At 59.3% G+C, this 53,671-nt stretch carries 61 protein-coding genes and 1 tRNA gene (2 of these 62 running past the window's edge); 31 read left to right on the top strand and 31 right to left on the bottom strand.

Annotation, left to right across the window (positions count from 1 at the left end; translation table 11 throughout):
• Window positions 1–2,170, bottom strand: the 5' portion of a protein-coding gene (locus tag ACN0X0_RS13065; protein ID WP_417279505.1) for a valine--tRNA ligase. Its footprint begins 968 nt before the window's first position; the window shows 2,170 of its 3,138 coding nt (coding positions 1–2,170); it begins with the start codon at window positions 2,168–2,170; its stop codon lies off the left edge, out of view.
• 189 nt (window positions 2,171–2,359) lie between these two features.
• Between ACN0X0_RS13065 and ACN0X0_RS13060 the strand changes: the two genes are divergently transcribed.
• Complete coding sequence (locus ACN0X0_RS13060) at window positions 2,360–3,511, top strand: serine hydrolase domain-containing protein (protein ID WP_417279504.1); 1,152 nt, start codon at window positions 2,360–2,362, stop codon at window positions 3,509–3,511.
• Between the two features lie 18 nt (window positions 3,512–3,529).
• On the opposite strand, the gene ACN0X0_RS13055 is transcribed toward ACN0X0_RS13060, so the two are convergent.
• On the bottom strand, window positions 3,530–3,961 hold the full coding sequence (locus ACN0X0_RS13055) for an Lrp/AsnC family transcriptional regulator (protein ID WP_226553006.1): 432 nt from the start codon (window positions 3,959–3,961) through the stop codon (window positions 3,530–3,532).
• A gap of 297 nt (window positions 3,962–4,258) precedes the next feature.
• Here ACN0X0_RS13055 and ACN0X0_RS13050 point away from each other — a divergent pair, with 297 nt between their 5' ends.
• Both ACN0X0_RS13050 and ACN0X0_RS13045 read left to right on the top strand, forming a co-directional pair.
• The gene (locus ACN0X0_RS13050) at window positions 4,259–5,401 is read left to right on the top strand and encodes a type III PLP-dependent enzyme (RefSeq protein WP_417279503.1); all 1,143 of its coding nucleotides are present in this window, start codon (window positions 4,259–4,261) and stop codon (window positions 5,399–5,401) included.
• A gap of 101 nt (window positions 5,402–5,502) precedes the next feature.
• A complete protein-coding gene (locus tag ACN0X0_RS13045; protein ID WP_417279502.1) occupies window positions 5,503–6,564 on the top strand; it encodes a DUF2235 domain-containing protein in 1,062 nt (353 codons plus the stop codon).
• Here ACN0X0_RS13045 and metF read toward each other — a convergent pair.
• Window positions 6,561–7,394, bottom strand: a complete 834-nt coding sequence (metF, locus tag ACN0X0_RS13040; protein ID WP_417279501.1) for a methylenetetrahydrofolate reductase [NAD(P)H] — start codon at window positions 7,392–7,394, stop codon at window positions 6,561–6,563. The two genes, ACN0X0_RS13045 and metF, sit on opposite strands and share 4 nt — an antisense overlap.
• A gap of 92 nt (window positions 7,395–7,486) precedes the next feature.
• Between metF and ACN0X0_RS13035 the strand changes: the two genes are divergently transcribed.
• Window positions 7,487–8,392, top strand: a complete 906-nt coding sequence (locus ACN0X0_RS13035; RefSeq protein WP_417279500.1) for a LysR family transcriptional regulator — start codon at window positions 7,487–7,489, stop codon at window positions 8,390–8,392.
• Here ACN0X0_RS13035 and ACN0X0_RS13030 read toward each other — a convergent pair whose 3' ends face one another.
• A complete protein-coding gene (locus ACN0X0_RS13030; protein ID WP_417262209.1) occupies window positions 8,393–8,746 on the bottom strand; it encodes a DUF1428 domain-containing protein in 354 nt (117 codons plus the stop codon).
• 226 nt (window positions 8,747–8,972) lie between these two features.
• Here ACN0X0_RS13030 and ACN0X0_RS13025 point away from each other — a divergent pair, with 226 nt between their 5' ends.
• Complete coding sequence (locus tag ACN0X0_RS13025) at window positions 8,973–9,761, top strand: inositol monophosphatase family protein (protein WP_417279499.1); 789 nt, start codon at window positions 8,973–8,975, stop codon at window positions 9,759–9,761.
• A 145-nt stretch (window positions 9,762–9,906) separates the two neighbouring features.
• Window positions 9,907–10,122 (top strand): hypothetical protein, encoded by a 216-nt coding sequence (locus tag ACN0X0_RS13020; RefSeq protein ID WP_417279498.1) that lies wholly within the window; start codon window positions 9,907–9,909, stop codon window positions 10,120–10,122.
• Window positions 10,123–10,191: 69 nt separating this feature from the next.
• Here ACN0X0_RS13020 and ACN0X0_RS13015 read toward each other — a convergent pair whose 3' ends face one another.
• Window positions 10,192–10,935 (bottom strand): rhomboid family intramembrane serine protease, encoded by a 744-nt coding sequence (locus ACN0X0_RS13015; RefSeq protein ID WP_417279497.1) that lies wholly within the window; start codon window positions 10,933–10,935, stop codon window positions 10,192–10,194.
• A 255-nt stretch (window positions 10,936–11,190) separates the two neighbouring features.
• On the opposite strand from ACN0X0_RS13015, the gene ACN0X0_RS13010 reads away from it, so the two are divergent.
• The 3 genes from ACN0X0_RS13010 (at window position 11,191) to ACN0X0_RS13000 (ending at window position 13,055) form a co-directional block, all read left to right on the top strand.
• Window positions 11,191–12,000 (top strand): glycosyl hydrolase, encoded by an 810-nt coding sequence (locus ACN0X0_RS13010; protein ID WP_417279496.1) that lies wholly within the window; start codon window positions 11,191–11,193, stop codon window positions 11,998–12,000.
• A gap of 109 nt (window positions 12,001–12,109) precedes the next feature.
• Window positions 12,110–12,197 (top strand) — tRNA-Leu (locus ACN0X0_RS13005).
• Window positions 12,198–12,230: 33 nt separating this feature from the next.
• On the top strand, window positions 12,231–13,055 hold the full coding sequence (locus ACN0X0_RS13000; protein WP_417279495.1) for a glycosyltransferase: 825 nt from the start codon (window positions 12,231–12,233) through the stop codon (window positions 13,053–13,055).
• Window positions 13,056–13,132: 77 nt separating this feature from the next.
• On the opposite strand, the gene metG is transcribed toward ACN0X0_RS13000, so the two are convergent.
• Complete coding sequence (gene metG / locus ACN0X0_RS12995) at window positions 13,133–14,851, bottom strand: methionine--tRNA ligase (RefSeq protein ID WP_417279494.1); 1,719 nt, start codon at window positions 14,849–14,851, stop codon at window positions 13,133–13,135.
• Between the two features lie 193 nt (window positions 14,852–15,044).
• Here metG and ACN0X0_RS12990 point away from each other — a divergent pair, with 193 nt between their 5' ends.
• From ACN0X0_RS12990 to ACN0X0_RS12975, 4 genes are all read left to right on the top strand, one after another.
• Window positions 15,045–16,088 carry an aldo/keto reductase gene (locus ACN0X0_RS12990; protein ID WP_417279493.1) on the top strand — a complete coding sequence of 348 codons (1,044 nt, stop codon included), beginning with the start codon at window positions 15,045–15,047 and terminating at the stop codon, window positions 16,086–16,088.
• A gap of 12 nt (window positions 16,089–16,100) precedes the next feature.
• Window positions 16,101–16,454: a hypothetical protein gene (locus ACN0X0_RS12985; RefSeq protein ID WP_417279492.1), complete on the top strand. Its 354-nt coding sequence runs from the start codon at window positions 16,101–16,103 to the stop codon at window positions 16,452–16,454.
• Window positions 16,442–16,942 (top strand): lipocalin family protein, encoded by a 501-nt coding sequence (locus ACN0X0_RS12980; RefSeq protein WP_417279491.1) that lies wholly within the window; start codon window positions 16,442–16,444, stop codon window positions 16,940–16,942. Before ACN0X0_RS12985 ends, ACN0X0_RS12980 begins: the two co-directional genes overlap by 13 nt.
• A 113-nt stretch (window positions 16,943–17,055) precedes the next feature.
• Entirely contained in the window at window positions 17,056–18,414 is a 1,359-nt protein-coding gene (locus ACN0X0_RS12975) for an MATE family efflux transporter (RefSeq protein WP_417262198.1), read from the top strand.
• 12 nt (window positions 18,415–18,426) lie between these two features.
• Here ACN0X0_RS12975 and ACN0X0_RS12970 read toward each other — a convergent pair whose 3' ends face one another.
• From ACN0X0_RS12970 to ACN0X0_RS12960, 3 genes are read right to left on the bottom strand one after another with little or no spacing between them, the layout of a single operon-like run.
• The gene (locus tag ACN0X0_RS12970) at window positions 18,427–18,831 is read right to left on the bottom strand and encodes a hypothetical protein (RefSeq protein WP_417279490.1); all 405 of its coding nucleotides are present in this window, start codon (window positions 18,829–18,831) and stop codon (window positions 18,427–18,429) included.
• Entirely contained in the window at window positions 18,828–19,202 is a 375-nt protein-coding gene (locus tag ACN0X0_RS12965; RefSeq protein WP_417279489.1) for a bleomycin resistance protein, read from the bottom strand. Before ACN0X0_RS12965 ends, ACN0X0_RS12970 begins: the two co-directional genes overlap by 4 nt.
• The gene (locus ACN0X0_RS12960) at window positions 19,199–20,401 is read right to left on the bottom strand and encodes a pyridoxal phosphate-dependent aminotransferase (RefSeq protein WP_417279488.1); all 1,203 of its coding nucleotides are present in this window, start codon (window positions 20,399–20,401) and stop codon (window positions 19,199–19,201) included. Before ACN0X0_RS12960 ends, ACN0X0_RS12965 begins: the two co-directional genes overlap by 4 nt.
• A 124-nt stretch (window positions 20,402–20,525) precedes the next feature.
• Between ACN0X0_RS12960 and ACN0X0_RS12955 the strand changes: the two genes are divergently transcribed.
• Window positions 20,526–20,804, top strand: coding sequence for a succinate dehydrogenase assembly factor 2 (locus ACN0X0_RS12955; RefSeq protein ID WP_417262194.1), 279 nt, complete (start codon window positions 20,526–20,528; stop codon window positions 20,802–20,804).
• 159 nt (window positions 20,805–20,963) lie between these two features.
• Window positions 20,964–21,461, top strand: a complete 498-nt coding sequence (locus ACN0X0_RS12950) for a MarR family winged helix-turn-helix transcriptional regulator (protein WP_226553026.1) — start codon at window positions 20,964–20,966, stop codon at window positions 21,459–21,461.
• An 81-nt stretch (window positions 21,462–21,542) separates the two neighbouring features.
• Here ACN0X0_RS12950 and ACN0X0_RS12945 read toward each other — a convergent pair whose 3' ends face one another.
• Window positions 21,543–21,965 (bottom strand): VOC family protein, encoded by a 423-nt coding sequence (locus ACN0X0_RS12945; RefSeq protein ID WP_417279487.1) that lies wholly within the window; start codon window positions 21,963–21,965, stop codon window positions 21,543–21,545.
• Window positions 21,966–22,105: 140 nt separating this feature from the next.
• Between ACN0X0_RS12945 and ACN0X0_RS12940 the strand changes: the two genes are divergently transcribed.
• The 4 genes from ACN0X0_RS12940 to ACN0X0_RS12925 all read left to right on the top strand — a co-directional run bounded on the left by ACN0X0_RS12940 (window position 22,106) and on the right by ACN0X0_RS12925 (window position 24,204).
• Window positions 22,106–22,900: a thymidylate synthase gene (locus tag ACN0X0_RS12940; protein WP_226553028.1), complete on the top strand. Its 795-nt coding sequence runs from the start codon at window positions 22,106–22,108 to the stop codon at window positions 22,898–22,900.
• A gap of 12 nt (window positions 22,901–22,912) precedes the next feature.
• Window positions 22,913–23,386: a dihydrofolate reductase gene (locus tag ACN0X0_RS12935; RefSeq protein ID WP_417279486.1), complete on the top strand. Its 474-nt coding sequence runs from the start codon at window positions 22,913–22,915 to the stop codon at window positions 23,384–23,386.
• 121 nt (window positions 23,387–23,507) lie between these two features.
• Window positions 23,508–23,813, top strand: coding sequence for a hypothetical protein (locus ACN0X0_RS12930; RefSeq protein WP_417279485.1), 306 nt, complete (start codon window positions 23,508–23,510; stop codon window positions 23,811–23,813).
• Window positions 23,814–23,877: 64 nt separating this feature from the next.
• Window positions 23,878–24,204, top strand: coding sequence for a hypothetical protein (locus ACN0X0_RS12925; RefSeq protein WP_417279484.1), 327 nt, complete (start codon window positions 23,878–23,880; stop codon window positions 24,202–24,204).
• 3 nt (window positions 24,205–24,207) lie between these two features.
• Here ACN0X0_RS12925 and ACN0X0_RS12920 read toward each other — a convergent pair whose 3' ends face one another.
• Window positions 24,208–24,846, bottom strand: coding sequence for a GDSL-type esterase/lipase family protein (locus ACN0X0_RS12920; protein ID WP_417279483.1), 639 nt, complete (start codon window positions 24,844–24,846; stop codon window positions 24,208–24,210).
• A 70-nt stretch (window positions 24,847–24,916) separates the two neighbouring features.
• Complete coding sequence (locus ACN0X0_RS12915; protein WP_167601962.1) at window positions 24,917–25,123, bottom strand: cold-shock protein; 207 nt, start codon at window positions 25,121–25,123, stop codon at window positions 24,917–24,919.
• Between the two features lie 235 nt (window positions 25,124–25,358).
• On the opposite strand from ACN0X0_RS12915, the gene ACN0X0_RS12910 reads away from it, so the two are divergent.
• Together ACN0X0_RS12910 and ACN0X0_RS12905 are read left to right on the top strand one after the other, a co-directional pair.
• Window positions 25,359–25,667, top strand: coding sequence for an arsenate reductase family protein (locus ACN0X0_RS12910; RefSeq protein WP_417279522.1), 309 nt, complete (start codon window positions 25,359–25,361; stop codon window positions 25,665–25,667).
• A gap of 50 nt (window positions 25,668–25,717) precedes the next feature.
• On the top strand, window positions 25,718–26,086 hold the full coding sequence (locus ACN0X0_RS12905) for a hypothetical protein (RefSeq protein WP_417279482.1): 369 nt from the start codon (window positions 25,718–25,720) through the stop codon (window positions 26,084–26,086).
• Here the strand turns inward: ACN0X0_RS12905 and ACN0X0_RS12900 are convergent.
• From ACN0X0_RS12900 to thrS, 5 genes are all read right to left on the bottom strand, one after another.
• Window positions 26,083–26,619, bottom strand: a complete 537-nt coding sequence (locus tag ACN0X0_RS12900; protein WP_417279481.1) for a DoxX family membrane protein — start codon at window positions 26,617–26,619, stop codon at window positions 26,083–26,085. The genes ACN0X0_RS12905 and ACN0X0_RS12900 overlap by 4 nt on opposite strands.
• Window positions 26,612–27,346: a putative DNA-binding domain-containing protein gene (locus ACN0X0_RS12895; RefSeq protein ID WP_417279480.1), complete on the bottom strand. Its 735-nt coding sequence runs from the start codon at window positions 27,344–27,346 to the stop codon at window positions 26,612–26,614. Before ACN0X0_RS12895 ends, ACN0X0_RS12900 begins: the two co-directional genes overlap by 8 nt.
• Window positions 27,343–28,215, bottom strand: a complete 873-nt coding sequence (locus ACN0X0_RS12890) for a DUF692 domain-containing protein (RefSeq protein WP_417279479.1) — start codon at window positions 28,213–28,215, stop codon at window positions 27,343–27,345. The genes ACN0X0_RS12895 and ACN0X0_RS12890 overlap by 4 nt, the downstream gene beginning before the upstream one ends.
• Before the next feature lie 69 nt (window positions 28,216–28,284).
• The gene (locus ACN0X0_RS12885; protein WP_417279478.1) at window positions 28,285–28,590 is read right to left on the bottom strand and encodes a DUF2282 domain-containing protein; all 306 of its coding nucleotides are present in this window, start codon (window positions 28,588–28,590) and stop codon (window positions 28,285–28,287) included.
• Between the two features lie 351 nt (window positions 28,591–28,941).
• Entirely contained in the window at window positions 28,942–30,888 is a 1,947-nt protein-coding gene (thrS, locus tag ACN0X0_RS12880) for a threonine--tRNA ligase (RefSeq protein WP_417279477.1), read from the bottom strand.
• 189 nt (window positions 30,889–31,077) lie between these two features.
• Here thrS and ACN0X0_RS12875 point away from each other — a divergent pair, with 189 nt between their 5' ends.
• From ACN0X0_RS12875 to ACN0X0_RS12865, 3 genes are all read left to right on the top strand, one after another.
• Window positions 31,078–31,749 (top strand): DNA-3-methyladenine glycosylase I, encoded by a 672-nt coding sequence (locus ACN0X0_RS12875; RefSeq protein WP_417279476.1) that lies wholly within the window; start codon window positions 31,078–31,080, stop codon window positions 31,747–31,749.
• Between the two features lie 86 nt (window positions 31,750–31,835).
• On the top strand, window positions 31,836–32,579 hold the full coding sequence (locus ACN0X0_RS12870) for an alpha/beta hydrolase (protein ID WP_417279475.1): 744 nt from the start codon (window positions 31,836–31,838) through the stop codon (window positions 32,577–32,579).
• A gap of 81 nt (window positions 32,580–32,660) precedes the next feature.
• A complete protein-coding gene (locus ACN0X0_RS12865) occupies window positions 32,661–33,374 on the top strand; it encodes an alpha/beta fold hydrolase (protein ID WP_417279474.1) in 714 nt (237 codons plus the stop codon).
• Window positions 33,375–33,428: 54 nt separating this feature from the next.
• Here the strand turns inward: ACN0X0_RS12865 and phaZ are convergent, their stop codons facing one another.
• Window positions 33,429–34,703 (bottom strand): polyhydroxyalkanoate depolymerase, encoded by a 1,275-nt coding sequence (phaZ, locus tag ACN0X0_RS12860; RefSeq protein WP_417279473.1) that lies wholly within the window; start codon window positions 34,701–34,703, stop codon window positions 33,429–33,431.
• A gap of 158 nt (window positions 34,704–34,861) precedes the next feature.
• Between phaZ and ACN0X0_RS12855 the strand changes: the two genes are divergently transcribed.
• The 4 genes from ACN0X0_RS12855 (at window position 34,862) to ACN0X0_RS12840 (ending at window position 39,163) form a co-directional block, all read left to right on the top strand.
• Window positions 34,862–36,667 (top strand): PHA/PHB synthase family protein, encoded by a 1,806-nt coding sequence (locus ACN0X0_RS12855; RefSeq protein WP_417279472.1) that lies wholly within the window; start codon window positions 34,862–34,864, stop codon window positions 36,665–36,667.
• 215 nt (window positions 36,668–36,882) lie between these two features.
• Window positions 36,883–37,326, top strand: coding sequence for a phasin family protein (locus ACN0X0_RS12850; RefSeq protein ID WP_321362695.1), 444 nt, complete (start codon window positions 36,883–36,885; stop codon window positions 37,324–37,326).
• Window positions 37,327–37,546: 220 nt separating this feature from the next.
• Window positions 37,547–38,107, top strand: a complete 561-nt coding sequence (gene phaR / locus ACN0X0_RS12845) for a polyhydroxyalkanoate synthesis repressor PhaR (protein ID WP_226553046.1) — start codon at window positions 37,547–37,549, stop codon at window positions 38,105–38,107.
• 111 nt (window positions 38,108–38,218) lie between these two features.
• Window positions 38,219–39,163 carry a LysR family transcriptional regulator gene (locus tag ACN0X0_RS12840; protein ID WP_417279471.1) on the top strand — a complete coding sequence of 315 codons (945 nt, stop codon included), beginning with the start codon at window positions 38,219–38,221 and terminating at the stop codon, window positions 39,161–39,163.
• Window positions 39,164–39,214: 51 nt separating this feature from the next.
• Here ACN0X0_RS12840 and ACN0X0_RS12835 read toward each other — a convergent pair whose 3' ends face one another.
• The 11 genes from ACN0X0_RS12835 to ACN0X0_RS12785 all read right to left on the bottom strand — a co-directional run bounded on the left by ACN0X0_RS12835 (window position 39,215) and on the right by ACN0X0_RS12785 (window position 49,763).
• On the bottom strand, window positions 39,215–40,417 hold the full coding sequence (locus ACN0X0_RS12835) for a DegT/DnrJ/EryC1/StrS family aminotransferase (protein ID WP_417279470.1): 1,203 nt from the start codon (window positions 40,415–40,417) through the stop codon (window positions 39,215–39,217).
• Window positions 40,418–40,591: 174 nt separating this feature from the next.
• Window positions 40,592–41,944: a glutamine synthetase family protein gene (locus tag ACN0X0_RS12830; RefSeq protein WP_417279469.1), complete on the bottom strand. Its 1,353-nt coding sequence runs from the start codon at window positions 41,942–41,944 to the stop codon at window positions 40,592–40,594.
• On the bottom strand, window positions 41,944–42,567 hold the full coding sequence (locus ACN0X0_RS12825; RefSeq protein ID WP_417279468.1) for a type 1 glutamine amidotransferase: 624 nt from the start codon (window positions 42,565–42,567) through the stop codon (window positions 41,944–41,946). The genes ACN0X0_RS12830 and ACN0X0_RS12825 overlap by 1 nt, the downstream gene beginning before the upstream one ends.
• Before the next feature lie 179 nt (window positions 42,568–42,746).
• A complete protein-coding gene (locus ACN0X0_RS12820; protein WP_417279467.1) occupies window positions 42,747–44,093 on the bottom strand; it encodes a glutamine synthetase family protein in 1,347 nt (448 codons plus the stop codon).
• A gap of 9 nt (window positions 44,094–44,102) precedes the next feature.
• Window positions 44,103–44,909 (bottom strand): ABC transporter permease, encoded by an 807-nt coding sequence (locus ACN0X0_RS12815; RefSeq protein WP_417262172.1) that lies wholly within the window; start codon window positions 44,907–44,909, stop codon window positions 44,103–44,105.
• A complete protein-coding gene (locus ACN0X0_RS12810) occupies window positions 44,906–45,796 on the bottom strand; it encodes an ABC transporter permease (RefSeq protein WP_417279521.1) in 891 nt (296 codons plus the stop codon). The genes ACN0X0_RS12815 and ACN0X0_RS12810 overlap by 4 nt, the downstream gene beginning before the upstream one ends.
• A 76-nt stretch (window positions 45,797–45,872) precedes the next feature.
• The gene (locus ACN0X0_RS12805; RefSeq protein WP_417262171.1) at window positions 45,873–46,592 is read right to left on the bottom strand and encodes a transporter substrate-binding domain-containing protein; all 720 of its coding nucleotides are present in this window, start codon (window positions 46,590–46,592) and stop codon (window positions 45,873–45,875) included.
• Window positions 46,593–46,621: 29 nt separating this feature from the next.
• Entirely contained in the window at window positions 46,622–47,413 is a 792-nt protein-coding gene (locus tag ACN0X0_RS12800) for an ABC transporter ATP-binding protein (RefSeq protein WP_417262170.1), read from the bottom strand.
• A gap of 211 nt (window positions 47,414–47,624) precedes the next feature.
• Window positions 47,625–48,065, bottom strand: a complete 441-nt coding sequence (locus ACN0X0_RS12795; RefSeq protein ID WP_417279466.1) for a TerB family tellurite resistance protein — start codon at window positions 48,063–48,065, stop codon at window positions 47,625–47,627.
• Between the two features lie 108 nt (window positions 48,066–48,173).
• Complete coding sequence (ppk2, locus tag ACN0X0_RS12790; RefSeq protein WP_417262168.1) at window positions 48,174–49,085, bottom strand: polyphosphate kinase 2; 912 nt, start codon at window positions 49,083–49,085, stop codon at window positions 48,174–48,176.
• An 84-nt stretch (window positions 49,086–49,169) separates the two neighbouring features.
• Complete coding sequence (locus ACN0X0_RS12785) at window positions 49,170–49,763, bottom strand: LysE family translocator (protein ID WP_417262167.1); 594 nt, start codon at window positions 49,761–49,763, stop codon at window positions 49,170–49,172.
• An 83-nt stretch (window positions 49,764–49,846) separates the two neighbouring features.
• Between ACN0X0_RS12785 and ACN0X0_RS12780 the strand changes: the two genes are divergently transcribed.
• From ACN0X0_RS12780 to ACN0X0_RS12770, 3 genes are all read left to right on the top strand, one after another.
• Window positions 49,847–50,290, top strand: a complete 444-nt coding sequence (locus ACN0X0_RS12780; protein ID WP_417279520.1) for an Lrp/AsnC family transcriptional regulator — start codon at window positions 49,847–49,849, stop codon at window positions 50,288–50,290.
• A 74-nt stretch (window positions 50,291–50,364) separates the two neighbouring features.
• Window positions 50,365–51,003 (top strand): FMN-binding negative transcriptional regulator, encoded by a 639-nt coding sequence (locus tag ACN0X0_RS12775; RefSeq protein WP_417279465.1) that lies wholly within the window; start codon window positions 50,365–50,367, stop codon window positions 51,001–51,003.
• Window positions 51,004–51,127: 124 nt separating this feature from the next.
• Window positions 51,128–51,361 carry a hypothetical protein gene (locus ACN0X0_RS12770; RefSeq protein WP_226553059.1) on the top strand — a complete coding sequence of 78 codons (234 nt, stop codon included), beginning with the start codon at window positions 51,128–51,130 and terminating at the stop codon, window positions 51,359–51,361.
• A 58-nt stretch (window positions 51,362–51,419) separates the two neighbouring features.
• Here the strand turns inward: ACN0X0_RS12770 and ACN0X0_RS12765 are convergent, their stop codons facing one another.
• Together ACN0X0_RS12765 and secG are read right to left on the bottom strand one after the other, a co-directional pair.
• On the bottom strand, window positions 51,420–53,063 hold the full coding sequence (locus ACN0X0_RS12765) for a CTP synthase (protein ID WP_417279464.1): 1,644 nt from the start codon (window positions 53,061–53,063) through the stop codon (window positions 51,420–51,422).
• A 250-nt stretch (window positions 53,064–53,313) separates the two neighbouring features.
• Window positions 53,314–53,671: the 3' portion of a preprotein translocase subunit SecG gene (gene secG, locus ACN0X0_RS12760; RefSeq protein WP_417279463.1), read on the bottom strand. Its footprint extends 5 nt past the window's final position; 358 of the gene's 363 nt are visible here — the last part of the coding sequence; its start codon lies off the right edge, out of view; its stop codon occupies window positions 53,314–53,316.

Below are 53,671 nucleotides of genomic sequence, written 5' to 3'. Positions count from 1 at the left end.
TGGAGGCCATGGAGGCATTGGTAAAGCGCAGCGCATCGGCGCCGTATTCGTCGATGATCTCCAGCGGGTCGATGACGTTGCCGGTGGTTTTCGACATCTTTTTGCCCTTCTCGTCGCGGACGAGCTGGTGCAGGTAGATGGTGTGGAACGGGATGTCGTCCACGACCGCCAGTTGCATCATCATCATCCGGGCGACCCAGAAGAACAGGATGTCAAAGCCCGTGACCAGCACATCGGTTGGGAAATATTTCGACGTGCTCTCATCCCAGTTGGGCCAGCCGAGCGTGCCGATCGGCCAGAGGCCCGAGGAGAACCAAGTGTCGAGAACGTCCGGGTCACGCCACACCGGGTAGACCAGTTTGGTCGGGTCTTGGGTGACGTTATATTGTGCGAGGCCCTCGGCGAAGGCTTCGATGCCTTCCTGACGATCTGCGACCTCGACGACGCGGCAATGGTTCAGCGGGGTCGGCAGGTCGGCCATATCGGCGAAGAATTTCGCATGCACGGCGTCTAAATCGGAGGCGCAGTGATGGACGGAACCGGCGTGCAACATGCCGCCCTGGGTCAGAAGGCGCATCAGTTCGACTTCGTCCAGAGCGCCATCGCCCTCGTCGTCTTTGAAGTTCGGAGCGGACAGATCGAGCCCGTACCAGACGGGGATTTGATGCCCCCACCAAAGCTGGCGCGAAATGCACCAAGGCTCGATGTTTTCAAGCCAGTGGTAATAAGTCTTCTCGCCCGATTCCGGCATGATCTTGGTCCGGCCGGAGCGCACGGCGTCCAGCGCGGGGCCGACAACTTTTTCGGCGTCCACATACCATTGGTCGGTCAGCATCGGCTCGATCACGACTTTGGAGCGGTCGCCAAAGGGCTGCATGATCGGTTTGTCTTCGACGTAGGGGACGGTCTCGGTCACCTCGGACTCATTGCCGTCCTCGTCTTTGACGGTCTTGGTCACCGTGGTCATCACGGCGAGGCCTTCACCGTTGATCTCGGACACAACGGCCTTGCGCGCCTCAAAACGGTCGAGCCCACGCAGGTGATCGGGGACAAGGTTGATCGTATCGACTTCGGCCTCGGTAAACGGTTTGCCCGCGAGGATTTCAGCGGCCAGAATGGCGCTGTCCTCATAGGACAACCCGTCGGCCCGCATCGCGCCTTTGGTGTCCATCAGGCGATACATCGGTAGGCCGCCACGTTTCGCAACCTGATAGTCGTTGAAATCATGCGCGCCGGTGATTTTCACCGCACCGGAGCCGAAGTTCATATCCGGGTATTCATCGGTGATGATCGGGATCAGGCGGCGATGCTCTTTCGGCCCGACCGGGATTTCACAGAGCTTGCCCACGATGGGCGCGTAACGCGCGTCATCCGGGTGCACCGCGACGGCACCATCGCCCAGCATGGTCTCGGGCCGGGTCGTGGCAATGGAGATGTAGTCGCGCTCTTCCGAGAACACGACGTTGCCGTCTTCATCTTTTTCGACATAGGTGTAGGTTTCGCCGCCCGCGAGCGGGTATTTGAAGTGCCACATATGGCCCGCGACTTCGATGTTCTCGACTTCGAGATCCGAGATCGCCGTTTCGAAATGCGGGTCCCAGTTCACAAGCCGTTTGCCGCGATAAATCAAACCCTTGTCGTACATATCGACAAAGACCTTGATCACCGCGTCATGGAAATTCGGGCTGTTTTCATGGCCGATGCGCGGATCACCCGGCGCGCCGGCCATGGTGAAGGCGTTGCGCGACCAGTCACAGGACGAGCCGAGGCGCTTGAGCTGGTTGATGATCGTGGCGCCATATTGACCTTTCCACTCCCAAACCTTCTCGATGAAGGCGTCGCGGCCCAGTTCGGCGCGCGACGGCTGGCCGGTTTTGGCTAGCTCTTTTTCGACCATCAACTGTGTCGCGATGCCCGCATGGTCCTGACCCGGCTGCCAGAGCGTGTCAAAGCCGCGCATCCGGTGCCAGCGCACCAAAATATCCTGAATGGTGTTGTTGAACGCGTGTCCGACATGCAAAGCGCCCGTCACATTGGGCGGCGGGATCATGATGGTAAAGGTCTCGTCGCGGCTCTTGTTGGCCCCGGCCTTGAAGGCGCCCGCCTTTTCCCATTCCGCATAGATGCGGGCTTCCGCCTCATGTGCGTCGAATGTCTTTTCCATAGCCATTTTATGTCTCGCTCAGTCGGATTTCGTTCGGTTCTTTTCGTCCCGGGGTGTTTAGCCTGTGCGCGGATGAAGGAAAAGGGCGAAAGACCGGAGGGGCGGCGGCGAGAAAGCGTCGCAGGCGGGCGAAATTTGACCTGATGTTAACGGCTGTCGTGCAAACAGCTCCTCGGAAGAAGAGAGGAGAGCCCCATGAGCGGGACGCCATCGCGTTTAGAGAGACTGGCCGACCGGATGAGCCGCAGTGCCTGGCACAATGGCGTGGCCTTGTCGCTTTATGATCGTGAAACCGGGCGGGAAACCCATGTCGGCGGCGGCGCGTTGGACAAGCGCACGCCCTATTTCGCGACGGGGGTGACCAAACTCTTTGTGACGGCGATCCTCTTGCAGCTCTGCGAAGAGGAGAAAATCGACCTCGATGCGCCTTTTCTGCGTTACATCGGGGATCGGACGCCGTTTCTGGATTTGCACGTGAAAGAGGGCGTGGATCGCACCGATCAGGTCACGATCAAGCATCTGATGTCGCACACCTCCGGATTTGGCGATCATTTTCTTCTGAAATATCAGGCGCGTGCGCTCAAGCATCAGGTCGCCGAAGGGGTCGATAGCTCCTGGGGTTTCGAGGATGTGTTGCTGCGCGCCCGCTCGCACGGCGCTGTTTTCGCACCTGGGGAAGGCACGCGGGCCAGCTACACCGACACGAATTTTCACATCCTCGGGCGTGTGATCGAAGAGATCGAGGGCATGAGCTTTGCCCGCGCCGTGCAAACCCGCATTGCGGACCGGCTCGGGCTTCGGGCGACCTATGTCTATTGCGATCCTTCCGATCATCGTCCCGTAGACCCGATGTCGCGAAGACGTGAAATCCATGTGCCGCGCAGCCTGGCGTCATTTCAGGCCGATGGCGGCATCGTGACGACCTCGCGCGAGTCTATGGTCTTCGCGCGTGGCTTTTTCGAGGGCTATCTTTTCGACAAACGGGTCTTGCCACGGCTTTATAGCTGGCGGCCCATCGTGTTTTCGGCGGAATATGGCGCGGGACTGATGCATATGCAGGTGCCCAGGTGGATGACCGTGCCCTATCGGCTCAGGTATTGTCTTTTGGACCTGTTCCGTGCGCCGCCGCGTCTGATCGGCCATATCGGACGAGGCTCTGTCTGTTTCTATGCGCCCGATGAGGGGGTCTATGTCGCGGGGACGGTCAATCAGCTCAACGATCCGGCGCGCGGGTTGGTGTTTGCCATGCGTGGGGTTGAAGAGGTGGCTGGGCGTATCCGTTCGCAACAGATGCGTGACGCGCGCTTGCATCCCATGCAAAACACGCCTGCCGCGCCGCGCCACTGATCGAGGTTCAAAGCGCGATCAAATGGAGCGGTCGAATTTCACCGAGAGATGGATGAGGCTTTCGATGTCCTGCACGCCGGTGATGCCGTTGATCTGATCGAGAGTCTGGTCGATCTCTTCTGTTGTCTCGCAGGAGATTTGCGCAATCAGATCGACGCGCCCGGTCGAGGTCGCGACCATCTCCACCTCCGGCAATGCCTTGAGTTTCGTCACCACCGAGGCCGAGGTGCGGGGTTCGACCTGAATGAGCACCGTGGCCTTGATCCGCCGTGCCAGCGCCACATCGCCAAGTTTGATCGTATAGCCCGCGATGATGCCGGTGGTCTCCAACCGTTCAAGTCGCGCCTGCACGGTCGAGCGCGCCACTTTGAACCGGCGCGCGAGTCGCGACACGGAGGTCGAGGAATCGGCGGCCAGTGCCATCAGAATCTTGTTGTCGAGATCGTCCAAAATCATCTCCCAAAGCGTACGAGGCGGGCCGGAAAGCCTGTCAAATCTGCACTATGTCAGTTTGACCGATATTTTCGTCAAAATGACCGGCATAATGCATGATTTTACCCTTTCGAACGGCAAAATCAACACGCATATAGCGATCATTGATTTACAGGATCAAAGGGCGGTCGAGACCCCCGGGAGAACCCGGACGACCTGCACCTGGCCTGGTTCGGATAACCGCGTAAGCGCAATCCCAACCGGACTATTCCCGGGCAAGATGTGGCTGCGCTCTGTTGGTAAAGGACGACACCAATGGGGCTCTCTAAAACCATCTGGGCAACGCCCAGCGAATTCCTGCGCACTCATGCTCCCGAGCATCCGGTGCTGTTCTTCTCTCCCTCGATCCTGCAAGCGACCGCGCGTCGTTTTCTGAAAGGATTTCCGGGGCTTGTGACCTATGCGGTCAAATCCAACCCGGATGAAGGTGTGCTCGCCAACCTCGTCGCCGCTGGTGTCAAAGGGTTCGACGTGGCCTCGCCCGTCGAGATGGACACCATTGCCCGCATCGCGCCCGGCGCGGCCATGCATTACAACAACCCGGTGCGGTCGCGCACCGAGATCCTGCACGCCGTCAAAATGGGCGTGAAATCCTACTCCGTGGACAGCCACTCCGAGCTGGTGAAACTCGGTGAATTGGTGCCCGCCGACGGTGTCGAGATTTCCGTGCGCTTCAAACTGCCGGTCGAGGGCGCAGCCTACAACTTTGGCGCCAAATTCGGGGCGACCGTTGATCTGGCCGCCGAGCTGCTGCTTCTTGCCTCGCAACTGGGCTTCACGCCGTCTTTGACCTTCCACCCGGGCACGCAGTGCACCGACCCGCACGCATGGGACAAATACATCCGCGCCGCCGCCGAGATCGCCCGCATGGCCGACGTCAAAATCGCGCGTTTGAACGTGGGCGGCGGCTTCCCGTCGCACCGCCTGAACGAAGTCGTGCCGCAGCTTGAGCCGACCTTTGACCTCATCGGTCGTGTGGCCGCTGAAGCCTTTGGCGACGACATGCCGGCGCTCGTTTGTGAGCCGGGCCGTGGGCTTGTGGCGGAGAGCTACTCCCTCGTGACCCGCGTCAAAGCGATCCGTGACGATGCGCATGTGTTCCTGAACGATGGCGTCTACGGTGGCCTGTCTGAACTGCACCTCGTCGGTGTGATCGACCGCATCGGCGTGTTCGGCCCGCAAGGTATCAAACGCGAGGGCGAGACCGTGAACCGGACTGTGTTTGGCCCGACCTGCGACAGCCTCGACAAACTGCCGTCCGAGCTGGCTTTCCCGGTGACGATGGAAGAGGAAGATCACGTGATCTTCTACGGCCTCGGCGCCTACTCCTTGGCGACCGCGACGAAGTTCAATGGCTTCGGTCAGATCACCGTGGAAACCGTGCACCGTCATTTGTGATCGGGCTTTTTTGAGATACGCCTGAGAGTCGTTCCTCATGCGAAACCCCTCCTCGAAAACCGGGGAGGGGATTTTTAGCGATTCTATGGTAACTCTCCGGAATGGAAGAGAGAAAAAGCCTCATCGGCCGTCTTGGCCCCCTGTTCAAATTCCGCAAACGCGTCCGCACTTCGGGTGGGCATCATTCGCGTGGGCCTTTGAGCCATGTGATCTTGATGGATGGCACCTTGTCCTCTCTGAAACCCGGTTTGGAAACCAACGCGGGGCTGGCCTATAAACTCTGTTCCGAAGAGGCGCAGGCGGCGAATATGCTGGTGCGCTATGAGGCGGGCATTCAGTGGGTCGATTGGCGCGACACGCGCGATGTGATCGAAGGCCGAGGAATCAATCAGCAAATCCGGCGCGTCTACGGCGCGCTCGCGTCACGCTACCGACCCGGCGACAAGATTTACCTCTTCGGCTATTCGCGCGGCGCCTATGCGGTGCGCTCGCTGTCGGGGTTCATCGACATGATCGGGCTGTTGCGCGCTGAAGAGGCGACCGAGCGCAACATCCGCGACGCCTACCGGCATTATCAAATGGCGCCCCACGCCCGCGCAGCGCAGGCGTTTAAAGAGACCCATTGCCACGACAAGGTCGAGATCGAATTCTTAGGCGTCTGGGACACGGTGGCGGCGCTGGGCCTGCATATGCCCTTGGTTTGGCGCTATTCTTCGGTGTTTCATGAGTTTCACAACCAAGAACCCGCGCGCTGCGTCAAAGCGGTCTATCACGCGCTGGCCTATCACGAGCGCCGCCGCGCTTATGCGCCAGTGCTGTTCGACAGCCCCGATGCTCCGCCTGTGTTCAATGGGCGCAAGCAGGTGCTACAACAAATGTGGTTCCCCGGCACCCATGGCGATGTCGGCGGGCAATTGTCGGGCTACAACCCGGAGCGGCGGCTTTCGAACGCTGCGCTGGTCTGGATGCTCGACAAGGCGGAGCAGGCGGGGCTGGAGCTGCCTCAGGGCTGGCGGATGCGTTATCTGGCGGACCCGCATGGGCCATCGATCGGTCTCAATCGCGGCTGGGGCAAGTTCTTTTGGCTGCGTGACAGGCGTGTGGTGGGGCAGGACCCATCAGAGATCCTGCACCCGGCTTTGAAGTCAGAGATCGCGCCTTAAATCACGCCCAGATTGGCGCAGACCGCCTTGGTCAGGGTCGGGCGGTTCAGCGTGTAGAAATGCAAATCCTCGATGCCTTCGGCCAACAACTTTTCGCAAAGCTTGGTGCAGAGATCGATGGACAGTTGGTGGTGGTCCGATGAGTGTTCAAAGGCCGCCTCATAGCTGATCGGGATCGGCGTGCCGCAGGAAGCGGCGAATCTCTGGATGCCTTTCCAGCCGGTGATCGGCAGGATGCCGGGGATCAATTGTCCGGTGATGCCCGCGCGATCACACCGGTCACGGAAGCGGAAAAAGTTTTCCGGCTCAAAGAAGAACTGCGTGATGGCGGAATCGGCACCCGCCTCGAATTTCTGTTTCAGCCAGGAGACATCCGCGTTCTCATCCGCGGCCTCGGGGTGCGGGTCCGGGTAGGCGCCAACGCGGATTTTGAAATCGCCGGTCTCTTTCAGGGCTGAGATCAGCTCGACAGAGTTGGAAAAGCCACCCTCGGCGGGGGTGAATTTGCCCGCGCCTTTCGGCGGATCGCCCCGCAGGGCGACGATTTCATTCACGCCGACCTCTTTGTAACTCTTTGCAATCGCAAGTGTTTCTTCCTTGGTGGCGTTCACGCAGGTCAGGTGGGCGGCGACGTTCCAGCCGTATTCCTTGTTGAGTAGCGAGACCGCATCATGGGTCAATTCCCGCGTGGTGCCGCCCGCGCCATAGGTCACGGAGACAAACGTAGGGTCCATGCCCTGAAACGCCTCGACGGTTTCGAACAGGCTGAAACAGGCCTGGATATTCTTCGGCGGGAAGAATTCGAAAGAGATATTGGGCGCTTTGGTCATAATCTTATCCTTGGTCTTTTGCCGTCTTGTGTCATGCCTCGCCATGTGAGACAAATTCATAATTCTCAAGAACAACATGAGCGTTACTCAAGATGCATCTCGAATTTCGCCACCTGCGGACGATCAAGGCCATCTATCAGGAGGGCGGCTTGGCGCGCGCGGCCGAGCGTTTGAACATCACGCAATCCGCGCTGAGCCACCAGGTCAAGGGGCTCGAAGATCAGGCTGGGGTGGAGTTGTTCGTGCGCCGCTCGAAACCGCTCAAGCTCTCGGCGGCGGGGATGCGGTTGTTGGCCTTGGCCGAGGATGTGCTGCCCAAGGTCGAAGCGCTCGAAGACGAGTTTCGCGGCATCGAGGCGGGCACCTTGGGACGGCTTCACATCGCGATGGAATGCCACGCCTGTTTCGACTGGCTCTTTCCGGTGCTGCATCAATTCCGCGAGGCCTGGCCTGAGGTGGACATTGACATCCGCCAACGCCTCGCTTTCGGCGCGCTTCCGGCGCTGGAGCGCGAAGAGGTGGATTTCGTCATCTCCTCAGACCCAGAGGAGATCAAGGGGATCACTTTTGTGCCGCTCTTCGACTATGCCCCGATGTGTGCGATGTCGTCGAAATCGCCACTGACGGAGAAGGCCTATGTCGAGGCGGAGGATTTTCGCGATCAGACGCTGATCACCTATCCGATGGACCGCACGCGGCTCGATGTGTTCAAGAATTTGCTGATCCCGGCGGGGGTTGAGCCGCAGCAACAGCGTAAGGTCGAGCTGACCGATGTCATCCTCATGCTGGTGGCGGCCGGTCGGGGCGTGGCGGTGCTGCCCGATTGGGTGATGCGCGACATTCGCAATATGCCGGATTACGCCGTGCGTCCGCTGACCGCGAAGGGCGTCAAGCGGACGATGTATGCGGCTGTGCGGGACACGGATTTAGAAAAACCCTATATGGTCCATGTGTTGCGCATCGCAAAGGCCGAGGCGATGAAACTCAGAGGCGCTTGATCACCGTTTCAGGAGCGTCTCGAAGGTGCCGAAAATCATGCGCTGGCCGTCAAAAGGCATGTCCGCCCCCATCTCGGCAAAGCGCGGATCGGTTTCCATCGCTTCCATACAGGCCATGGCTTTCTCCGCATCGGGCCATTCGATGAAGGACACGACCACGGTCTCATCGTCTTTCAGTTGAACCGCCATGGGCAGGGAGGTCACCTCGCCCGGCGGCACCATGCTGCCCCAGCCTTCGAACAATTGCAGCGCACCGTATTCCATGAAGAGCGGGGCCATGGTTTCGGCCACGGTTTTATACTGGTCGCGATGGGCCGTGGGCACGGGGATGACGGCGATTTGGAAATAGGACATGGTGAACCTCAGCCTGTGTACTCGTTATGATTTCCGTGCAACGGTACCACGGCTGTGCTGAAATTCGACCGTTTTCTGGCGTCTCGAATGGGATCGGCGGAAAATAGGGGCGTCGCAAAACCGCATCAGCACATTTCTTTGCCCGCAAACCCTTGGCAGACTGGGTTTGGCGGCGTATACGCCCGGTCTGAACATCTTACACATCTACGCCCCGGAGCCCGGACCCATGCAAGGCAGTGCCAATCTCAACGTCATGATCAAAGCTGCGCGCGCCGCAGGTCGTTCGCTGGTGAAAGACTTCCGCGAGGTCGAGAACCTTCAGGTGTCTTCGAAAGGCGCGGGCGATTTTGTGTCCAAGGCCGACATCCGCGCCGAAGAGATCATCCGCGACATGCTGATGGAGGCGCGCCCGAACTACGGTTGGACCGGCGAAGAGAGCAAATCCGTTGAGGGCAAAGACCCGACGCGCCGCTGGATCGTCGATCCGCTCGATGGCACGACGAACTTCCTGCACGGCCTGCCGCATTGGGCGGTGTCGATTGCTCTGGAGCATAAAGGCGAGATCGTCTCCGGTGTTGTCTTCGACCCGGCCAAGGGCGAGCTGTTCTGGGCGGAAAAAGGCAATGGCGCCTGGATGAACGATATGCGCATCCGCGTGTCCGGTCGCACGAAGATGATCGAGTCGATCTTTGCCACCGGCCTGCCGTTTGGCGGTCGTGCCGATCTGCCGGAAACGCTGCGCGATTTGGCGCGGCTTTTGCCCGCCACCGCCGGTGTGCGTCGTTGGGGCGCGGCCGCGCTCGATCTCGCCTATGTGGCAGCAGGGCGTTACGACGGGTTCTGGGAACGTCGCCTCAATGCTTGGGATATGGCCGCAGGTGTGCTTTTGGTGAAAGAGGCCGGCGGTTTCGTCGAGGCGCTTCACCCGGAGGACAATCCGGTCGACAGCGGCGAAGTGATCTGTGGCAACGAGGCGCTGTTCGAGCGTTTCGCAGCGGTGATCCGTTCCGCCTGAGACGCCTCTGGCGGACAGATATCACATGAGACGCGCCGCCTTCGGGCGGCGTTTTCTGTTCCTACCTTTTCATTTGCCGCATTTCGCTTCAGGTTCGGCACTTGTGGGGCGGATAGATGAACCTGGTATCGGAGGGATGAATGTGATGGACGCGATGAAAATCTCTTGGCGGAAATTTCGCAGCAATGACGACGGGGCTGTCACGGAGGATTGGGGCGTGCTCACCTCTGCCGCCGTGGGTCTTTGTGTCGCATTGGTCAATGTGGTCTGGGGCGGCGCCTATTCCATGACCACGAATATAAAGAATGACATCGAAAACATCGATGTTGAGAAATACATCAGCGGTATGGATGGCGGCTGATCTTTCGGCAGCCTCTTCAACCGAAATGCCCGGCGCGTAAGAGCCGATTGTCTCTCAAATAGCCCTGTCTCACCGACGTCTGCGGACGGTCGGTATTGTGCTTTTTGCGAACCGGTAGCGGGCTTCGGCATGGGTTGGATGGCCACGCGTACGTGACCAAAATGCTGTGCCCCCCAGACGTTTCCACATTGGGTAGGTCACGATCACCCCGGCGATAAAGCCGCCGATATGCGCCAAATGCGCGACGCCTCCTGCGCCGGTCGATCCCATTTCTGCGAAAACCTGTAGGCCGAACCAAAGCCCCAGCATGATCCAGGCGGGCATGGGGAAGACTTTGAAAAAGATGATGAAAATGAACAGGACATCGACGCGCGCCTTGGGGAACAGCAAAAGATAGCCCCCCATGACGCCCGCGATCGCGCCCGAGGCGCCCACCATAGGCACGCGCGAGCCGGGGTCGGCCAGATATTGCGCGAGACCCGCCGCGATGCCGCAGATCAAATAAAATCCGAGATAGCGCAGATGCCCCATCTCATCTTCGAGGTTGTCGCCAAAGATCCACAAAAATAACATGTTGCCTGCGATATGCAGGATGCCGCCATGCATGAACATGGAGGTGAAAAACGTGTAATAGCCGTCGCCATGGCTGATCCGCGCGGGCAAAAGTGCCCAGTCCGAATAGATCTGCAACAGCGCACGCTCGTTGCCGTAGCTGGGCAGCATGGCCATGAACACCGCGATGTTCACCGCGATCAACGCATAGGTGACAAAGGCGGGGCGGCGGGACGGATTATGGTCGCGGATCGGGAACATATCGCCAATGTGGGCGTCTGCGGCGAGAGGTCAAGCGAAACCCTATGCCGCATCTGCACAAGCACAGCAAGGTGATGTTTTGCGATCCCAGGCGGGTCTCGGCAATCGCCCGCGTGTCGCGCACAGATCAAGGCAAGATCGCGCCAAATGTCCGCGCATTGCCACATTCTCGCCCCACTGAGGACGCTGGCCCTTTATAGCCTCGCAAAAAACGACGAGGCTTCGATGCGCAATCTCTTCATATTGGCGGCTCTCATGCTCATGCCCACAGGTGTTTTCGCGGATAAGGCCGGGGTCGGTGCCTGGGAAAATTCCAGCAATTCCATGCTGCGCTGGATCGAAGAGGCACCTGCACTCGAGTGGTATTACACGTGGCGCCCGACGCAGATGTGGTCGCAAAACCGATCGCGGCGCTCTGTCGAATTCGTGCCGATGATCCGCGACGCCTCTGACGTGAACAAAAAGATCGTCTCCGACCTGCCGGTGCGGGCGCTCTTGGCCTTCAATGAGCCGGATTCGCGCAAAAGCGAAGGCAGCAATCTCTCCGTTGAACAGGCTGTCGCGCTCTGGCCGAAACTCGAAGCGCGGGGCCTGCGCCTCGGCAGCCCGGCGGTGACCCAAGATCAGACGCTCGGCGCGTCGTCTTGGCAGGGGCGGTTTATGGCCCAGGCCGAGGCCAAAGGCCTGCGCGTCGATTTCATGGCGGTGCATTACTATTCGACCAATGGCAATGTGAAAGCCTTTGAGACCTGGCTCCGTAAAGTGCATGCCGAATACAAGCGCCCGATCTGGGTCACGGAATTCGCCTTTATCGACTGGCAAAACGTGCGTGGCGTGAGATACGCCCAAAACGCCGCCTTTGCCGAAGCCGCGATCCTGATGATGGAGCGCTTGCCCTTCGTCGAGCGCCACGCCTGGTTTGCGGCCAATCCTTACCCCTATGGCGGCGCCAAGCCGCAGATCAATCTGGTCTCCAACACCCTGCAACCCACCCCTGTGGGCGTGGCTTTCGACCGGACGCTCAGCCGCATCGGGGCGCGTCGCGTGGCGTCGAACAGCGAGTGAACCGGGCTGCAATCTGGTCGGAAATCGACTTGTAACCGCCGGTACATCCTGTAACTGTCTGCCCTGACATGTTTCTTGGTGCGTCCTCGGCGCAGCTGTTCAGAAACAGGCCCGCGTGGTGGAATGGTAGACACAGAGGACTTAAAATCCTTAGGCCGTAACTGGCCGTGCCGGTTCGAGTCCGGCCGCGGGTACCACCTTTGACGGCGTTTGAGCAAAAAGGATGCCCCGTGGAGTTCACATCCGAAGTCATCATCGCGACCTATAACAAGCCGGATTATCTGCGCCTGTGTCTCAAGAGTATTGCGGAACAAAGCCAGCGTCCGAGCGCGATTTGTCTTGCGGATGACGGGTCCGATGCCCGGATCGAGCCTGTGATCGAGGGGTTTCGTGTCGCTCATCCCGATCTGCCGCTGCGGCGTTCGTGGCATGAGGACCATGGTTTTCGTAAATCCATCGCACTCAACCGCGCGATTGCCAGCTCAAGCTGCGACTATTTGGTGTTTCTCGATGATGACGTGATCCTGCATCCGGATGCGCTGCGGCGGCATCTGACCTGCGCGGCGCGGGGGCGATACCTCACCGGTTCGCTGATCCGCCTCGATGCCGAACTGACCGGGCGGCTTTTGCAGGCGCAGAGCTACGAATGGGCGGAGGGCCGATTGGCCGGGTGGACCCCGAAAGGGCGCTCGCAATGGCTGAAATCCATGCCGTTCCCTCCGTCTGTCATGGCGCTGTTTGACCGCCTCTCGCCGGTGTCGCCGAATTTTCAGGGCGCCTGCGCCTCGGTTTGGCGCGAGGATGTGATGCGGGTCAACGGTTTCGAGGGCAATATGTCCTATGGCGGGCTCGACAAGGAGATTGGCGTGCGCCTGCGCAATGCGGGTATTCATGGGCGTCACGTCCGCTATACGGCACCCGCTTATCACCTCGATCACGGGCGCTCCTATGCCGATCAGAAGGTCAAACGCGCGAACCGCGACTACATTCTGGCCCTGCGCAAATCCGGTGAGGCGCGCGCGCGGAACGGAATTGCGGAATTGACGCCCGAATAGAGCATTAGGCCAGTAAAAAGCCCTCCGCGCAGGGGAGGGCTTTTATTGTCTTATTCGAACATTCAGGCCGATGTGCCTCAGCTTCGGGTGCCGGCGAATTTTTCCTGCCAGTCCTCGCGCTGTTCATCGTCGATCTTGGCGAAAAGATTGTCTGGCACGACAAAGCTATGGCCCGGTTTCAGGGCATCCAAGGCACCCGCCACGTCTTCCGGCCAATCGAGATCCGGCAGTGCCAGAGCGGTTTGCAGTTTGCCTGCCGTATCCGGAATGAAGGGGGCGGAAAGACGTGCGTAGAGGCCGATCAGGTTGAGGCCCAGACGCACCTGCGCCGCTGCTTTCTCCGGGTCTTCCTTGAAGGTTGACCAAGGGGCTGCGGATTGCAGGTATTCGTTGCCCGCGACCCAGATGGCGCGCAGAGCGTTCGCGCCTTTGCGCACGTCGATGGCGTCCATATGGCTCTGATATTCCGAAACTTTTGCGGTCAGATCGGCGATCAAGGCCGTTTCCTGTTCGCCGTAAACACCCCCTTCGGGGACGGCCTCGGAGAATTTCGAGCGACAGAATTTGGTGATGCGGGAGACGAAGTTGCCGAGCACATCAGCAAGGTCTTTGTTCACGGATTGCTGGAAGTTTTCCCAGGTGAACTCGGAGTCCGAGCTTTCGGGGGCATGGCTCAAAAGCCACCAGCGCCAGTAATCCGCCGGCAGGATCGAAAGCGCCTGATCCATGAACACGCCGCGTCCGCGCGAGGTGGAAAACTGCCCACCGTCATAGTTCAGATAGTTGAAGCTTTTGATGTAATCGACCATCTTCCACGGCTCGCCCGCACCCAGCATGGTGACCGGGAAAGAGAGGGTGTGGAAGGGCACGTTGTCCTTGCCCATGAATTGCACATATCGAACATCCTCGGCACCTTTGTCCGTGCGCCACCAACGTTCCCAAGCCTCACTGTCGAGGCCCTGTTTCGCAGCCCATTCGGCGCCACAGGCGATGTATTCGATGGGGGCGTCGAACCAAACATAGAACACCTTGCCGTCCATGCCTTCCCAGGGCGCGCCCTCGAATTGCACCGGCACGCCCCAGCTCAGGTCGCGGGTGATGCCGCGGTCTTGCAACCCGTCGCCGTCGTTCAGCCATTTCTTGGCAATCGAGGTGGTCAAAACCGGCCAGTCCGCCTTGCTGTCGATCCACTCATTCAGAGCGTCACGCATGCCCGACTGTTTCAGGTAGAGGTGCTTGGTGACGCGTTGCTCAAGATCGGTCGCGCCCGAGATCGTCGAATGCGGCTCGATCAGATCGGTGGGGTCGAGTTGTTTCGTGCAGTTGTCGCACTGGTCGCCGCGCGCGGAATCGTAGCCGCAATTCGGGCAGGTGCCCTCGATATAGCGGTCCGGCAGGAAACGCCCGTCGGTTTCCGAATAAATCTGTGTCTCTTCTACGACTTCGATCAGACCGGCCTCGTAAAGCTTGGTCGCGAGGTGCTGGGTCAACGCATGGTTCGGCTGCGACGAAGACCGCCCGAAATGGTCAAAGGACAGCCGGAACCCGGCGGCAATCTCGGCCTGAATGTTATGCAGTTCGGTGCAATATTCTGCCACCGGCTTGCCGGCCTTTTGCGCGGCGATCTCGGCGGGGGTGCCATGTTCATCGGTGGCGCAGAGAAACAGAACCTCATCGCCGCGCGCCCGACGGTAGCGGGCATAGAGATCGGCGGGCAACTGAGAGCCGACGAGATTGCCGAGGTGCTTGATGCCGTTGATATAGGGCAGGGCGGAGGTGATGAGCGTGCGTGCCATGAGGAGAGTGGTCCGGTCGGTTTACATATGTATTAAGGCTTTCCTATCGCGCTTATGCGCAAAGGGCCAGAGGGCATAGGATTTCCTCATCAAGTGAGGCCCTGGCTGTGCGGAAAAACCTGTGCTCTCGGGGTTGCTCTGCGGCGCGGCAAAGCTAGTGTAGGCGCAACTCACAAAGAGACAGGATCCTTTCATGAAAATGCGCAAAATCGGTCGCAGTGACCTTTCGGTGTCTGAGATTTGCCTCGGCTCCATGACTTGGGGCAGCCAGAACACCGAAGCCGAAGGTCACGCCCAAATCGATCGTGCCAAAGAGGTCGGTGTCAATTTCATCGACACCGCTGAAATGTACCCGGTGAACCCCGTGCGCAAAGAGACGGCGGGCGATACCGAAGAGATCATCGGGCAATATTTTGCCGCGCGTGGCGGGCGCGAGGACTGGGTGATTGCAACGAAAATTGCGGGGCCGGGGAACATCAACGAAGAGGGCATTCTGGCCTCGAACCTTGAGGCGCGGCTGGACGAAAGCCTAAAGCGGCTGAAAACCGATTATGTCGATCTTTTTCAATTCCATTGGCCCAATCGCGGCTCTTATGCGTTTCGCCAGAACTGGCATTTCAACCCGGCGAAACAGCCGTCGAAGTCCGAGATCGAGGACAACATGCGCGGCGTGCTCGAAGAGATGGCGCGGTTGCAAAAGGCGGGCAAGGTGCGCGAATTCGGCACCTCGAATGAAAGTGCCTGGGGCATGGCCATGTGGCTCAAACTGGCCGATGAGATGGGCGCGCCGCGGATGCAGTCGATCCAGAACGAATATTCGATGATGTGCCGTCTCTATGACACCGATCTGGCGGAGCTTGCGGTGCATGAGGATGTCACGCTTTTGGCCTATTCGCCGCTCGCCGCAGGGCTTTTGACCGGCAAATACGAGGGCGGCACGGTGGTGCCGAAAGGCTCGCGCCTGGACCTCAACGGCGATCTGGGCGGGCGGATCAAAAGCGAGCGCGTCTGGCCGGCGGAGCGCGCTTATGTGGCGCTGGCGGCAGAGCATGGTCTCGATCCGGCGACACTGGCGGTGGCCTGGACCCTGACGCGACCCTTTGATTGTATGCCTATTATTGGCGCGACCTCTGTCGATCAGCTTGAGAAATCACTCGACGCCCGCGATGTGACTTTGTCAGAAGAGCTGTTGAAAGAGATCGAAAAGCTGCACAAACTGCATGCGATGCCGTTCTGAGGACCTTGCGTGATGCGTCGAATTTTGTTGGGCCTGTTGGTCAGTGTGAGCCTTGCGGCCTGTCAGGGCGAGGAGACGGAAACCTCGCCGGGGTACGGGCTTGCGGGGTTTGATCCCCATGCGGCCGAGACCCAGAAGACGGCCTGTGAGGCGCGCGGGGGCAAGTTTCAGCCCGGCGGGCTTGGCGGCTTCATGACCTGTTTCGAGACGCCGAAAGATGCGGGGCAAAGGTGCACCAAGTCGACGGATTGCTCGACGGGGGCCTGTCTTGCGCGGTCGCAAAGCTGCGCGCCGATCACGCCGCTCTTCGGTTGTAACGACATGCTGGACGCCGAAGGGCGCAGGGTGAGCCTGTGCGTGGATTGATCGCGGTTTTGTCGCTTGTCATTCTTTCGGGCTGCATGTCGCCACAGGCCTCGGGGCCCGCGACACGCAACGCCGAGGTCTCGATGTCCTCCATCGCGGCGCTCGATCCGGTGCGGTTTTCCGGGCGTTGGTATGAGGTCGCGGCCTTCGTGCCGGAGGGCAAATCCTGTGTCATCGGGGCGGTGACATTCACGGCGCAGAAGTCCGGTGACCTGATGGTGACCGAGGGGCCCTGTGCCGATGGTCGGCCCACGAGCGGGTTGGCACGTAAGGTGGGGCCGGGGCGCTATGCGTTCAAAGGCGATGAGATCTGGGTGCTCTGGGTCGATGCGGAATACCACACTGCGGTGATCGGCTACCCATCGGGCCCCGCGCATGTGCTGTCGAGGGACCTGAGCCTGCCGCCGGATCGCAAACTGGCGGTCGAGGGCATCCTCGAGTGGAATGGCTATGACGTTGGGCTCTTGCGTCCGGCACGGCGGCGCTAAGCGCCCGCTAAGCCCCTCAGAGATGAGCGGAAATCCCCCCTTCACAGATGGTGATGGGGGGATGCAAAATTTTTGACTAGGCGGTTTGAAAAATCCCGCCTATAGGCCGTGCCATGACGATGGAACGCACATATCTTGAGCACGCCAAAAAGATTTTGGTGTTGGGGCTGCCTTTGGCGGGCAGTCAAATCGCGCAATTTGCGGTCCATATGACCGATGTGATCATGATGGGGTGGTACGGTCTCGATGAGCTGGCCGCACTCGTTCTGGCCTCGGGCTTTTGGTTCATCCTCTTTATTCTATTGGCGGGCTTTGCCTTTGCGGTGATGCCTCTGGTCGCCACTGCCTCGGGGCAGGGCGACAGCACCACGGTGCGCCGTGCGACGCGGATGGCGATTTGGCTGTCGGTGATGGCCGCCGTGCTGATCTATCCGATCTTTGGATTTTCCGACGACATACTTATGGCGCTGGGCCAACAGCCGCATATCGCGGCCCAAGCCCGGCCCTATCTGGCCGTCGCCGGGATCGAGATGATCCCCGCGCTGATCGTCGCCGTGTTCCGCAGCTATTTCTCCGCGCTCGAACGTACCCGTGTGGTGTTGTTCGCGGTGATCGGCGCTGTGATCTTGAACGCGGGGCTGAATTACTTGCTCATCTTCGGCAACTTCGGTGCGCCGGAATTGGGCGTTCTGGGATCGGCCATTGCCTCTCTAATCGTCAGCACCGTCATGATGCTGGTTCTGGCCCTCTATGCCGCCAAGGCGACGCCGGAAAACGATCTCTTTCGCAACCCGTTCAAACCGGATTGGGCGATGTTTGCCACCGTGTTTAAAATGGGCGTGCCGATTGGCCTGACCTCTTTGGCCGAAGTGGGGCTTTTCAATGCCGCCGCCCTTATGATGGGTTGGATCGGCACGGCAACGCTCGCGGCGCATGGCATCGTGCTACAGCTTGCGGCGATTGCCTTTATGACCCAGATCGGCCTGTCGCAGGCGGGGACGATCCGGGCCGGCAATGCCATGGGACGCGGCGATGAGGCGGACCTGCGCAAAGGCGCTTTGGTCGTCGTCGTCCTGTCGCTGATCATGGCGGCCATTGCGGCGCTCTCGTTCCTGGTGTTCCCGGAATTCCTGATGGGGCTGTTCCTCGCCCCGGACGAGCCCGCGCGCGATGAGGTTCTGGCCATTGGCGGCATGTTGATGGTACTCGCCGCCACTTTGCAATTCTCTGATGGCGGTCAGGTCGTGGCGCTGTCTCTTCTGCGCGGCCTGCATGACACGGCGGTGCCGATGTGGCTTGCCGCGCTCAGCTATTGGGGGCTTGGGATGCCCGCCGCTTATCTCTTTGGCTTCGTGCTGGATTGGGGCGCAGAGGGCGTTTGGATGGGCTTTGTCTTTGGCTTGACGATGGCCTGGGCGACGATGAGTTATCGGTTCTGGATGAAGAAATCGCGGCTCTCGCCGCCCGCCTGACCCTGTCGGACCTCAGTCCTTGTTCAACAAACGGTCAGCCTTCTTGCGCACCAAAACCGTGCGCAGGTCATGCATCGCCAGCAATAGCGCATCGGTGACATTTTCCAGTTGATCGTCCGTGGCCCGCGTCTGCGCCCAATGCGCCGTCAGGTTCAGGTAATCGACAGCGCGGTGGATGTCGTCGATGTCGCGTTGCGCCAAAAGCGCGACGCGTTCGGCCAGCCAATCTTCGATGACTTTCAAATCACCGGGCGTCAATTCGCGCCCGCCATGCGGTTTGATCTCCCCGTTTTTGACGTTCACCACCGCGATTTGATCCATCTCGATCCGGCGTTGCCGGTTTTCCGTGTCCACGCGGAACACAAAGGCGCCGTTCTCACGGACACGGAAGTAATATTCGGGAAGATCGACGCTCATGCGGCTAGGTCCGTTTCATCCAGCACGCGCCACAGCGATCCATCCTCATCGACGAGGGCGAACATGCGCGGGGCGGTGTCGAGTTTGAAAATCTCGGTGAGGCGTGGCGCGGCGGTTTGATCCTTTGGCAGGCCGGCCTCGGAAAACTGCGCGTGCAGTGCCTCGATGTCATCCGAGCGCAGGCAGGCGGAGAACCAGCTGGTTTTCGGGTCCAGCTCAGGGTGCGGAAAGAACTCCACCTGCGTGCCGCCAAGGCCCATGATCATCCAGCCCTCATTCCGAAACCGCGTCTCAAAGCCGAGGCGCGTGTAGAATGCCTCGGTCTTGTTGAAATCGCGCGCAGGCAGGTTGGCCGTGATCACCTCGGTCATGTCAGCCCTTTGCAAAACGCCTGAATGCGGGTGCAGGCTTCTTTGAGCGCTTCGTCCGAGGTGGCGTAAGACACGCGGAAGTTCGGCGACAGGCCAAAGGCCGCGCCAAAGACCACGGCGACGCCGTTTTCTTCGAGAAGAGCGGTCGCGAACTCTTCGTCATTCTCGATCTTCGCACCGCTTGCGGAGGTCTTGCCGAGACAGCCGGAGATGTCCGGGTAGACGTAGAATGCGCCTTCGGGCGTCGGGCAGGTGATGCCCTCGGCGGCGTTCAGCATCTCGACCACCAGATTGCGACGACGCACGAAGGCCTCGTTGTTCTCGGCGATGAACTCTTGCGGGCCATTGAGCGCTTCGATGGCGGCATATTGCGAGATCGAACAGGGGTTCGAGGTGGATTGCGACTGCACTTTGCGCATCGCGGCGATCAGCTCAACCGGACCTGCCGCATAGCCGATCCGCCAGCCGGTCATCGCATAGGCTTTGGACACGCCGTTCACGGTCAAAGTGCGGTCATAAAGCCCCGGCTCGATCTCGGCTGGGGTGCAGAATTCGAAGCCGTCAAAGGCGAGGTGTTCATACATATCGTCCGACATCACCCAGACATGCGGGTGTTTCATCAAGACATCCGTGAGCGCCTTAAGCTCCGCTTTCGAATAGCCCGCGCCCGTCGGGTTGGACGGCGAGTTGAAGATGAACCATTTGGTCTTCGGTGTGATGGCGGCGTCGAGTTGTTCTGCGGTGATCTTGAAGGCGTTCTCGAGCTTGCCTTCGATGGCGACCGGCGTGCCGCCCGCGAGCAAAACCATATCCGGGTAGGACACCCAATAGGGCGCCGGGATGATCACTTCGTCGCCGGGGTTCAGCGTCGCCACCAGCGCGTTGAACAGCACCTGCTTGCCGCCGCCCGACACGGAGACTTGCGCGGGCGTGTAATCGAGATTGTTGTCGCGCTTGAACTTCTCGCAGATCGCGGCTTTCAGCTCCGGCAACCCGTCGACGGCGGTGTATTTCGTCTTGCCCTCTTCGATGGCGCGGATGCCTGCGGCTTTGATGTTGGCGGGCGTGTCGAAATCCGGCTCGCCTGCGCCCAGCCCGATCACATCCTTGCCCGCGTCCTTGAGCTCGCGCGCCTTATTGGTGACGGCGATGGTGGGGGAGGGTTTTACACGGGAGAGGGTCTCGGAAAGAAAGGGCATGGCATGAGTCCATTTGCGTTAGATCGCCGTAGTGATAACGTCAAAAACCGCCCCGCGCCAAGACGTCCCTTGCGATAATCCCGCGATGGGTGCAAAAAGCCTCTTGATCGTGAGGGAGCCTGACATGACCGAGACCATCGACATTCGCCGCAAGCGTCTGAAAATCCGTGCTTGGCGGCGTGGAATCAAAGAGATGGACCTGTTGATCGGCGGCTATGCGGATGCGCATCTGGCCTCTATGGATGAGGCGCAGCTCGATGAGTTCGAGCAACTGATGGACGAGCACGATCAGGATCTCTTGTCCTATGCAACCGGGCTGAAACCCGTGCCGGAGCATTTGAAGCCGATGCTCGACAAGGTGATCGCCGATGCGGATCACGCGTCCTGGGGCGTGAAGGGTTGAGAGGCCTCTAAAGGTTACCAAACCCTTGCCAGACCGTGCGCTCGAGTAAGGCAATTTTTCGATCAATTTGCATCGATTGCAAAAATCTCAGCTGTTTAACTGAATTTTGGGAAATTGCGGTCAATCTCCTCTGTGAAAAAGCCATTGGCGGAGTAACAGATGAGCATGCATTCAGCATTCGTAAAACCGGTCGAGACCCCCTTTATGTCTCAATATCTTGAGGCATTGTCCCTCGTGGAGCGGCTTCATCGCCTGCTTCTCGATGTGATCAAGGATGAATTCGAACGGGTCGGTATTCTTGAAATCAACGCGGTTCAGGCGCTTTTGCTCTTTAACGTGGGCGAGAATGAGGTGACCGCCGGTGAATTGAAAACGCGCGGCTATTATCAGGGCTCGAACGTGTCGTATAACCTCAAGAAACTGGTCGATATGGGCTATATGCACCATCAACGCTGTGAGATCGACCGTCGCTCCGTGCGCGTCAAGCTGACCGACAAGGGCAACCATGTGCGCGTCACGGTCGCTGACCTTTTCTCCCGTCATGCCGAGGGGCTTCAGGGCAAAGGTGTGATTTCCTCCGAGGGGATCGAGGACATCAATACCGCGCTGCGCCGGGTTGAGCGCTATTGGGCGGATCAGATTCGCTACATTTACTAAGACTTCTGCTCTCATCCTCTGGCACTTGGCATGAAAACGCCTCCCGGATCGGGAGGCGTTTCGCATCTCAGAAGCCGTGGATCACCAGTGCCCGGTGTTTTCCATCGAGGCCCAGGGTTCAGCGGGGGCAAGGCTTTCGCCCTTTTGCAACAACTCAATCGAGATATTGTCCGGCGAACGCACAAAGGCCATATGGCCGTCGCGCGGCGGTCGGTTGATCACCACGCCAGCGTCCATCAGCTTTTGGCAGAGCGCGTAAATATTCTCGACCTCATAGGCCAGATGCCCGAAATGACGGCTGTCAGAGGGCAGCCCCTCGTCGCCATCCCAATTATACGTCAGTTCGACCGGGCATTCCGGCTGACCCTCCGGTGCCATGAAAATCAGCGAAAACCGCCCGCCTTCATGGTCGATGCGTTTGGTTTCCTTGAGCCCCAAAAGCTCGAAAAACGCCATGGTTTTCTCTAGATCCTTTACGCGGACCATCGTGTGCAAATAGCGCATGTGGCTACCTCCTGTCTGTTTCTCGCCTGAACTCTAGCCCTTTGCAGCATGAAATCCACCTCAGACAGACATGTCTCTTTGCGAATCCCCCGCAGCTCTCATTATAAGAGAGGGAACCACCATATCTTGGGGATAGAACCGTGCAGCAATACCACGACCAGCTCAAAACCATTCTGGCCCATGGGGTCGACACCACTGACCGCACCGGCACGGGGACGCGGTCCTACTTCGGGCTTCAGGCGCGTTACGATCTGGCCGATGGTTTTCCGATGGTGACCACGAAAAAGCTGCATCTGCGCTCTATCATCCATGAATTGCTGTGGTTTCTCTCCGGTGACACCAATATTCGCTATCTGAAAGACAACGGCGTTTCGATCTGGGACGAATGGGCGGATGAGAACGGCGATCTCGGGCCGGTTTACGGTGCGCAATGGCGCAAATGGCCGGGGCATGAACGCGGGCCGATTGATCAGATCGAGAACCTGCTGAGTGCAATTCAGAAATCCCCCGATTCCCGTCGCCTCATTGTTTCCGCCTGGAACCCGGCGGAGGTCGACAATATGGCGCTGCCGCCATGCCACACGCTGTGGCAGGTGAAAATTCTCGGCGGCAAGCTGCATCTCCAGCTCTATCAACGCTCCGCCGATATGTTCCTCGGCGTGCCCTTCAACATCGCTTCCTACGCGCTTTTGCTTGCCATGCTGGCGCAGGTCACGGGCTATGAGCCGGGCACTTTCGTGCATTCTATCGGTGATGCGCATATTTACACCAACCACATGGAGCAGGTGGATTTGCAACTGTCGCGCACGCCAAAAGCGCTGCCGACGCTGCGGCTGAACCCCGATGTAAAGAGCCTCTTTGATTTCAAATATGAGGACATCGAAATCCTCGATTATGACCCCGACCCGGCGATCAAAGCGCCGGTGGCCGTGTAAGGAGCGCCGCAGATGATCACGCTTATCGCCGCCCGCGACCGCAATGGGGCCATTGGCAAGGACAACACCATCCCTTGGGAGGCGCCGGAGGATTTGAAATTCTTCATGCGCGAAACCATGGGTGGCGCGGTGATCATGGGGCGGAACACTTGGGATAGCTTGCCGTTCAAGCCTTTGAAAAACCGTCTCAATATCGTGGTGTCTTCACACGGCGTCGATCACGAGCATGTCTTTGCGACGGTCGAAGAGGCAATCGCTTTTGCGAAGTCCGAAGGCCGCGCGCGTATCTATGCTATGGGCGGTTTCGGGATTTACAAAGCGATGCTGCCGCTGGCCGACCGGCTTGTGATCACCGAGGTCGATACAGAGGTCGAAGGGGCTGACACATGGTTCCCCACGTTCGATCCTGAAGAGTGGCGCGAGGTCTCTCGCATGGTCTTGCGGACGGATGCACCGCGCTGCGAGGTTGTGGAGTGGGTGCGGTAAGGACCTCGAGTCGGGTGTGATTGTTTGTGATTTGTGAACAATGGTCGGTGGGCACCACCCAATCCTTGCCGCACATCGCCCGCCGAGCTAAGCTTCTTCTAAGTTTTCAGGAGTTTGAGCCATGTTGAAGATCGCCATCACCGCCCTCATCGTGACCCTGGGCGCGAGCCCGGTTTTGGCGGCGGACACGCAGCCCTATGACCCATCGGTCAAGATTTTTGCCTATGAAAAACAGGTGGATAACTTCTGCCCCGCGGGCACCGAACCGATCCGTTACAACGGTGGGATCAGTTGCGGCACGCCCAATGCAACCGGCTACGGCGATGCGCCTATGGTGCGGCGCAGTTCCACACCGACCGTGGCAAACACGACCGACCCGAAATCTCCGAACTATCAGCCCGACACGATCTCCATGTCCGGGAGCTAAACCAGCACTGCATCTGTGCAGAGTTTTCGTAGGGTGACTGTCATCCCTGTGTTACAATGGGTGCATGAGCATCCGATCCACAGTCCTTTTCAGCGGCGTGAGTGCGATTTTGGCGGCGGTTGGTCCGAGCGCCAAAGCGCAAAGCCTTATCGGTGAGGTTCTCTGCGGCCCCAAAGCGGAGATTCACGCCAAGCTGACGCGTCAGTTTGGCGCGGTCAAGACCGGCGCGGGCCTGCGTGGGCCTGAGGCGGTGATGGAAATTTGGACCAACCCAAAATCCGGCGACTGGACGCTTGTGCAGACCTATGTCGAAGGCAACAGCTGTATTGTCGCCATGGGCGAATATTGGGAAAATCTCAACCCGACAGAGACGCCGGAGACCGCAGGCTGAGCTTCAGTCCTCGGCAATTTCTGACAGGATAAACCGGGCCACGGCTTGCCCCAAGACCTCATGGGCCGCAGCGTCGAAATGCACGCCGTCCAGATCGGAAACGGAAATCACCTCATTGGCGTCGAAAACTGCGATATCGCGGGCCTCGGCCTCGGCGCGCATGGCGTCCTGAACCGCCTGCGCTTTCTCTGCCGCGCCGATATAGGTCTCGGCCAAACAGCCCGCCGCATGGGGGCGGGGCGGCAGGATGAGGAAGGGTTCGAACCCGCCGTGCCGGGACTGCATCTCCTCTGAGAGTGCGACGTCGAGGTGAAAGCCACAGGCGGCGGCGATGTCTTCGGGCGTGGCCTCGAAATGCGCCTTGAGATCGTTGGTGCCCAGCATGATCGTCAACGCGTCAATCGGTCCGTGGCTTTCAAGCGCGGTGAACAACCCGATCCGCCCATCCATATGCGGCCCCATTTCGGGATCGGGAAAGGCGAATGTGCGCCCCGGCAGACCCTCTTCGACCACATCCCAGCCCAAGACTTCGGCCATCACCACAGGCCAGCGGCGGGTGAGGCGCGGAAGATCGGTGGGGCGGGTGCGCATCGGCTGAACGCCGTGGGTGTTGCTGTCGCCGAAGGTCAGGATCAAAGGCATCGGGGTCCCCTAAAAGAAAAGCGGCCCCGAGACTGCGCCCGGAACCGCCGACTTTCAAGATCGAAAAGCGTTAAAGCGCAACAAGTTCAGAGGCGGATGCGCGTCCGTCGCGGCCTTCACGAAGTTCGTAGCCGATCTTCATGTTGTCTGCGAGGCCGGTCATGCCAGCGCGTTCGACCGCAGAAATGTGCACGAACACATCCTTGCCGCCGTCGTCAGGTGCAATAAAGCCGTAGCCTTTGGTGGTGTTGAACCATTTCACGGTGCCAGTGGGCATATCCCCGTATCTCCTTATCGTTTCATCCGCCGCAACGTGCGACGGGCCGGTGCAGCCAGGTCTTCCAAGTCTTCCTGCTGCCCCATAAAAAGGAGCGGTCGTTCGAAAGTCAGCAGTCACGCTTTCGAGTGTGCAACACATCCGTATAAAGGCAAGCGACAAAATCGTAACACGTGGCCAAGGGCCGAAATTTGGGCAAAATGCCACCAAAACCGCCAATGAGGAGAGCGAAATGATACTGATTTACGGGATCAAGACCTGTGACACCTGCCGAAAAGCGGGCAAATCTCTGGGGGTTGAGCTGACGGATATTCGCGCAGAACCTCTGTCCAAAGAGCAGCTTGAGCGATTCTATGCCCAGTTTGGCGAGGCTTTGGTCAACACCCGCTCGACCACATGGCGCGGCCTGTCCGAAGACGAACGCACCCGCGCGCCGCTCGATCTTTTGGCGGATCACCCGACGCTGATGAAACGTCCGGTGATCGAGAAAGACGGCCAGCTTTATCTCGGTTGGGGCAAGGATGTGCAGGCCGCGCTTCTTTAATCTGTCTTCAGTAGCACCTATCTGACAGCGACAAGAGAAGGAGAGCGGAGATGCGCAACGCGGCGCTGGTGCTTGGAATTTTGGGCGGCGTGCTCGCCATGGTCGTGGGGTTTTTCAGCTTTGGCTACACCGAGGCGATTGATCGCTGGGGCGAGGTCGAGGGGCTGTTCGAACAGGTGGCGAATGTCGATCTGATCCGGGCGGCGAGTTTTCTGGCCCCGATCCTTGCCATCGCCGGCGGCGCCATGGCCCACGCCCGCGCCCTTTGGGGCGGGGTGTTGATGTGGGCCGCGGCGGGGCTGATCTATGTCGGCTTTGGCTTCAACGTCTTTACCATGTTCCCCGTGGGCTTTTGCGTCTTGGGTGGTTTACTGGCGTTGGCTGCGGGCAAACCGGACGAGGCAAAGGCGCATTTCTAACTGGGTTTCAGGCGGTTGAACAGCAGCCGGTCCAATGCGGCCCAACCGCCCCCCAGCCCGACAAGCGTGAGCAAGACCATCCCCCAAAGCGCGCGTTGGTCAAAGATCAGCGCATCGGAATGCCGGTCGAACAGCGCGCCAATGGTCGCCATGTCGAGACCATGCCCGATCACATCGGTGAGGCTTTGCACAAGGACAAAGCCGATCATGCCAAGGGCTGCCAGCCGGGTCGCGAGGCCCAGAACGATCAGCAGCGGCAAGAGGAATTCGGCATAGGTTCCCGCCATGATCACCAGCCACTCAAAAGCGCCGAAACCCGAGATGTCATAGCCTGCGGCCTCCATTTTGCGTGGAAAAATCTGCGCATAGGCGTTGAAGGATGGGGTTAGAGGCCCCTCCAATTTGGTCAGCGCCGAGGCCCAGAAATAGCGCAAGAGCACGGCGGCAAAGGTGAAACGTGCCAGCAGGGGCAGGGCGTTTATGGCGCTCGCGTTGATCCGGTCTAACTTGGTTGCGAACATATCGTTAAACATCGTGCTCCCCCTCCAGAATGTCGATGATGGCGCCGCCTTTCAAAAGCGTGCCGAGAAATTGCGAAAGATCGAGGTCCGAGGGCGCCAGCTCAGCGGCATTCGCGAGCGCCATACCGTCCCGCAATGCATCAAGCACCGCGATTGTGCCGGGCGGAAAGGCGGTGGCGATCGGGTCATAGGCCGGACGCGTGATCAGTACATCTTCCGCTCCGCCGGACGGTCTGTCGCCGTCCAAGGCAAAGCGGCGCAATTTGGTGACGGGATAGGCGCTTGCGAACCAGATGACGGTCGGCGCGAGCACGACGTGACGGGTGAACAACAAGGGATCGGAGAACTCTGCGGCAGGGACGGGACGCGTGTCGGCGGCATGATAACTTTGGCGCAGCGCATATTCGAGACGTGCCACATCGGCGAGATAGGGCAGGCGAGATGCCGGGGCGAAATCGTCTATAAATTCTGCGAAATCAGCACCATAAAGCGGCAGGATCGGTGTTTTCGGCGGATGTGTACGGACATATTCGCCGGTCATGGCATCGAAAAACGCGTCGCCAACGAGGGATTTCACCGCCGGATAAGAGGCGGCGATGGCCTCTTTCAACCCAACGATGATGTTGTTGCGATAGACGTCGAAGCGCCTCTGTGCGGGGGCGCCCGACGGGGTGATAAGGCCCGCTGGGATCGGGGCCTCGGGGGCAAGCGCGGCTTGGAGGAACTCCTGTTGTTTCATGCCAGCACCTGTTCGAGACGGAGCGCCGCGCGGGCGGCCTCAGAGGCCAGAACCTCCCACTCGGGCACATCCGTGTCCCATTCAATGAGCGTCGGTTTCGGCCCGGCTGTGGCCAGCGCATAGGTGTAAAGATGCCAGACCGGATCGGCGACCTCGCGGCCGTGGTTGTCAATCAAAAGAGGCGTGCCGTCTTCGTCCTGATCCTCATCGTGACCGCCAAGGTGGATTTCCCCCACGGCCTCATGCGGGAAAGCGTCGATATAGTCATAGGCGTCGATCCGCAGGTTGTTGGCGGAGACGAAAACATTGTTCACATCAAGCAAAAGCCCGCAGCCGGTGCGTTTTACCACGGCCCGAAGGAATTCGACCTCGCCATAGGTGCTTTCCGCGAAGGCGAGATAGGAGGAGGGGTTTTCCAAGAGCATCTGTCGTCCGAGAGTGCTTTGCACTTCGTCGATATGATCGCAGACGCGGGCGAGGGTTTTGGCGGTGTAGGGCAGGGGCAGAAGGTCGTTGAAATAACCGCTATGTGGCCCGGTGTCATGCGTCGACCAGGCGAGATGTTCGGAGAAAGAGGTGGGGCTGATCTCGTCGATGAGATGTTTCAGCCGGGCGAGGTGATCCGGGTCAAGTCGCCCCTCGCCGCCAATGGAAAGCCCCACACCATGCACGGAAATCGGAAACCGATCCGAGAGCGCGCGCAGCTGTGCCATCGGGCGACCGCCCGCGGCGCCTTTTTCGCCCATGTAGTTTTCTGCATGGATTTCGAGCCATTTCACCGGGTGTTTCCCCTCGGAAATGTTCGAAAAGTGCTTGGATTTATATCCCACGCCGACGCCCATCGGCAGTTGTTTTGTCTGGTCCAACATCGAAGCCTCCTGCAGATTTTCGAAAATTGACCCGGCGCATGTGGTCCGTCACGCGCCGGGCCAAACCGCTTAGCTGTCCATCGGCAGGTCGCGGTCGAGCGCTTCGAGCGAGCCCATGCGTTCGGTGCCGTCCATCATGGCCGGAAGCTCGATGTCGGCGCAGGTGCCAGCGGGCACCAGCGTCCAGGCATTGCCCTGGTAGTCGACTTTCGAGGTGCCGGCACAGGTGGTGCCCGGACCCGCCGCGCAGCCGTTTTCACCGGCCAGCGCCACGCCGAAGCATTTTTCCTGTTCTTCCGCAGAAGCGGCGCCTGCGATGGAGAGGGCTGCGGTCATGGCGCCAAGCAGCGCGAGGGTTTTCGATTGAGTGCTCATTGGGTGTGTCTCCCGTTAGGTTCATGCGTTTCCGCCGTCAGTGGCGGTGAGCACAGATTGGCCGAGCGAGGCGGTCACAGGCCATTCACGGGGACGTCACCTGACGCGTGTGTCAGGGGCTGAAACAAACGGGTTTGTGATTTGATCCGGTGGCGAAACTGGTCCGTGACGCCCGCATTCAAACTCTGGAATTTCTCCGAAATGTCTATTTTGAGCGTGTACTCAAGTATTTATCGGCCAGAATCCGCCGATTTGCACCTGTAACAATTCTCACGCAAAAAGCCATGTCGCGTGTGCCGCAATGCAAAAGGCCCCCGAAACGGGGGCCTTTTCGTTTCAGATATGTCTGAATTATTTCAAGTCGGGCGCGAGTGCGGCGTCTTTCAGCTCAGCCACGATGTCCGCAAGTGACATCATCGCGGTCTGTTTTTCGCCCAAACGGCGCACGGAGACCGTTTTGTCTTCGACCTCGCGGGCACCGACCGCCAGAATCACCGGCACTTTGGCGAGGCTGTGTTCGCGGACCTTATAGTTGATCTTCTCGTTGCGCGTGTCGGCTTCGGCGCGGACACCGGCGGCTTTGAGGGCGGCCACGACCTCGGCGGCGTAGTCATCCGCCTCGGAGACGATGGTGGTCACAACGACCTGACGCGGCGCGAGCCAGAAGGGCAATTTGCCCGCGTGCTCTTCGATCAGAATGCCGATGAAGCGCTCGAAAGAGCCCACAACGGCGCGGTGCAACATGATCGGACGGTGTTTCGCCCCGTCCTGACCGATGTAGCTGGCGTCCAGACGCTCCGGCAGGTTCGGGTCGACTTGCAGCGTGCCACATTGCCATTCGCGGCCGATGGCATCGGTCAACACGAACTCAAGCTTCGGGCCATAAAATGCCCCTTCGCCTTCCTGAATCTCATAGTCGTAACCGGCCGCCTTACAGGCGTTGCCGAGAGATTCTTCGGAGTGATCCCAGCTTTCTTCGGACCCGATGCGTTTTTCGGGACGGGTGGAGAGCTTGATCGACCAGTCGTTGAACCCGAGATCGGCGTAGATTTTCGCGAGGAACTCGATGAACTTCTTGGTTTCCGCTTCGATGTGCTTCTCTTCGCAGAAGATATGCGCGTCGTCTTGCGTAAACCCACGCACCCGCATGATGCCGTGCAGCGCGCCTGAGGGTTCATAGCGGTTGCACGAGCCAAATTCGGCCATGCGCAGCGGCAGGTCGCGGTAGCTTTTGAGGCCTTGATTGAACACCTGCACGTGACAGGGGCAGTTCATCGGTTTCAGGGCGTTGACGGTCTTTTCGCGCGCATGTTCCTCGTCCACTTCGACGATGAACATGTTTTCCTGATAGTTGTCCCAATGGCCCGAGGCTTCCCAGAGCTTGCGGTTCACCACCTGCGGCGTGTTCACCTCGACATAGCCATCGCGGTCTTGTTGGCGGCGCATGTAGTCCTGCAGCGTGGTGTAAATCTTCCAGCCGTTCGGATGCCAGAAAATCTGCCCCGGCGCCTCTTCCTGCATGTGAAAGAGGTCCATCTCTTTGCCCAGCTTGCGGTGATCGCGCTTGGCGGCCTCTTCCATCATCAATTCCCAGGCCTTCAGATCCTTGCGGTTCTTGAAGGCCACACCATAGATGCGCTGCAACATCGGGCGCGAGCTGTCGCCCAGCCAATAGGCCCCCGCCACATGGGTCAGTTTGAACGCATCTGCGGGCACTTGGCCGGTGTGCTGAAGGTGCGGACCCCGGCAGAGATCCTGCCAGTCGCCATGCCAATACATCCGCAAATCCTCGCCTTCGGGAATGCGGTTTACCAGCTCGATTTTGAACGGCTCGCCCTTGGCATTGTAATAGTCAATCGCCTCATCGCGGCCCCACACTTCGGTCTTCACCGGCTCGCGGGCGTTGATGATGTCCTTCATCTTCGCCTCGATCGCGCCGAGGTCTTCGGGCGTAAACGGCTCTGCGCGGTCGAAGTCATAGAACCAGCCGTTGTCACGCACCGGGCCGATGGTCACTTTGACATCGGGCCAAAGCTCCTGCACCGCGCGCGCCATGATATGCGCAAGGTCATGCCGGATCAGTTCGAGCGCAGGTTCATCGTCCTGCATGGTGTGGATGGCGATTTGCGCGTCCGCGTTGATCGGCCACTGGAGGTCCCAGTGCTGACCGTTGACGGACGCGGAGATCGCTTTCTTCGCAAGGCTGTTCGAAATGCTTGCGGCCACATCGGCAGGGGTCACGCCAGCGTTAAACTCGCGCGAATTGCCATCGGGGAATGTGAGAGAAATCGGTGCCATGTTCGGCTCTCCTCGTCGGTTTGGCGCCTACCAAGCGCCCGGTTGCGGGTATATCAGTGCGCCGTTTCTTGCGCGCAGGAGGCGTATTGTCAATTGCAAAGGGGCTGTGCCCTCAGATTGCTATTCAAACGAGCTTGAATGCCGTCTCGTCATCGGGGAAGCTCGGGCAAAATGAGGAGGGCGCGTGGGATGCGGCATTACGATGAAATCCTGGCGATTGCGGCAGAGCGCAAAGGCGGTGTCGAGGCGGTTCTGAGCCATGTGCACAGACCGAAAACGCCCGAAGAGCTTCAGACCATTCCCGAGGATCGCTGGCTGTCGGAAATGACGCGGCATATTTTCCAGACCGGGCTGTCTTGGGGCACGGTCGATAAGAAATGGCCGGGGATCGAGGAGGCGTTTCACGGTTTTGACGTGGCCCGCATCGCGCATATGTCCGAAGACTGGTTCGATGATCTGCTCAAAGACACACGGATTATTCGTTCGGGCGCCAAGGTGCGCGCCATCCAAGAGAACGCCGAATTTATCCTGCGCGCAAATACGGAGCGCGGCGGTTTTGCCCATGTGATCGCCACATGGCCTGCGGAAACCTATATGGATTTGCTCGATTGGTTGAAGACAGACGGCGCGCGTCTGGGCGGCAATACGGGCGCCTATATGTTGCGGATGATGGGGCGGGATGGCTTCATGTTGACCCATGATGTCGTGGCGCGGCTGATCGCTGAGGGCGTGATCGACAAGGCGCCGTCATCAAAAGCGGCGCGGCGTGCGGTGCAGGAGGCGTTCAACACATGGCGTGCGCAATCCGGCGAGACGTTCAACACGATCTCAAGCGTTCTGGCGCAAAGCATTGACGCCTGAGGGGCGCATGAGGGTACAGGACAGGGCGGGGGTTGGCATTGCGGCCTCGGGCCTTATGTTAGGCGAAATCTTTGCAGGAGCCCAACATGACCGATTATCTCGACACCCCCTCCGGCCGCCGCATTGCCTACAATCGCCTCGAAGGCGAGGGCACGGGCGTCGTGTTTCTGGGCGGGTTCATGTCGGATATGGCGGGCACCAAAGCCGTGGCGCTTGAACAATGGGCGGCGGCGCAGGGCCGGCCTTTTTTGCGTTTCGATTACTCGGGTCATGGCGAAAGCGCCGGCGCGTTCCGTGACGGCTGCATCGGCGATTGGGCGGAGGATGCGCAAGCGGTGATAGAAGCACTCACCGAAGGCCCGCAAGTGCTCGTCGGCTCCTCCATGGGCGGCTGGATTTCGCTGTTGATGTGCCAAGGTATCCCCGCGCGTGTCGGCGGCCTTGTGACCATTGCTGCTGCCCCTGACTTTACCGAAGACGGGTTCTGGGCTGGGTTCGATGAGACACAGCGTCAGGCACTTATGGACGAAGGCGTCGTCATGGTGCCATCCGACTATGCCGAGCCCTATCCGATCACCCGGCGCCTCATCGAGGACGGTCGCGACCAATTGATCCTGCGCAGCCCGCTGGCGCTGCCCTTACCGGTGCGCTTTTTGCAAGGCACGGCAGACACTTCGGTATCGGTCGAGACCGCGATGCAGCTCTTCGATCATGCGGTGGGCGAGGACATTCGCCTCACGCTGGTCAAAGGCGCGGATCATTCTTTCTCCACCGTCGAGTGTCTCAAAGTGATCGAAGCCGCGATCTTTGATGTGCTGGCCCGGATTTGAACGGATATGTGATCTCACCAGCGCTTGACCCTCTGTCCCGCGGCATGTGAGAAAAATGCAAGTTTTCCTGTGGATTGATCTATGACCGAGAGCCTCGTTCTGCTGCCCGGATTTCTGGCCGATGGCCGTGTGTTCGCCGATCAGATCATCGATCTGAGCCGGCACCATGCGGTGATGGTCGCGCCTTTGCTGGGCGAGAGCCTCACCGAGATGGCCGATGCAGTGTTGGCCGTGGCACCGCCGAAATTCGCGGTGGCGGGGCATGATCTGGGCGCCTCTGTCGCGACCGAAATTCTGCGCCGCGCGCCGGGCCGGGTGAGCCGTATTGCGCTGATCTCCGGCTCTGCCCAGGCCGAGCCACCAAATGCCGCCGCCGCCCGCGAGCCTCGGATGATCAAGGCCAAGACGGGCCGTTTTGGCGAAGTGCTGTGGGAAGAACTGCCCACGACCGCGCTGTTCGAGACCCCCCATCGCAACGCCATTCGTGATCATTGGCTCGAGATGGCGATGGAGGCGGGGCTTGAGAGCTATTTGCGCCAATCGCGCATTATGCAACGTCGCCCGGACCACCAAAACGTCCTGCGCCGTGCGCGCATTCCGGCGCTGGTGATCGGCGGCGCCGCTGACACGATCTGTCCGCCTCGGCGTCAGGATTTCATCGCCCAGCTCATGCCGCGCGCGGAGCTTGTGCTGATCGAGAAGGCCGGGCATCTGCCGATGCTGGAAGCTCCGCAGAGCGTGTCGCGCGCGCTCAAAACCTGGCTGGAGGCCGAGGCGCCCTTCGTGCTGCGCTGATTTCCTTTGCTGGAGAAATACTCAAAGAAACGGCGCCACTTGGGCGCCGTCTTTTTATCCTGCTTTCGCTTCGGTATCCTTGCCCGCCACAACCCGTGGGCCTGAGTTGGCGTCAATGAAATCGAGCACCAGCGGCCGGATGTTGTTGCGCCAGCTTTTGCCTGCGAAAATCCCGTAATGCCCGGCGCCCGGTTCGAGATGCGCGGCCTTCTTGCTGTCGGGGAGACCAGTGCAGAGATCCAAGGCGGCAACACATTGGCCCGGCGCGGAGATGTCGTCATTCTCGCCTTCGACGGTTTTCACGGCCACGTCGGTGATCTTGCCGATGTCGACTTTTTTGCCAGCGACGGTGAATTCGTTCTTCGCGATCTCGAGGCCTTTGAAAATGCGTTCGACGGTCGAGAGGTAGAATTCGCCGGTCATATCCATAACGGCGAGATATTCGTCGTAGAATTTGTTGTGGCGGTCATGTTCGCCCGCCTCGCCCTTGGCAACGCGCGAGATCTGGTCTGCGAAGGCCTGAGAGTGGTTTTCCATGTTCATCGCGATGAAAGAGCTGAGCTGCAAGAGGCCCGGATAGACCTTGCGGCCCACGCCTTTGTATTTGTAGCCGACACGCTGGATCATCGAATTTTCGAGCTGGCCCATGGTGACGCGGTTGCCGAAATCCGTGACTTCGGTCGGCGTCGCGTCCGGGTCGATCGGGCCGCCGATCAGCGTCAGGGAGCGCGGCTGGGCCTTCGGGTCTTCTTCCGCGAGATAGGCGGTGGCGGCAAGCGTCAGAGGCGCCGGTTGGCAGACGGCGATCACATGGGTGTTCGGGCCCAGATGTTTCATGAAGTCGACGAGGTAGAGGGTGTAATCCTCGACATCGAATTTGCCCTCGGAGACAGGAATGTCACGGGCGTTGTGCCAGTCGGTGATATAAACCTCGCAATCAGGCAAAAGCGAAATGACGGTCGAGCGCAAAAGCGTGGCGTAGTGACCCGACATCGGCGCGACCAAAAGCACGCGGCGTTTCATCTCCTCACGGCCCTGCACGTTGAAGTGGATCAGATCGCCAAAGGCGCGGGCCACCTCGACATTGATGTCGACCAGATGATCGCGCCCGTCCTCGCCGACCACCGAGCCGATGCCCCAGTCGGGTTTGGTGACCATGCGCGAAAACGCGCGCTCCGTCACCTGACCCCAGGCCGCGAGCCATTGAATGCCGGGATTGGGCATCATCGCCACCGCCGGATAAGAGCCAAAGGCCTGAGCCGTGGCGCCCAGCCATTGGTTGGTGTTGCGGATCGTTTCCATCAGATCGTAGGTAGCCATGTAGCGCATGTGGGCCTCCTGTGTGTGATACAGGCCTGACCTCTGGGTGTGCGCGTCGCAATCTGCGGCTTCGTCTTCCCACAGGACAAGTCTGTCGCTATCGTAACTCATATAGTCTTACAGTATTTTAAGATGCTGCAAGTGCAAAAAATTGGGGAGGTTGCGCAATGGCTCGGGATGGAGAGGTCAAAACGCAGGAAAAACAACAGGATTTGGACAAGCTCAACGAGAATATTGTCAAAATCGAAGAGCTTTCCGCGCGACTTGTTGCTGCGTTGGCACAGAAAAAGCCGATTCCTCCCGCGCTTCAGGGGCCCAGTCAGGAGCTTTTTCTCAAGGCCGCTAGCGCCTATATGGCCGAAATGATGAACAACCCGGCCCGGGTGATCGAGCATCAGGTGAGCCATTGGGGCAAGACGCTCAAGCATTACGTCGACGCGCAGCAGAGGCTCAGCCATGGCGATCTGACGCCGCCGTCCGACGAGACGCCGAAAGATCGCCGGTTTCAGAACCCGCTGTGGCAGAGCAACCCCTATTTCAACTTTCTCAAACAGCAATACATGATGAACGCCGAGGCGATGGAAAACGCCGTCACCGATCTCGAGGGGTTGGACGCGCGGGATCGCAGGCGGGTGGATTATTTTACCCGGCAGATCATCGATATGATGTCGCCGACGAATTTCCTCGCGACCAACCCGGACGCTTTGCAGCACGCGCTGGAGACCGATGGCGAGAGCCTTGTGAAGGGCTTGGAGAATCTCGTGCGCGATCTGGAAGATCACCATGGCGAGATGATCGTGAACCTCGCCGACAAGGACGCTTTCGAGGTCGGCCGGAACATCGGCACCTCGAAAGGGTCGGTGGTGTTTCGCAACCGGATGTTCGAGCTGATCCAATATGCGCCGCTGACCGAAGAGGTGCATAAGACGCCGCTTTTGATCTTTCCGCCCTGGATCAACAAATTCTACATTCTCGATCTGCGCGAACAGAATTCGCTGATCAAATGGATCACGGAACAGGGCTACACGGTTTTCATCGTCTCCTGGATCAACCCGAATGAGGGCTATGCCGATGTGGGCATGGATGACTATGTCGAGGAGGGGTTCCTGACCGCCATCGAACAGGTCAAAAAGATCACGGCTGAGCCAAAGATCAACGTGATCGGCTATTGCATCGCGGGAACGACCCTGTCGATCACGCTGGGCCTGATGAAAGAGCGTGGTGACACCTCGGTGAAATCCGCGACCTTCTTTACGACGCTCACGGATTTCTCCGATCAGGGCGAGGTGGGCGTGTTCCTTGATGACGATTTCGTCGATGGGATCGAGGCAGAGGCCAAGCGCACCGGTCTGATGAAGTCGCTCTATATGAACCGGACGTTTTCCTATCTGCGCTCCAACGACCTGATCTATCAGCCCGCCATTCGCAGCTATATGATGGGCGAAGCGCCGCCCGCCTTTGATCTGTTGTATTGGAACGGTGACGCGACCAATCTTCCGGGCAAGATGGCGGTGCAATATCTGCGCGGCCTGTGTCAGCGCGATGAATTGGCCACGACGGGTTTTCCGATTTGCGGCACGAGGGTGCAGCTGTCGGACGTCACCGTGCCGCTTTGCGCCATCGGTTGCGAGACGGATCACATCGCGGCTTGGGACAGTTCTTATAACGGCATTCGCCAAATGGGGTCGAAGAATAAGACCTTCATTCTGTCCGAGAGCGGCCATATCGCCGGGATCGTCAATCCGCCGTCGAAAAAGAAATACGGTCATTACACCAACACGGACCTGAGCCTGCCGCCGCAAGAGTGGAAGGCTGGGGCGCAGTTCCATCAAGGCTCTTGGTGGCCACGGTGGGAGAAATGGCTGCATGCGCGGTCGGGCAAGATGATCCCTGCGCGCATTCCCGGCGATTCGGGGGCGGAGATCCTTGGTCCTGCGCCCGGGAATTACGTCAAATCCCAAGCGACGCCCTGACGTCTCTGGGCTTGCGTGATAGCAAGTGCCTGAAATCTCGATATTTCCTGTATTTTGCTGCAGTGCGGCATAAATCACTTGATTTTCTGCGCTGCGGCATGCATATTGTTTGTGCAAACGCAAGCTGAACAGACGTTCAGAGGCGCAGACCAAAGCGAAAACCCGTGCCAACCGGTAAGGGCCGATTTCGCAAAATGCCAGAAGGACTACGTGATATGGCCAAGACCGACGATTTTTCGAAGATGATGAAAGACATGATGGGCTCTTTCCCGATTGACATGTCTGCGATGCAGGAGAGCTTCAAAACCCAAGCCTCCCTTGCAGAGAAAATGTCCAAAGTGGCGATCGAAGCCGCCGAGAAATCCACTGAGATTTCCTCGAAGTGGACCAAGGAAACCCTGACCAAAGTCTCCGAAATCACCACCGTGAAAGAAGAGCCGACCGATTACACCAAGGCGATGACCGATTTCGCCTCCTCGCAAGCCGAAATGGCCGCCGAGAACATGGCCGCCTTTGCCGAAGTCGCCAAGAAAGTTCAGATGGAAACCGTCGAACTGATGCTGGCCGCTGGCAAAGACATGGGCGAAGACATGACCGCCGCTGCCAAAAAAGCGACGGATGAAATGACCAAAGCCGCGAAAAAAGCGACGGCGAAGTAAGCGTTAGACGTCAGTACGAGTAACCTCTCCGCATTTTTTCCTCCTCCCTGAAAATGTGGATCGCGAAACGGGCCTCTCTCCTCGGGGGCCCGTTTTTTTGTGGTTCGCAGGGCATATGCACGTCCTGGTTGCGTTAACATTTCTGGCCGGATTTCTTTTGCTTTTGCAGCATTGCTCGCTTAGGCTCGCTTCATTGCCAATAAAGGGAGGGGAGCCCAATATGGCCACAGATAAAAAAACTGCGGATACCTCCGGGCCGCTGCTGATCAAACGCTACGCGTCTCGGCGGCTTTATAACACGGAAACGTCGGACTACGTGACGCTCGAAGACATCGCGGGATTTATCCGCGAGGGGCGTGACGTGCAGATCGTCGATCTGAAGTCCGGCGATGACCTGACCCGTCAATATCTTTTGCAAATCATCGCGGAACACGAAAGCCGGGGCGAAAACGTGCTGCCTTTGGGCGTTCTAACCGATCTGGTGCGCAGCTACACGACCGACATTCAATCCGTCGTGCCGCAATTTCTGGCGCAAAGCTTTGACATGCTGCGTCAGGGTCAGGAGCAGATGATGCAGAATTTCGGCACGCAAATCCCGGGCTTTGAGGCGCTTCAGGCGCAGCAGGAAGCGTTCATCAAGGCGATGACCGGCGGTATGGCAAGCGGCATGGGCCAAAACTGGTCGGGGCCGAGTGCTGAGCCGGAGGAGACCAAGGAAGACCTGAGCGAGATCAAGAAACAGCTCGCCGATCTTCAGGACAAGCTGTCGAAGATGAAATAAGCGGCCCGCTTTGATACTCATGCAAACCCTGATCCCGAGGATCAGGGTTTTCTTTTTTCTGTGAAGTTTTTTGAGTATTCATGACTGCAATGAAGGCAGGAGGCAGTTGGGATGAGTGACAAGGTTGGGCGGTTGACCCTTTGGGGGGTGGAGGTGTTTCTTGCCGTGGCCGAAGAGGGGTCGGTCTCTGCCGCCGCCAAACGTTTGGGTGCCTCGCCCTCCGCCGTGTCGCAGCAAATCTCGAACCTGGAAACCGCGCTGGGCACAGAGTTGATCAACCGGCGCGAACGCCCGATGAGCCTGACGCCCGCGGGGCGCGTGCTGCGGCGTCGGGCGCAAAGTATCCTCTTGGAAGCGGCCCGCGCGCGCTCCGAGATTGCCGGGCTGGATCTGAGCCATCTGGGGCAGTTGCGCTTGGGGATGGTCGAGGATTTCGAAGCCTCCGTGACGCCGATGATGATCACGCAGATGGCGGATCAACTGACGGAGACGCGGTTCGAATTGGAGACCGGGCCCTCGCATCGCCTGCTGGATCGGTTGGAAAACCGCGCGCTCGATGTGATCGTGGCGGCGGAACTGGGCGAGAGTGCCGAGTGGTTTGAGCGGCATCCTTTGTTGCAGGACCCCTTTGTCGCGGTGGTGCCGAAGGGCCAACATGATGCGCCGGGAAAACTGCCCTTGATCCAATACACGCGCCGCCATGTGATGGGGCGCATGTTGGCGGAGCATCTGAGCAGCGAGGGGATGACGCTGACACATCGGTTCGAGTTGGACAGCTACCGCGCGATTTTAGCGATGGTGGCAGGCGGTTCGGGCTGGACGGTTCTGTCGTCTTTGGGCGTGTTGAACGCCGGGCGGTATGCCGATGAAATCGAGGCCATTCCCTTGCCGGTCGCGCCTTTGTCGCGGAAAATTTCGCTCACCGTGCGGCGCGACGGGATGTCGGAAATGGCCACCGAAATTGCCAAGCAGTTGGAGCCTTTGTTGCAGGACCAGGTCGTCGATCCGGTGGTGGCGCAATATCCGTGGCTGGGCGGTTATCTCAAGCTGTTGTAACGCAAAACGCCTCCCGCGCGGGGAGGCGTTTTCTCATTTCTCGGGGCAGGTTTACTCGGCGGCGACTTTCACCGCTTTGACCTCGGCTGCAGCGGAGATCAGCGCGTCGGCGATGAAATCGCAATCCTCTTCGGTCAACCGCGCAGGCAGGCGGGTGTCGCAGGCCTTCGACAGCATCTCGCGGGTTTTCGGAAGCTCGGGCGTCTCGCCCAGGAATTGCCAGTTCCAAAACGCACGTGCGTTGTCGGTTGAGAGGCCAAAGACCTGCACCGACACGCCACGCGCTTTCGCGGCATTCTGAAACGCAATGGCCTCTTCGCGGCTGAAATCGACGAGGTTGAATTGCAGGCTGTCGGGCGCGCGGACCTCTTTATCGAGCTTGGCGGGCACAGTCAAAAACGGCGAGCTTTCCAGACGCGCGGCGGTGTAATCGTGGTTGCGACGACCGTCGGCCACACGACGTGCAACTTCACCCAACTGCGGACGCACGAGGGTCGCGGACATGTTCGACAGGCGCGTGTTGTAGAGCGGCAGCTGGTTCTGCCATTTGGCAAAGGCCTCGGCCAGCGCATTGTCACGCTGCGGGTTGTGCTTGCCCCAATTGTGCTCATAGGCGCCAGACATGATGACGGCGCGGGCCATGACCTCGGGGTCATTGGTGATCATGATGCCACCTTCACCCGCGTTCAACAGCTTGTAGGACTGGAAGGAGAAACAGCCGATCTTGCCGATGGTGCCGATGTTCTGCCCGTCCCACACGGTACCGAGGGAGTGCGCGGCGTCTTCGATCAGCGGGATGTTTTTCGCGTCACAGGCGGCTTTGATCGCATCCATATCGGAGGTGTGGCCGCGCATGTGAGAGATCATCACGGCGTCGGCGTCTTCGACCTTGGCGTGGAAATCGTCGAGGTCGATGCGGTAGTTGTCGCCGCATTCCACGAGCACCGGTTTGCAATCGGCATGCACGATGGACGACGGCACCGCGGCAAAGGTGAAGGCGGGGATCAGGACCTTGGCGTCGCGCGGCAGGTTCAGGGCCTTCAAGGACAGGAACAGAGCAGCGGAGCAAGAGGCCACAGCGAGGGCGTATTTTGCGCCCAGCATCTCGGCGAATTCCTGTTCCAAAAGGGTCACGGGGGCGTCTTTCGCAGCCGTGTAGCGAAACAGATCGCCGGATTTCAGCAGCTGTTCGACGATGGCGCGCGCCTCTTCCGGGATCGGTTCGGCATCGTAGACATTGGGCCCGAGACTCATATTTTCACCTTTTTGAAATTCTTCTTTCGGATTTACTGTAAGTGTTCGGCGGTGAAAAATCTAGTGCTGCGCGTCTGGGGCGGCGGAATTTCGCAAAAAATTCACAAGCTGCGATGCGAAAGGATTGCGCATGAAAAAGGGGCCCGAAGGCCCCTGATTTTAGACGCGATACCCTCAGACATTGAGCAAAAGATGCTCGCGCTCCCAGGGGCTGATGACCTGAAGATAGGCATCGTTTTCGGCGCGTTTGACCTGAAGGTAGACGCGGACGAAATCCGGGCCCAAGACATCCTGCATCTGCGTGGAGCTTTCCAAAAGATCGAGCGCGCGCGACAGCGTGTCCGGGATGCCATCGGCAGATGCGTAGGCGTCCCCGATATATTCCGCGCGCGGTTCGCGACGCTCGATGAGGCCGAGATAGCCACAGGCCAGAGAGGCCGCGATCGACAGATAGGGGTTCACATCCATGCCCGGCAGACGGTTTTCGATCCGCCGTGCCTCGGGGCCAGAGATCGGCACGCGCAGCCCCGTGGTGCGGTTGTCGCGGCCCCATTCGAGGTTGATGGGGGCGGCGAAATCGCGGACGTAGCGGCGATAGCTGTTCACATAGGGCGCGTGCATGGCGATGGCGGAGGGCGTGTGATTTTGTAGCCCCGCGATGAAATGCATGAAGGCCTCGGATTCCGAGCCATCCGGGTTAGAGAAAATATTCTCGCCCGTGTTGATGTCCACGACCGAGTGGTGGATGTGCATCGCCGAGCCCGGCTCGTCCTGAATGGGTTTCGCCATGAAGGTCGCGAAACAATCGTGACGGAGCGCAGCTTCGCGGATCAGCCGTTTGAAGTAGAACATCTCATCGGCGAGCTTCACAGGATCGCCGTGCCGCAGGTTCATCTCGATCTGACCGGCGCCGCCTTCTTGCAGGATGCCGTCGATCTCGAGACCCTGCGCCTCGGCAAAGTCGTAGATGTCATCGATAATGGGCCCGTATTCGTCCACCGCCGACATGGAATAGGCCTGACGCTGGGCCGCGCGGCGACCTGTGCGACCAATCGGCGGTTCAATCGGCTGGTTGGGGTCCACGTTGCGGGCGACGAGGAAGAATTCCATCTCAGGCGCAACAATCGGGTTCCAGCCCTGATCGTGGTAAAGCTGAACCACACGTTTTAACACGTTGCGCGGGGCCGTGGGCACCATCTCGCCTTTTTGATCCAGCACATCGTGGATGACCTGAAGCGTCAGGTCCCCGGTCCAGGGCGCGGCTGTCGCGGTTTCGAAATCTGGGACCAGAACCATGTCGGGTTCGGTAAAGGGCGCATCGGCGTCATCGACCCAATCGCCGTTGATGGCCTGAAGGAAAATCGAGTTCGGTAGGTAAAAATGCGTCTGTTTGGCGAATTTCGCGGCGGGCATGGCCTTGCCTCGTGCGATGCCGGACAGATCGGCGACGATACATTCCACCTCATCGAGCCTGCGCCCGTCGAGATATTCCAAAGCGGCTTCGGGCAGTTGGTCGAGAAACTCCATCAGATCAGGGCCTCCCGCCCTTGTTCGAGAAACGCGGCCATGAGATCGGCGAAGCGTTTGTCATCGGTCGGTTTGTCGTTTTCATCTTTCGCCCGCGCGATCAGATCGGCGGGGTAGGCGGGATCATTCGCGCGCGCCTTGAGGTAGTCGGCGATGATCGCTGGGCCAAGCTCCGGGTGCGGTTGGATGGTCAGGATGCTGTCATCATAGACCAGCGCCGCGTTGGTGCAAAAATCATTGCCGCCCAGCACTTCGGCGCCTTCGGGCAGGCGGGTGACCTGATCCTGATGCCAGGCGTTCAGGTGAATATGTCCCAAAGGCGGGATGTCATAGGCCTGCCGCCCGACGGCCCAACCGCCAGTGTATTTCTCGACCGTGCCGCCCAGAGCCTTGGCGATGATCTGATGGCCGAAGCAGATGCCCAACATCCGACGGCCAGAGGCATGGATGTCGCGGATCAGCGCCACGAGCGGTTTGATGAAAGGGTGGTCCTCATAGGCGCCGTGTTTCGAGCCGGTCAAAAGCCAAGCGTCGGCGTCCTCGGGGCCTTTCGGGAAGTCCATATGCTCGACGTCCCAATATTCATAGGAAAAATCCGGGCGATCAAACAGGCGTTTGAACATCAAAGTGAAATCCCCGTGAATTTGCGCGACGGGGTCAGGCGCGTGTCCGCATTGCAGAATGCCGAGTTTCATAAGTCACCAAAAGCGTTGGAATGGCCCGACGCTAGCGCTTCGCCGCAGGCCCGACAAGGGGGCATGCAGTGAAACGCTAGGATTTGATCAAATATCGGGAAGCCCGCTTAAACCGTGTCCAGATAGAGCTCGACCTGCTCCTCGGGCGTCAGCTCGGCCCAGTCGCGAAGCTCCTGACGTTTGGTCAGCGTCAGGTTGCGCACCAGCTCTTCGGGGAAGATGCGCTTCATCACGGGCGAGGCCGCAAAGGTGTCGATCGCGGTGCCCCAGTCGCCGGGCATTTCCGGCAGACCCTGCGCATAGGCGTTGCCGGTGATCGTAGGGGGCGCTGTCATTTCGTCCTCCATACCGATGAGCGCGGCGCCCAGAATGGCGGCGATCATCAGATGCGGGTTAACGTCTCCGCCCGACACGCGATGCTCGATGCGACGGGCCTTGTGCGAGCCGCCCGGCACACGCACGGCGGCCGTGCGATTGTCATAGCCCCAACAAATCCGCGTCGGCGCATGGGCGCCCGGCACGAGACGGTCGTAGGAATTGCCATGGGGCGCGAACAGAATGGTCGAGTCCGGAATGGCGGAAAGGCAACCCGCGATGGCGTGACGCATCATATCGGTGCCCGCCGTCGAGCCATCGTCAAAAATGTTGTCGCCGTTTTCATCGAGCATCGAGAAATGGGTGTGCATGCCGTTGCCAGCGTATTCGTCATAGGGTTTCGCCATGAAAGAGGCGGCGAACCCGTGTTTGCGGGCCAGCCCCTTGACCATCAGTTTGAAAAGCCAAGCATCGTCAGCGGCTTTCAACGCGTCCGGGGAATGGGCGAGGTTGATCTCGAACTGGCCAAGACCCGCCTCGGAGATCGCGGTATCCGCCGGAATGTCCATCGCTTCGCAGGCTTCGAACAGTTCAGAGAAAAAGATGTCGAAGGCATCAAGCGCCCGCAGCGCTAGCGTTTCCGCCCCCGGACGGCGTTTGCCAGAGCGCGGAGAGCGCGGGATGCGCAGCTGACGCGAACTGTCGTCGATCAGGTAGAATTCCAACTCGGTCGCGACCACGGGGGTCAGGCCCCTGGCCTTGTAGCGCTCCAGCACGCGCGCCAACGCTTGGCGCGGATCGCCGTCAAAGGGGCTGCCATCTTCGCGGAACATCCACATCGGCAAAAGCGCGGTCGGCGCGCCCTGAAGCCACGGCAGGGGCAGAAAGCCGCGTTCGGTTGGCAAAAGCACCCCGTCCTGATCGCCGGACTCAAAGACCAGAGGGCTGTCCTCAATGTCCTCGCCCCAGATGTCGAGGTTCAGAACCGAGAGCGGAAAGCGTGTGCCTTCGGTTTCGACCTTATCGGCAAAGCGCGCCGACATGCGTTTGCCTCGGGCCTGACCGTTGAGGTCGGCGGCTGCGACGCGAATGGTTTTGACATGGGGGTTCTGGGCAAGCCAGCCGTGGGGGGAGATCATGAAAGCACACTATCTGAAGATTTGCGACATAAGCCGGGGGCGTTTTGTGCGGCCCTGCGGCAGGTGACGGTTCAGCCGTTTTCCGATCAGGCCAAAGACAGTGATGATGCAGAGTGTCACCAGCACGAAATAGCCTGCCAAAATCGGATAGGGGATGAAGGGGTTAAAGGTCTTGTCGGCAAAATAGGAGGCGTAATAGAGCGCGTCGCCTTTTTGCTGCAAGGCGGGGAAGCCGGAGAAGAACACCAGCGTGGTGGAGTGAAAGATAAAGATCGCCTCATTGGTATAGGCGGGCCAAGCAAGGCGCAGCATGGTCGGCCAGACGATCTTTTGATACCGCGGCCAGCCGGAAAAACCATAGGCATCGGCGCTTTCCAGATCGCCTTTCGGCACGGCCATGAGCGCGCCAAAGAAGATCTCTGCGGAATAGGCGGTGGTGTTGAGCCAGAGGACGATGGCGGCGCCGAACCAGGCGTCGGTGAGATTGCCGAAGATCGGAAACGCCTGTTTGAGGCTCAGGAAGAGGAAGTAGCCAAAGAAGAACTGGATGAACAAAGGAGAGCCGCGGAACACGAAGATGAACCATTCGGCGGGTTTGCGCACGGCCTTGTTCGAGGAGGCTTTCGCGAGCGCAATCGCCTGCGCCGAGAAAAAGCCCAAAAGGATCGCCAGGAGGCCGAAATAGATGTTCCACAACATGCCCGAACCGATCAGTGTCACCTGATCGCAGAGCGTGATGTCGGTCGTGGGCAAGCGGCGTTCGCCAAAGCCCAAAGAGCGGAAGGCGTAGCTTGCGATGGTCTCAGAACAGCTCATGCGCCCGCTCCCGCTTTGCGCATGGCTTCGCCTGCGGCGGTGGCCTGACCGCGAGACAGCTTTCGCGTGATGCGGCTGAGCGCGATTTCGGAGACTTTGGTGAACAGCAAGTAGAACACCAGAAGCCCAAAGAAATAATACATCCGCCAGTCGCCATGCGGGTAGTCGGTGAAGCGCGCGGTCTTGGTGCCGCCCAGCTCCTTGGCCCAGTATACGACGTCTTCGACACCCAGAAGGAACAGCAACGGCGTGGCCTTGATCAGCACCATCCAGAGGTTCGACAGACCGGGCAGGGCATAGGTCCACATCTGCGGCACCATGATACGCCAGAACGTCTGGCGCTTGGTCATACCGTAGCTTTCTGCGGTCTCGATCTGGCCATGGGGCACGGCCTTGAAACCACCTGCGATCACATTGCCGGCGAAGGCGCCAAAGACGATGGCAAAGGTCAGCACCGCCAGCGCAAAGCCGTAAATCTGGTGATAGACCTCAGGGGCGGAGTTCTGCGGCAGCTTGGCTGCGGCGCAGACGACGAAATCATTGCCCTGACGGATCGGCTGATCCCAGTCAGAACAGAGAACCTGATGGCGCATCCACTCCAGACCCTGGTCGAGCGCGATGACGAAAAACAGGAAAAACGCGATGTCCGGCACGCCGCGCACGATGGCCATATAGAGGTTAGACAGCCATTTCACGGGAACAAGATGCGACCGGGAACCTGCTGCTGCGCCAAAGCCAAACCCAAGCGCCAGAGGCGCGGTGACCGCCAAAAGCAAAAGCACCGTCCCGAAGGAGGCGTAGAAAGACATGTGCTTTCCTGTTGTCAGGTAACAGCTGAGCCAGGCAAGGCGGTCAAGCGTGTCAGGATCGGCGCAATAGGAAAAGATGGGACACCTGTTTGGCGGGGATCGGGAAAGGGCAGGGCGCGCGTTCGCGCCCCGCCCGAAATGTTACGAGATGGGGTTATTCGAAGACCGGGCTGTCTTCGCCCAGATATTCGAGGATCATCTCGTTAAGCGTGCCGTCTTCCTTCATGGAGGCGATGGCCGTGTCGAATTTGGCGCGCAGTTCCGGGTCGGATTTGCGGAAGCCCATGCCGATGCCGATGGACAGGGCGACGTCTTCCCCCACCCACATGGCGGTGCCTTCATCGACCACGGGCACGAGCGTGTCTTTGTCGGCAAAGACCGCATCCGCTTCGCCTGCGAGCATCGCGGCGAGGCTGTCTTCGAAGGACGGGAATTCCAAAAGGGTGGCGCCGGTGTCGACAACATGCTGAGACTGGATCGTCGAGGCCTGGGCCGCGATCACGCCACCCTCGAGGTCCACACCCTCAGACATGGCGGCATAGGAGGAATAGGACGGTGGGGTGTAGTTTTGGGAAAAGTCGATCTTCTCCTTGCGAGCGTCGGTGATCGACATGCCGGCGATGATGGCGTCATAGTTGCCGGACAGAAGGTTCGGGATGATCGAATCCCAGTCGTTGGTCACCCATTCGCATTCCAGTTCGGCGCGGGCGCAAAGCTCGTCGCCCAGCACGCGCTCGAAACCTCCCACTTCGCCGTTGTCGTCGATGTAGTTGTACGGAGGGTAGGCGCCCTCGGTGCCCAGACGGATGGTCTCGGCGGAGGCAGCGCCTGCCAAAAGGGCGAGGGCGGCGGCGGAAAGAAGGATGTTCTTCATGTGAAATCTCCCATTGGTAGCGCTTATGGTTAGGCCGGAACAGTCGCGCTGAGGAACTGTTTGAGCCGTTCGGATTTGGGCGCGCCAAAGAGGTCGGACGGGTGGCCCTCCTCCTCGATCAGCCCCTGATGGAGGAACACCACATGGTCGGAAATATCCGCGGCCATGCGCATGTCATGGGTCACGATGATCATCGTGCGGCCCTCTTCGGCCAGCGCCTTGATCACCTTGATCACCTCTTGTTCGAGCTCGGGGTCAAGCGCGGAGGTGGGTTCGTCGAACAACAATGCCTGCGGCTCCATGCAAAGCGCTCGGGCAATCGCCGCCCGCTGTTGCTGGCCGCCTGACATTTGCGCCGGATAAACGTCGCATTTGTCGCCGATGCCGACCTTGTCGAGATACATCCGGGCCTTTTCTTCGACCTCCTTGCGGTCACGGCCCATCACCGTGATCGGCGCTTCCATGACGTTTTGCAGGATGGTCATATGGGCCCAGAGATTGAACTGCTGGAACACCATCGACAGGTTGGTGCGGATGCGGGTGATCTGTTTGCGATCCGCCGGGCGACGGTGCAGGCCTTCGCCCTTCCAACTGATGGGTTCGCCATTGAACAGAATCTCGCCCTTCTGGCTGTCTTCCAACAGGTTGGCGCAGCGCAAAAGCGTGGATTTGCCCGACCCCGATGAGCCGATAAGCGAGGTCACATGGCCGCGGGGCGCGGTCATGGAGACGCCTTTCAACACTTCGAGGTCTCCGTAGGATTTGTGCAAATCACGGATTTCGATGACGGGCGTTTCGGAATTTGAATCTTTGGTCAGCATTGCCAAGAGTTAGGGCTAATCTTTCGGCAGATGCAACAATCATCAGCAGAATGCCGCAGCGTCCCGCCGAGTTTTTGATCAAATCTAAGGCTCTCGCCTAGGGCTTAGGCGGGTTGGGGGCGATTCAGAGAGGTGATCGCGTGCAGGTTGTTTGGAGTTTCCGGTCGCAGAGGAAGACGATTCCCCGCTGGGGACGTCTTTAAAAGCTGGCTTATAGGCTGGCCTCAACCCGTTGCCGCGCCAGCGCGCTGTCCTGATCCTTGACGCCCAAGAGGTTCGCAACCAGACGCAACAAAGCGTCCTCATCCTGATCGCGCACCCCATCGGCCAGAACGACGGACCACAGCCCCTCGATCACATGGATGCGCTCCTCATAGGGCACGGCGTCCTTGAGCGCGCGGGTGAACCGCACCGTGTCGGGGGCCTCGGATTCCAACTGTTCGGCCTCGGCACGCAACGCGGAGGCCTCAAACGGCCCAAGCTCATAGCGGGTCATCAAGAGCTTCTCGATCCGCTGCGCCTCTTCGGGGGCATAAACACCGTCAGAGCGGGCCACGCGCACCAAAAGCGCGGCCATCGCGCGGCGCGCATCACTGTCTTTGAGCGGCTGAGGCGCCGGTTGCAGCAGGGTTTTGAGAAAATCGCCAAACATAAGGGAGGATATAGGGCAGGGCGCGGGCTTGGGGAAGCCTCTGCGGGCATCACGTTCTCGCGCGCTAACACAAACGCCCGCAAGGCTGCGGGCGTTCGATCATAAGGCTCAGTATTTCCGCGGCACGTAAAGCTCCGGCGGCAACACGGCGCGCTCGTAGTCTTTCTTGTAAATCCGTTCCGGCAGATGCACATCGTCATGTTCGATCTCGTGATAATCGAACATCGACAAAAGGTGGTCGATGCAGTTCAATCGCGCGCGTTTCTTGTCGTTGCCTTCGACGATATACCACGGCGCCTCGGGGATATTGGTGCGGAAGAACGTGTCTTCCTTCGCCTTGGTGTAATCCTCCCAACGGATGCGCGATTGCAGGTCCATGGGCGAGAGTTTCCACTGTTTCATCGGGTCGTGAATGCGCATGAGGAATCGCATCTGCTGTTCCTCGTCGGTGATCGAAAACCAGTATTTGATCACCTTGATCCCGGAGCGCACCAACATGCGTTCGAATTCGGGAACGTCCTGAAAGAATTGTTCGACCTGATCTTCATCGGCAAAGCCCATGACGCGTTCGACGCCCGAACGGTTGTACCACGAGCGGTCAAACAGAACCATTTCACCCGCTGCCGGCAGGTGCGGCACGTAGCGTTGGAAATACCATTGCGATTTTTCCCGATCAGACGGCGCGGGGAGCGCCACGACGCGCACGACACGCGGATTGAGGCGCTGGGTGATGCGTTTGATCACGCCACCTTTGCCCGCCGAGTCGCGGCCTTCGAACAGCACGACGACCTTTTGGCCGGTCTCTTCCACCCAATCGTGCAGCTTGATCAACTCCGCCTGAAGCCGCAGCAACTCACGGAAATAGACCGGGCGTTCGAGCATGTCGGGATGCTCTTTCTGGTAAATCTTCTTGATTTCACGAGACAGGATGGAGTCTTCAAGCTCAATCTCCCATTCCTCGTCCAGCGTGTCCGCGAGTTCCGCTTCCAGCCAGTCCTGGGCTTCCTTGTCAAAGCTCATGATGCGCTCCTGTCTCCCATGTCTAAAACCGCGTGGCGCGGCGCAAATTCTTTGCCGCTTTAACCACTCATATATGACGGTTTCTTAATGGAAAAGGATCGGCAGCAGAGAGGCAACCAAAAGAGCGGCCATTGTCCAGTTAAACGCCACCAAACGGCGTGGATTGGTCAGAATGCGACGCATTTCCTGACCGAGCCAGGCCCAGATGGTGATCGCGGGCACGTTCATGAACATAAACCCGATGGCGACGATCCCCGCCGCGATCCATGTGGTGTCCTGCGCGTAATTGGTCTGCGCGCCGATCGCCATGATCCAGGCTTTCGGATTGACCCATTGAAAGGCAGCGGCTTGCAACAGGGTCATCGGTTTGCCGTCCGCTTCGCCCTCCTTGGGCGCGGAGGCATGGGCGATTTTCCACGCCAGCCACAGCATATAGAGCACCGCGACGACCAGCATGACCTGACGCAACAGCGGAAAGGTTTCAAAGGCTTCGGCCAGCCCCAGTCCGACGATGAACACCATTGAGGTGAACCCGAGCGTGATCCCGGTCATATGCGGCAGTGTCCGTTTCAGGCCAAAGTTGGCGCCAGAGGCCAGAAGCATCAGGTTGTTGGGTCCCGGCGTGACCGAGGTGACGAAAGCGAAAGCCAAAAGGGCGAGGAAGAGTGTCATGTCCATGGCGGCGAGATTAATCTTTCTCTTGTGCAATGGGCGTGCAAAGGTCGTGTATGAATGTAGATATTTTGCACGACATCACGGCTATGGATCAAATTGACGAAAAGATATTGCGCGAACTGGCGCGGGACGGGCGATTGAGCAATCTCGATCTGGCAGACTGTATCGGCCTGTCGCCCTCTGCCACCTCACGGCGCGTGAGCGAGTTGGAGCGTCTGGGCGTGATCCGGGGCTACCGGGCGGTGATTGATCGCGATCAGGTCGGGCAGGGGTTTCTGGCCTATATCACCGTGGGTCTGTCCGTGCACAACAAGGCCTCGCAAAAAGGCTTTGAGGCGGCGATGGAGACCGCTTTCGAGGTCAAGGAATGCCATAATATCGCGGGGGCGTTTGAATATCTTCTGCGCGTCGAGGCGGCGGATTTGAATGCCTACAAACGGTTTCACACCGAGGTTTTGGGCACGGTGCCGAATGTCGCCGCAATCACCTCTTATATCGTGATGGAAAGCCCGAAAGACCTGCGCGGGTGATCCGTTTTTATTGAGTCTTTCTTGCTGCTATGAAGGGACAGGCGTGTTAGGCCGGGGCAACAGGAGGCCTCCCCATGTATCGACCGAACAATTCCGCCATCGACGATCCAGCTATGCTGCGCCATGTGATGGCGGAGATCGGCTTTGCCGCGCTTGTCACGCCGCATGACGAGGGCATCGAGATTTCGCATGTGCCGGTGGTGGTCTATGAGGCCGCCGGCGAGACCGTGATCGAGACTCATCTGGCGCGGGCCAATGCGCATTGGAAACTGGCGGGCGCGCGATCTGTGCTGATTTTTCAAGGCCCGCAGGCCTATGTCTCGCCGTCGTTTTACCCATCGAAACAGGTGGATGGCAAAGTCGTGCCGACCTGGGCCTATATCGTGGTCCATGCCCATGGGGCGTTTGAGGCGTTCAATGACACGGAAGGGTTGGGGGCCCATCTTGAGGCGCTGACCCGCCGGCATGAGGCGGGTCGTGCGGAGCCCTGGACCGTGTCGGACGCGCCTGTGCCCTATGTGGCGGCGTTGAAACGTGGCATCGTGGGGTTGCGGTTCCGGCCAGAGCGGCTTGAGGGCAAGTGGAAGGTCAACCAGCATAAGAGCGCCGAAGATCGTCAGGGCACCTATCAGGGGCTGATGCAAGCAGGCGAGCAGGGTGTCGACCTGGCGCAGGCTTTGGCGAGCTTTTCGGCGGGGACTGCCCCTGAATGATATGGCGCGTGATCCGGCGCGCCTTTCGATTTTTGTCACGACATAGGCGTGAAATCAATTTTATCGCAATCATCCGGCGCTAAGCTGGGGTCACGTTGTTCCGTCAATGCGAAAGGTGCAGGCCATGCTTCAGGACAAAAAATCCGATCTCGACTCGGAGAAGCAAAAGAAAATTCTGAGCCGTCTGGTGAAGGTGCTCAGCGAGGAGCACCCTGAGCTCTATTACCAACCGACTGCCGAGATTGCGGGGCTGGTGATGGGGATGATCGAGGAGGGCAAAAGCCTCAATGGTGAAGAGCGGCATCTGATGCAGCGCCTGTCCTTGCGCGACATTGAGGTACTTCTGAGCCTGCATTGAAGACGAAAAAAAGGCGCCCCGAAGGACGCCTTTGTATCTTTTCCGATGCGGTTGACGATTATACCAAACGCGAATTCTCTTTCGCCGCGCGGATGAAGTCGCGGAACAGCGGCGCGGGCGCGAAGGGTTTCGATTTGAGCTCCGGGTGATATTGCACCCCGATGTACCAAGGGTGATCCGTGGCTTCGACAATCTCAGGCAGGCGCCCGTCCGGCGACATGCCGGAGAAGATCAGGCCGCATTTTTCAAGCTGTTCACGGTATTTCGTGTCCACCTCATAGCGGTGACGGTGGCGTTCCTCGATCTTGGTCGATCCGTAAATCTCGGCCACTTTCGAGCCCTCTTTGAGCGAGGCGGTGTAAGCGCCCAGACGCATGGTGCCGCCCTTGTCGTCATCGGCCTTGCGCTGCACGGTGTGGTTGCCCTGCACCCATTCCTTGAGGTGGTAAACCACCGGCTCGAAACGCTTTTTTCCGGCTTCATGGTCGAATTCCTCGGAACCGGCAGAAGGGATGCCCGCCAGATTGCGCGCCGCTTCGATCACCGCCATTTGCATGCCGAGGCAGATGCCGAGGTAGGGCACCTTGCGTTCGCGGGCGAATTGCGCCGCCTTGATCTTACCTTCCGTGCCGCGCTCGCCAAAGCCGCCGGGCACGAGGATGGCGTCAAAGCCTTCGAGATGCGGCGCGGCGTCTTCATGCTCGAAGGTTTCCGCATCGACCCACTCGACATTGACCTTCACCCGGTTGGCCATGCCGCCATGGGTGAGTGCTTCTGCGATGGATTTATAGGCGTCTTCGAGCTGGACGTATTTGCCGACGATGGCGACTTTGACCTCGCCTTCGGGGTTGAAAATCCGGTCGGCGACGTCGTGCCAAGTCGAAAGATCGGGCTTCGGCGCGGGCGCGATGCTGAATGCGTCGAGCACCGCCTGATCGAGACCTTCGCGGTGGTAGGCGAGCGGCGCCTCGTAGATGGATTTCAGATCGGGTGCTGCGATCACGTCCTCTTTGCGGACGTTACAGAACAGGGCGATCTTTTCGCGCTCTTTCTCCGGGATCGGATGTTCGGAGCGGCAGACAAGCACGTTCGGCTGCAACCCGATGGTGCGCAACTCTTTGACGGAGTGCTGCGTCGGCTTGGTCTTCAACTCGCCGGAGGCCGCGATGTAGGGCAGGAGCGTCAGGTGCATGAAGATACACTGGCCACGCGGGCGGTCTTGGGCGAACTGGCGGATGGCCTCAAAAAAGGGCAGGCCCTCGATGTCGCCCACCGTGCCGCCGATCTCGCAGAGCATGAAATCGACCTCATCATCGCCCACGGCGAGGAAGTCTTTGATCTCGTTGGTGACATGCGGAATCACCTGAATCGTCTTGCCGAGATAATCGCCGCGACGCTCTTTTTCCAACACATTGGTGTAGATGCGCCCGGAGGAGACGGAATCGGTCATGCGCGCCGAAACACCGGTGAAACGTTCGTAGTGGCCGAGGTCCAGATCGGTCTCCGCGCCATCGTCGGTGACGAAGACCTCGCCATGCTCGAACGGGCTCATCGTGCCGGGGTCGACGTTCAGATAGGGGTCCAGCTTGCGCAACCGCACCGAATAGCCACGGGCCTGCAACAAAGCGCCCAAGGCGGCAGAGGCGAGGCCTTTGCCAAGAGAAGAAACCACACCGCCGGTGATGAATACGTAGCGTGCCATGGGCTGGAGATGCTCCCGTGATAGTCCGAATTTTTGGTCTTAACGTTGCTCCAATGACCATTTGCGCCGATCTTTCGACCGGCTGGCCTCTGCTCAAAACAACGGTGTTCACGGGATTTAAGAAGTAACAGATTCGGCCACCCCGCGCAACCAAACCGCAACATGTTGAGGGGAATTCCCCCTCAACTCTCAAGGTCTTGTTAATCTTTGAAGATTAGGCCGCGCGCGGCCCAAGTGTTTCGTCTGCGGCTTAGTCGGCGCGCGGTGCGGACTGCGGCGCGTCCGAGGCGGACGGCGGCAAGAGATCAGCGCCAGACGGCAGAGCCGGTGCATCCGTGGTCGCGGGCTCTTCACCGTCGATCACAACCCCATCCATCACCGAAGAGCTTGCGGCTTCCTGGCGGGCCAGAACCGTGAGCGTGATTGAGGTGGCGATAAAACCGATGGCGAAAATCCAGGTCAGTTTGGCCAGCGCCGTCGCTGCCGCACGGCCGGTCATGACGTCGCCGCCACCGCCCATGCCAAGACCGCCACCTTCGGATCGCTGCAAAAGCACAATGCCAATGAGGCAGAGCGCGAGGATCAGGTGGATGACGAGGATGACATTT

The organism is Celeribacter sp. (assembly GCF_048270365.1).
GTDB lineage: Bacteria > Pseudomonadota > Alphaproteobacteria > Rhodobacterales > Rhodobacteraceae > Celeribacter.
The sequence above is the reverse complement of the archived record's forward strand: the minus strand, read 5'-3'. Positions and strand labels throughout refer to the sequence as shown.

Excerpts from the sequence above, each read along its gene's own strand:
- ACN0X0_RS12820 (WP_417279467.1), bottom strand. The coding sequence starts at position 44,093 with ATGATCTCCCCCCACGGCTGGCTTGCCCAGAACCCCCATGTCAAAACC.
- ACN0X0_RS12925 (WP_417279484.1), top strand. The coding sequence starts at position 23,878 with ATGAGCATCCGATCCACAGTCCTTTTCAGCGGCGTGAGTGCGATTTTG.
- ACN0X0_RS12885 (WP_417279478.1), bottom strand. The coding sequence starts at position 28,590 with ATGAGCACTCAATCGAAAACCCTCGCGCTGCTTGGCGCCATGACCGCA.
- metG (WP_417279494.1), bottom strand. The coding sequence starts at position 14,851 with ATGGCACGCACGCTCATCACCTCCGCCCTGCCCTATATCAACGGCATC.
- ACN0X0_RS13050 (WP_417279503.1), top strand. The coding sequence starts at position 4,259 with ATGGGGCTCTCTAAAACCATCTGGGCAACGCCCAGCGAATTCCTGCGC.
- ACN0X0_RS13045 (WP_417279502.1), top strand. The coding sequence starts at position 5,503 with ATGGAAGAGAGAAAAAGCCTCATCGGCCGTCTTGGCCCCCTGTTCAAA.
- ACN0X0_RS13030 (WP_417262209.1), bottom strand. The coding sequence starts at position 8,746 with ATGTCCTATTTCCAAATCGCCGTCATCCCCGTGCCCACGGCCCATCGC.
- ACN0X0_RS12965 (WP_417279489.1), bottom strand. The coding sequence starts at position 19,202 with ATGACCGAGGTGATCACGGCCAACCTGCCTGCGCGCGATTTCAACAAG.
- ACN0X0_RS12800 (WP_417262170.1), bottom strand. The coding sequence starts at position 47,413 with ATGCTGACCAAAGATTCAAATTCCGAAACGCCCGTCATCGAAATCCGT.
- ACN0X0_RS12990 (WP_417279493.1), top strand. The coding sequence starts at position 15,045 with ATGAAAATGCGCAAAATCGGTCGCAGTGACCTTTCGGTGTCTGAGATT.
- ACN0X0_RS12815 (WP_417262172.1), bottom strand. The coding sequence starts at position 44,909 with ATGAGCTGTTCTGAGACCATCGCAAGCTACGCCTTCCGCTCTTTGGGC.
- ACN0X0_RS12850 (WP_321362695.1), top strand. The coding sequence starts at position 36,883 with ATGGCCAAGACCGACGATTTTTCGAAGATGATGAAAGACATGATGGGC.
- ACN0X0_RS12900 (WP_417279481.1), bottom strand. The coding sequence starts at position 26,619 with ATGTTTAACGATATGTTCGCAACCAAGTTAGACCGGATCAACGCGAGC.
- ppk2 (WP_417262168.1), bottom strand. The coding sequence starts at position 49,085 with ATGAGCTTTGACAAGGAAGCCCAGGACTGGCTGGAAGCGGAACTCGCG.
- ACN0X0_RS13015 (WP_417279497.1), bottom strand. The coding sequence starts at position 10,935 with ATGTTCCCGATCCGCGACCATAATCCGTCCCGCCGCCCCGCCTTTGTC.
- ACN0X0_RS12780 (WP_417279520.1), top strand. The coding sequence starts at position 49,847 with ATGGATCAAATTGACGAAAAGATATTGCGCGAACTGGCGCGGGACGGG.
- ACN0X0_RS12785 (WP_417262167.1), bottom strand. The coding sequence starts at position 49,763 with ATGGACATGACACTCTTCCTCGCCCTTTTGGCTTTCGCTTTCGTCACC.
- thrS (WP_417279477.1), bottom strand. The coding sequence starts at position 30,888 with ATGGCACCGATTTCTCTCACATTCCCCGATGGCAATTCGCGCGAGTTT.
- metF (WP_417279501.1), bottom strand. The coding sequence starts at position 7,394 with ATGACCAAAGCGCCCAATATCTCTTTCGAATTCTTCCCGCCGAAGAAT.
- ACN0X0_RS12970 (WP_417279490.1), bottom strand. The coding sequence starts at position 18,831 with ATGAGCGTCGATCTTCCCGAATATTACTTCCGTGTCCGTGAGAACGGC.
- ACN0X0_RS12905 (WP_417279482.1), top strand. The coding sequence starts at position 25,718 with ATGCGCAACGCGGCGCTGGTGCTTGGAATTTTGGGCGGCGTGCTCGCC.
- ACN0X0_RS12770 (WP_226553059.1), top strand. The coding sequence starts at position 51,128 with ATGCTTCAGGACAAAAAATCCGATCTCGACTCGGAGAAGCAAAAGAAA.
- ACN0X0_RS12960 (WP_417279488.1), bottom strand. The coding sequence starts at position 20,401 with ATGCCCTTTCTTTCCGAGACCCTCTCCCGTGTAAAACCCTCCCCCACC.
- ACN0X0_RS12935 (WP_417279486.1), top strand. The coding sequence starts at position 22,913 with ATGATCACGCTTATCGCCGCCCGCGACCGCAATGGGGCCATTGGCAAG.
- ACN0X0_RS12825 (WP_417279468.1), bottom strand. The coding sequence starts at position 42,567 with ATGTTCAAACGCCTGTTTGATCGCCCGGATTTTTCCTATGAATATTGG.
- phaR (WP_226553046.1), top strand. The coding sequence starts at position 37,547 with ATGGCCACAGATAAAAAAACTGCGGATACCTCCGGGCCGCTGCTGATC.
- phaZ (WP_417279473.1), bottom strand. The coding sequence starts at position 34,703 with ATGCGCTACATGGCTACCTACGATCTGATGGAAACGATCCGCAACACC.
- ACN0X0_RS12945 (WP_417279487.1), bottom strand. The coding sequence starts at position 21,965 with ATGCGCTATTTGCACACGATGGTCCGCGTAAAGGATCTAGAGAAAACC.
- ACN0X0_RS13035 (WP_417279500.1), top strand. The coding sequence starts at position 7,487 with ATGCATCTCGAATTTCGCCACCTGCGGACGATCAAGGCCATCTATCAG.
- ACN0X0_RS12870 (WP_417279475.1), top strand. The coding sequence starts at position 31,836 with ATGACCGATTATCTCGACACCCCCTCCGGCCGCCGCATTGCCTACAAT.
- ACN0X0_RS12950 (WP_226553026.1), top strand. The coding sequence starts at position 20,964 with ATGAGCATGCATTCAGCATTCGTAAAACCGGTCGAGACCCCCTTTATG.
- ACN0X0_RS12920 (WP_417279483.1), bottom strand. The coding sequence starts at position 24,846 with ATGCCTTTGATCCTGACCTTCGGCGACAGCAACACCCACGGCGTTCAG.
- ACN0X0_RS13025 (WP_417279499.1), top strand. The coding sequence starts at position 8,973 with ATGCAAGGCAGTGCCAATCTCAACGTCATGATCAAAGCTGCGCGCGCC.
- ACN0X0_RS12975 (WP_417262198.1), top strand. The coding sequence starts at position 17,056 with ATGACGATGGAACGCACATATCTTGAGCACGCCAAAAAGATTTTGGTG.
- ACN0X0_RS13060 (WP_417279504.1), top strand. The coding sequence starts at position 2,360 with ATGAGCGGGACGCCATCGCGTTTAGAGAGACTGGCCGACCGGATGAGC.
- ACN0X0_RS12795 (WP_417279466.1), bottom strand. The coding sequence starts at position 48,065 with ATGTTTGGCGATTTTCTCAAAACCCTGCTGCAACCGGCGCCTCAGCCG.
- ACN0X0_RS12775 (WP_417279465.1), top strand. The coding sequence starts at position 50,365 with ATGTATCGACCGAACAATTCCGCCATCGACGATCCAGCTATGCTGCGC.
- ACN0X0_RS13010 (WP_417279496.1), top strand. The coding sequence starts at position 11,191 with ATGCTCATGCCCACAGGTGTTTTCGCGGATAAGGCCGGGGTCGGTGCC.
- ACN0X0_RS12930 (WP_417279485.1), top strand. The coding sequence starts at position 23,508 with ATGTTGAAGATCGCCATCACCGCCCTCATCGTGACCCTGGGCGCGAGC.
- ACN0X0_RS12865 (WP_417279474.1), top strand. The coding sequence starts at position 32,661 with ATGACCGAGAGCCTCGTTCTGCTGCCCGGATTTCTGGCCGATGGCCGT.
- ACN0X0_RS12835 (WP_417279470.1), bottom strand. The coding sequence starts at position 40,417 with ATGAGTCTCGGGCCCAATGTCTACGATGCCGAACCGATCCCGGAAGAG.
- ACN0X0_RS12890 (WP_417279479.1), bottom strand. The coding sequence starts at position 28,215 with ATGTTGGACCAGACAAAACAACTGCCGATGGGCGTCGGCGTGGGATAT.
- ACN0X0_RS12895 (WP_417279480.1), bottom strand. The coding sequence starts at position 27,346 with ATGAAACAACAGGAGTTCCTCCAAGCCGCGCTTGCCCCCGAGGCCCCG.
- ACN0X0_RS12915 (WP_167601962.1), bottom strand. The coding sequence starts at position 25,123 with ATGCCCACTGGCACCGTGAAATGGTTCAACACCACCAAAGGCTACGGC.
- ACN0X0_RS12985 (WP_417279492.1), top strand. The coding sequence starts at position 16,101 with ATGCGTCGAATTTTGTTGGGCCTGTTGGTCAGTGTGAGCCTTGCGGCC.
- ACN0X0_RS12955 (WP_417262194.1), top strand. The coding sequence starts at position 20,526 with ATGACCGAGACCATCGACATTCGCCGCAAGCGTCTGAAAATCCGTGCT.
- ACN0X0_RS12840 (WP_417279471.1), top strand. The coding sequence starts at position 38,219 with ATGAGTGACAAGGTTGGGCGGTTGACCCTTTGGGGGGTGGAGGTGTTT.
- ACN0X0_RS12830 (WP_417279469.1), bottom strand. The coding sequence starts at position 41,944 with ATGGAGTTTCTCGACCAACTGCCCGAAGCCGCTTTGGAATATCTCGAC.
- ACN0X0_RS12875 (WP_417279476.1), top strand. The coding sequence starts at position 31,078 with ATGCGGCATTACGATGAAATCCTGGCGATTGCGGCAGAGCGCAAAGGC.
- ACN0X0_RS12765 (WP_417279464.1), bottom strand. The coding sequence starts at position 53,063 with ATGGCACGCTACGTATTCATCACCGGCGGTGTGGTTTCTTCTCTTGGC.
- ACN0X0_RS12805 (WP_417262171.1), bottom strand. The coding sequence starts at position 46,592 with ATGAAGAACATCCTTCTTTCCGCCGCCGCCCTCGCCCTTTTGGCAGGC.
- ACN0X0_RS13020 (WP_417279498.1), top strand. The coding sequence starts at position 9,907 with ATGGACGCGATGAAAATCTCTTGGCGGAAATTTCGCAGCAATGACGAC.
- ACN0X0_RS12855 (WP_417279472.1), top strand. The coding sequence starts at position 34,862 with ATGGCTCGGGATGGAGAGGTCAAAACGCAGGAAAAACAACAGGATTTG.